Source organism: Serratia nevei (assembly GCF_024160145.1).
GTDB lineage: Bacteria > Pseudomonadota > Gammaproteobacteria > Enterobacterales > Enterobacteriaceae > Serratia > Serratia nevei_A.
In genome coordinates this window covers 1-56,471 of the sequence record NZ_JAMYWQ010000025.1, presented here as the reverse complement: position 1 = coordinate 56,471, position 56,471 = coordinate 1, and the positions used below count along the sequence as shown (strand labels likewise).

Below are 56,471 nucleotides of genomic sequence, written 5' to 3'. Positions count from 1 at the left end.
CGCCTCAATCGTCGGGATGTCCGGGCTCGCAGCCGACGGCAGGCGATATTCAGCCCGGCACTGTTGCTCAGCTTGCTTACCCCATTTCACTTGCACCTCGCCACGCTCAGGCATCCCAGCCAGGAACACCTGGCCTCCATCGCCAACAATACTGCCATTGTCGTCTGCACCAAGCAGCGTTGCCGTCGCACCGAAAGGAACAGGCCGGCCATCGACACGTATTAGCGTCATCATCAACCGCGAACCCACTTTAGTTTGGTAATCAGCTAACACCACCGCGCCCCGCGTAGGCGTAACCGTCTGGCTAGTCAGCTCCAGCTCGACGTTGTCGGCCAACGTCGTGAGATCCAAAACAATCTGATTCTGTCGATAGGCAGAAAGATAAGGCACTACCGCATACCCCTTACTATCGGTCTGAACCCCGACCTGATTGAGTACGCTTACGCCGCCGGCACCCGGCGCCCGCACCAGAGCGATCGTATCGTTGAGCGGCTGTGAGAGCGTCACCCCACCGGCATGCAACAACACTCCCCCTTGTACGTCATAGTTCAAACGGCGGCTTTGAGCATCCTGGCTCAATCCAGCGCCGAGTTGCGCACGTCTGCCACGATAGCCGAGCGTTAAATTACCGCTCTCGCCTTCACCCTGGTTGCCATAACCGCCAGTCATCCCCCAATTGAGGTTATCCCGCTCTAATGCAGTGCCGCTGACACCGAGCGTTTGCAGCGTTTTTCCACCGCGGCCATTACTGACACCGTAGCTGCCCCAGGTATTGTGAGCCCACAGATTTAGCGGAACGCTGATATTCAAAGCCACGACCCGATCGGCAGCAGCCTGGTAACGCTTATTCTGGCTGACGTTGAGACCATAACTCACCCCTGCGATGCTGCCGTTGTAACCCAGGCTGACGGATTGGCGTTTGCCCGGCTCATGCCAACTTTGATCTTCCGTCAAATTCAGGAACAGCGAACCGGGTAACGAGCCCAGCCCCTGCTGCAGCGAGAGTTCTTTGCGGCTGCGGGTAGAAGCCTTATCTGCACGATCACGATCTTGCATCGCCTGCTGCAACGTACGGTAACCTTCGCTCGCGTGACGGTAACCGGCCAGACTCAATTGCGTGCCGGTCAGCGGGAAACTTTTCTCATAGCGCAGACGCCACATTTTACCTTGTCGATCGCTCCCCTGAACCGCCTCTCCCGGCCGCCTGGCCCAGCTTTGCGTCATGTCCAACGACAGCGCACCCGCACGGCCAAGATTTTGCCCCACGCCCAACGCCAGCGCATGGTACCGATTAGCCCACTGCACACCGCCATACAACGTGGTGCCTAACGGCAACCCATAGATCAGCGTGCTCTGCATAAACTGTTCTTCATCGGCACCCGCATCCTGCGCACGATATTGCCCCGCCGCTAAACCATAACTGAGCCGCCCTTCGCGCTGCAGTACCGGCAGCGAGGCAAAGGGTACTAACACATGTTGTTCCGCGCCGTCGCTTTCCTTAATGGTGACATCCAGATCGCCACTGCCGGAAACCGCGTACAGATCGCTGATTTCAAAAGCTCCCGGCGGCACATAACGCTGATCGATCACCACGCCGTTCTGGCGAATGACCACTTCAGCGTTACTTCTGGCGATACCACGTACCACCGGCGAGTAGCCGCGCAGGCTATCCGGATACATATCTTCGACAGAGGCCAGCTGCACGCCGCGCAGCGACAGCGAGTCGAATATATTGCCCGGTGTGGTGGCGTCCCCCAGCGTTAGCAACCCATTAAATTGGGTGATGTCCCGCTGCACATAGCTGTTCAACGTCCGCCAATGCGCCTCTCCCTGACCGTCTCGGTTCCAGACGCTATCTTGCCGCACGCGCCAGGCCCCCCAGTTGGCGCCGTTGCGCAGATTGACGAAATAGCTGCTGCTGGTTCCCCCCTGACGGCTGCGATCGTTCGCGCCCCGCAAGGTGTAGTTGCTCAGCAGCGCCGGAATGCCGCTGTCCCATTGCTCCGGCGGCACGTAGCCGCGCGCCTGGCGCTTTAACGCCGCTTGCGGGATGCTCAGCTTTAGCTGTTGCTGTTCAAACAGCAGTTCCGCCCTGGCTCCCGGGATTGCCTGCGGCAGGTTGATGCATCCGTTGGTCTGCCGCAACGCGGGAAAAGCGGCCATATCAACGCCAAACCCCTTCAACTCCGCCCATTGCAAGCAAGGTTGAAGACGTTCCTTACCCTGCTCATCCGGTTGGAGAGAAAAAGCCAACGTGCGGGTATCAAGCCGTTGTCCGTTGAGAAACACATCGACGCGATATTCTCCCGGCGGTTGCCGATCCGTTTCGGAAAATAGCGCCAAGTCCACCTCGGTTTGCGGCGTGTTACCTATCTGCAACAGCGCCGAACTGAAGCGGTACTCAGCCTGCGCCAGACCACTCCACATCAGCAGCCCGGCGATCTGCCAGGCCAACGGTGTCAGACGATATACACGGAGCCACAGGTTACCTCTGCGCTGTGCCGTCCTGTCGTTCATATTCTTCGTCCCTGTGAGCAGCGCTTTCCTGGCTTATCAACAAGAGCGATTACAGTGCCTGCTGGTACTGTTCGCTCAAACCGCCGTAGTCATTGATCACCTGCCAACTGACGTGTTGACCGACAGCCGATGCCGGCAGGGTGTAATTCAGGCTGGCAAATGGCGCCACCATCTGCGGCTCCTTGATTTTCTCGCCCACAACGCTCACAGAGGAAAAATTCAAGAAATAAGGGGAGTCATTAATGGCGGTCAGCGTATTGCCACGCCGTTCCCAGCGTACTTTTTTGGCCGCCTCCTCAGGTGAACCCGACAGTGCCGCTGGGCGATAGAACAATTTGATACGGGTTCGCACCGCAATTTGCAGATGATTGCCTTTACCTTCCGCCTCTGGCGGGACGGTCTTGACGCTGAGCCAGAATACCGACTCGCGATCGGCCGGCAATGCCTGTGACGTTTTCACTATCCGCAGGGTATTTTCCTTGCCGCCATTCAGGCGAAATAGCGGTGGCGTCACCAGGAACGGCGCCTTAACGCTGCCTTCCAAATCGGTGTTTACCCATGACTGAACCAGATAAGGGATATCGTCCGGGTTTTTCACCGTGATAGTCGCCTCCTTTTGGCCGCCGGGATAGACCAAACGAGTACCGCCAATGACTACACCGGCTGCGGCCTGGAAACTGCCGAGTAACAACGCAAAACAAAGCGCAATGGACATGGGCCTCATCATTATTCCCTTGATGTTATTAACTAAAAATGTGGAAAAATCGTTGCAACGTGCTTTCTATGTTCGCTCAATGGCTCCACAAACGGAGGAAATGACCGGCGGAAATCCTCCCCGCCGGCAGAGAACACACTTAGTTGTATAAAATGCTGAACTGAATGGAGGCGTTGGCATCACCGGCGGTGACTACCTTATCCGTTGATTTATAGGCGGCGGCGAAAGACAGAAGGTTCGCTCCCTCAGTCAACGAGAACGCTTCCGAAGTGCCGCCAGGCACAACATCCTGCTTTACCCCGTTCGTAGTAAGAATCCATAAAGCAAGCCCGGTGGCACCGCCAGAAGCAAGCTGGAATAAATCTTTGTTATGGGTATCTGCCGCGCCTTCCAGCTGTACAGACGCCGTTTTGATGCTTGCTGGGCAATCTTTCAACTCCAGGAAGAACTCCCTGGCCGGTGCATGCTCCCCCACATTTTTAAACTCAGCCGCTGCTACATCGCCCATCTGCACGTTCAACGTCGGGTTCACCACGCAGGTGTTGTCAATGATTCTGCCGGTAAAATTAATTACGCCATCAGCGGCAATAGCAGAAATGGAAAGGGTCGCGCAGGCCAGCGCGGAGGCAATAACATACTTTTTCATATAAATCCCTTATATAAATGGAACTGCTCAATCAGCTGGTGCTGATTCCAGCACAGTGTTTACATGCCAAGAGCAATATCGCTCTGGCCTATCGTATTATTCCAACAACAGAAAAAACTCCGGCCACAGACGCGATAAGCCAGCTATATCAGTCCAGTTCAAGAAATTCCTTACCCTACAAAAAAACCCGTAGGGTATTTTAAAAAAGCCCCCTCTCCGGGGAGCCAATACATATAATAGAGCATTACCTAACATTAATTCAACCACGTAACAATACCCCCTCAGCAAGCAAAAAAACCATCAATAACCATCCACCCTAAAATCTAGGTTTTTTCTTATATATTAATATTTGATTGAAAAAAAATAACAATAAATAAAATGAATAAATAAAAATACATGCCAAAAAAAGTAAAACTCATAATCAATCCACCTATACTACTTTGACAACAACTTATAGAAAGGCTATGGTGAAACCCCGTAAAAATAATTAACCCGCCATTCAAAACACATAGCATCCGCATTTAAATTGGCGGCGTGTTGATTTTTCAGAAAATGCAGGTCGGTTAATCGCTGGGGATTTAATAAATTTCAATCGTAAATATATATGGAAAATATCATATGAAAAACAATCTATTTATCTCCACCTTAATCAGCGCCTGCCTTTCCACTTCCGTTATCGCCGCAGACGGTACGATTAACTTCAGTGGAAAGGTGGTAGACAACGCCTGCACCGTCGATCCCACCCTTAACCTTGAACTGGGAGAAATTCTCACCAGCGCCTTCAGAAACGTCGGTGATAACACCTTTGAGCAAGGCAAGCTGTTTCAACTGGCGTTGAAAGACTGCCCCGCCGGGCAAGCGGTAAGCGTCAAGTTTGACGGCGCTATAAACGGTAAAAACCCGGGGTTTTTCATGATTGATTCCGGCCCGGATGCCGCAACCGGTGTGAGCATGAGAATCTGGAGCATGGGCGATAACAAAAACATCATGCCTGGCGGCAGCACGAAGCCCCTGCCAGTCTCTGCCGACGAAGCGCTAGAATTCAAAGCCTATTACGTCTCCACCGATAAGGTTACGGCCGGCAATGCCAACGCGTCGATTCAGTTCAGCATTCTCTACAACTAATTGGGCTGAAAGCTGCGGTACTTCAGCGACACGGTATACGTATCGACAATACAGGAAAATAAAATGAAGAAGCTCACTATCGCTCTCGTGCATCTCGGCGCTATCTTGCTGGCGCCGCAGCTCTATGCTGCAGAGGGCGTGATTAACGCCACCGGAAAAATAAAAGAAGGTACCTGTTCGCTGAACAGCGATGCCAAAAACCTGCTGGTAGATCTGGGAACCAGCGCAGCAGGCTCGAAGACCGAACGTGATTTTCGTTTCACGCTGACAGGTTGCCCCCCCAGCCTCACCCAGGCACGTTTTCTGTTCGAGGGTACCGCCGTCAGCCCAACCGGCAGAGACATAGACAAAAACGTCTTTGCCGCCACTAACGCCAGTGAACCGGGTGCCGCACAAAACGCCGGCTTTTTAATCCATTACCGTCAAGGGAATTCAACCATGGTCGTCACGCCGAATAAACAGACGGAGGCTTTCATTTTAGATCCCTCGCGTGACGTAAATACTCTGTACTTTTCAGCCATGACAGAGTCATGGGGTTTGAACGAAGCCGAAAACAGCGGGTATGGCACCGTTAGCGCTGATATTCAATTCAGCTTGATCTATCCCTGATGAACGGATGTAAAAATAATAAGGGCAAATTATGAATAAACGCATTTATCACCTGATATCCGGGCTCCTGGCCTGTGCGGCGTTTAGCGCTCAGGCTGCTGACGGCTCATTGCGCTTAAGCTCCACGCTGGTAAAACCCGGCTGTAGTTTAAGCGTCGATTCCCAGAATGCGACTGTCGATCTTGGGGAGGTGCTAACGAGTAAGCTGCAGCAGGTTGGCGCTCAGACCACGCCAGTGGAATTCAACTTGCGGTTCACCGACTGCGTGCAAGGTTCCAAGATCTTGATCGGTTATGAAGGCAACCAGGCCGAACCTGGCGTCTTTGCGTTAAACGACGCTCCCGGCAGCGCCAAAGGCATCGGCCTGCAGATCGATGGTGGGGACGGCGTCAATCCACATGCCGCAGGGTACCTCTACATCGTTAAGCAAAAGGCAGAGGCGCTTAGCTTCCTGGCCAATTACAAAGCGCTCTCTCTGCCAATTACGCCAGGGAAAGCCAATGCTACGGTGCAGTTCAACGTCACCTACTTATAACCACCGATAAATTGCAGCCGCCCACTCCAGGCGGCTGCTATATCAGGAGGGAGTGGTGCAAATAAACATCGGCGAGTGGTTGGTAGAAAACAGATAATGCCGTTCATCTATCTTTTCGACCAGGAAATGGTACTGTAGCCCTTCGCTGGGCAAACGCCGCTCCAAATCTTTACGCGTCACGGTATCGCTGGGTCTTTTAATATTCTTTTTCACCAGAAAATTAACGTGCTGCCCCTCACGCCGATAGCTCATGACCACCGTTCGGTCGATCGAGTATTTTCCCTGCTCATCAATAAAGCTGCCGTTAATTAGGACCGTCACCTGTCGCCAGCCGGAAGGTACCAAGCTGAATTGCAATACTCGCTGCAACTCACCGCCATCGCCATGATTCGAAATCTGCAACACCACCCGGCATTCAGGCAGGTTTGACTTGCTAAAAACGAAATAAAATCCGGCGATGCTCAGCGCCATCATCAAGACCAAGAGCAGCACATAGCGGCTGCGCAACAGCAGATTAATTCTTCCAGCTTTCATAAACATTCTCGCACTGCGTGCCGCGCACTGAGGTTTCCGAGGTTGGGCAATAATAGAAAGACGAGATCCTGTCGATCTTGGACGCGCCTGGCGCCACCACGGTATTGTCGTAGTAAAATAACACGGCGGGATCCGTACACTGGATATGGTTGACGGCCAACTGCTTTTTCAGCTGCGTCAGATCGATATCTGTAGAGTTAACCTTATGGTAGGTCATCAGAAAACGAACGTCGCAATTGCCGATTTTACCCATGCTGATGTATCTGGGCTGGGTAAATCCCGGCGTGAACCAGGCCCAGCACCAGGACAACAGCGCCAGTAGCGTTAACCCTACGCCGGCGATACGGGGCAATGCGCGTTTTTTTGGTTGCGCCGACGTCGGCGCCGCAGAAGCTTCTTTTGTTTTCTCTTCTTCACCCCACGTTCCACTGGGAACCTCAAGCGAGGCGGCGTTAAAGGTAAATCCCAGGCGCGGCTGCGTTACGATGATATCTTCTGCACCCAGCATGGCGAACAGCTTGCGCAGCGTTGAAATAGCGTTGTTGAGGTTGCTGCCGGAGGCCACCTGACCGTGCGCCTGCCATACCTGATCCAGCAGCACGGTGCGGGAAAGCATGATGCCGTTATTTCTGACCAGTACCGACAGCAGGCGGTTCTGCGTCGTGGTCAGCGACAGCGGTGTCCGGTCATCCTCCGCCGGATACAACTCCGCGCTATCATCATGATATATAATATTATTGTTAATTATAAATTTCATCTTCACCTGGCTTTACAAGGAATAACAATACCCCTTTGTTTTACAGGTGGATATTAGCACAAACTTTTTATTAGGAAAATTCTTAGTTATATGTGCCGTCATGCCGGTGCCCCTGGTTCTCACCACCACGTTCGCACATATCGAAAGGGCCGTGAGCCAACGGCATCACGGCCCGCGCGATTATTTACAAATCGGCGCATACTTCTTCATAAATGGACTGGTGCACATGGCGGCATAGATAGCATTGCGTTTTTCCGCCGCTTCCGCATCCGTGATTGTCTCTACTTTTTTATCGCCGGAGACGTCTACCTGGCCATTGCCATAAACATATATACCATCACCGTCAATAATTACACCTGCGAGAGCCATTTGTGGCGACAATAATAACGCCGATACCAATAGAATATGTTTCACTTTCATTACAATCCCTTATCCATTGTGAGTTGTATTTACCGAGCATTCCTGCCGGCAGATTTCACCGTTCACCGAGAGGACTTTCTCCGATGACCCAGCTTATATTTATTAACACACCTAAAATACATTGCAAAGGAAAAAGCGCTTAATAGCAATAATAAAAAATACAGCTGGCATCAAGAAACATAAAAAGCAAATCCATTCAAAATATGAATAACAAGATCGTGTTAACCCAGCAGCCAATAAATAAACTCATGCTTTCTACGCAACTCCATCTTTTGCATAATAGAACGTTTATGCGTGTGTACCGTTTTGACGCTCAGCTCCAGCCGGGCGGCAACCTCCGACTGGCTTAGCCCCGATCGCATATAGCGCACCACCTGCCGTTCCCGCTGCGATAACGTCCCTTCATGGCGGCAATCGCGGCATGGTTCCGTCGGCAGCTGCTCGTCGAGAGGCAGCCGTACCAGCGTTAATGCCAGCTGGTCTATCGAGATATCCCGGTATATCACGCCATGCTCAGCGGCCGCCAAACGATATTTAGGCCGGTTCTTGATCGTGAGAAAATAGCGGTTACAGCGCACACAGCCGGCATGATGACGATAGCGCTGCCATTGGGCGCCAAAGGCCAGCGTTGGCGCCACCTCACTTTCCCCCCTGTGGTCAAACCGTACTTCAATACCGCGACGCAGAAAATAACCTGTCAGGAAGAATTCCAACCCGGAACGGAAATAGCGATCGTTATCGTAGATGGCCACGGTTATACTTTTTTTCATTTTCACTCCTGTAGGCATACGCCAAAAAATATATTGGCTACCTTCACTCTATTTAACTTTCACGCGGTCACTCATTCCAAAAAAGAAGTAATGACTTCAAGAAAAGGCGTAGCGGTATCCGCCGGCAATGTACTGCCGAAAAATAAATATGGAATTTCATCATTTCGTGTCACCCGGTAAGCGACATCAGACTACCTATTGAATATCGATGTAAATCACCGTCGAGCCGGCAAACTTTCCTCCCTGAAGCTCACCGCTGCTGCCGAGCTTAGACTGAATGGTATAGCTCGATTCAACGCCCTCACGGAATACCTGCGTCACGCCAGTGCCCAATTCACGCCCATCGATAGTCAGATCGGCATACAGCCGCCGATCGGCGCTCAGAAACAGGCGGCCGCCGCTTAGATTTCTGGCATAAACTTTGGCGGTGACCGTGCGGTTGCACCAGAGTGCATAGCGAGCCGTGCGGGTTTGGCCGTTGACCGCTTCACTGGCGAGCACGCCGTAGTTGAAGGCTATATCCCCGCTTTTCGCCTCACACCAGGTGCCTGATGAACCACTGCCCCCCGCGCTGCAAAAACCTCCGCTCACAAACACCTGCTGCGTACCGCCATTGGTGCGATACACCAGACAGGTATATATGATGCTGAAGTCCCCGCCTGGTCGGGGTCGCCCCTGATACAGCATGCGTTGCACCGGCAGGCTCACATTTTGGCGCAGCAACTTCCCCATTTCTCCAAGGTTCGCTGCGCCGCTTACCCATGCTCCGCTGGCAAACCAGCTTGGGTTACCGTACAGAGTAAAGGAACCTCCAACATCGTTACTGATATACAATTGCAAGCCCAGCTCACATGAGCCGGCGCGGTAACAAGGATTCGGGTAAGGATCGTCCCCAAACCAGTCATAGAGTATGCCGCTGAAATACCAATAAGTTCCGTCAAAATTAGCGTATTGCCCCACGCCAATATTGATGGCTCGTACCGCCGGCGATACGCCCAGCAGCAGCCACGCCAATAGGACGTATTTAATGGTACTGAATATGTGATTCATCTCGCTTGCCCTATTAATCCGTGGCTGCCATTTATATAAATTAAATAATCTTCAACGTTGCGACGGCACTGCCGCCGAGCGCCAGGCTGCTGCTACCGTCATCGGCCTTGACGTACCCCCAATTAGCGTCATCGCCCCTGGAAATTGCCGACGCCGCTGGCGCCGCTGTAACCGGCCAGCGTCGAAGTCAGGGTCACCGGCGTGCCCTGCGGGATGGCGGTCACCACTGCGCCTATATCCTTCTATATCCTTATTGCAGAGAGGGCCTAAGCCAGGCATGCCCGGTCAATACGGCGACACGGCTACAACTATCGCAGCGCTATATTTCCCGGCGTTGGCAGACCGATCCACCGTCATATCGGATTGCACCCGGACCTGCGTTCTGGAAAGCATGGTGGCGGCAACGCGGGTTTTCACCCCAGGCGCCAGCACGAGATCCTTAGTGCCCACCACGGTGACCACCGGCGTTGCGCCGCAGTCGACAACACCGTCAATAAATCTGCTGTCGCTGCTCCCGACCAAAAGCACGCCGTGGTCGAGAGTGGCGGGCAGCGAAATATCGCATCTGACGTTGGGCGCCGTCGGTTTAATACAATACGCATTGCCGCTATTTGCGGCCGTCAGGGCCGATATCTCTCCCATAGGCGTAGCAACGGAGGATATGTATGAACCTGATTTTCTTTGAGCGAATAGCACGCACTCTCCTCCTGGTCCTGCCCCTGAGTGGGTTCCCCAACTTGATACGGTGCCGCATGTACTACTCTCATCCAACTCCCAGGAAGCCGTGTTTTTTAACATGCACCGTTCCGAAACTCTTGGTGAATGCGATCCATCCATAATCCAGAAGCATCCTGTATAGGCAATTCCCTGTTTTTTATCACCATCGCTACAATGAATGCCGTAAGTTATAACGTCCTTACTCCCACTCACGTCAGGGGGACTTATCGGTTGACCAATATCCATTAAAGTGGAACGCCCCGCGTAAGACACATTTCCAGTACACAAAGAGTCAGAGCACGATATAATTTTGTTATCTGTCATCACTGGAAAACGTATCGCCTGCACGCCAGTACTGTACAAGACGACGATAGAAAAAAATAACAGCAGACGCATGCTTATCCTCACTGATTAATCCAGTACACATTTTAGTGATAGTGAAATAACTTAAATATATATGGGCATTGCTCCCCATACCCAGCATAACTATTCAAGCGAAACAATCAGCGTCATCGAACCCTGGAAATTGCCGACGCCGCTGGCACTGCTGTAACCGGCCAGCGTCGAGGTTAGGGTCATCGGCGTGCCCTGTGGGGTGGCGGTCACTACTGCGCCTATATCCTTCTATATCCGTGTTTAAGCCAGGCATGCCCGGTCAATATGGCGACACCGCCACTATTATCGCAGCGCTGTATTTCCCGGCGTTGGCAGACCGATCCACCGTCATATCGGATTGCACCCGGACCTGCGTCCTGGAAAGCATGGTGGTGGCAACGCGGGTTTTCACCCCAGGCGCCAGCACGAGATCCTTAGTGCCCACCACAGTGACCACCGGCGTTGCGCCGCAGTCGACAACACCGTCAATAAATTTGCTATCGCTGGTCCCGGTCAAAATAACGCCATGGTCAATGGTGGCGGGCAGCGAAATATCGCATCTGACGTTGGGCGCAATAGGTTTAATGCAAAATGCGTTGCCGCTATTTGCGACCGTATCGCTCAATAGTACCCCCCAGGGAGTAACAATAGATTTCAATGGCCACACAGGAGATAATTCTTGTTGACCAAATAACACACACTCCCCCCCCGGCCCTGCTCCACTGTGGGTCGACCAGTATTGCTCGGTAGCGCATGTACTGCTCTCATCTAATTCCCATGAGTCCGTATTTTTTAACATGCACCGCCCTATCATCCTTGGCGCATGTGACCCGGAATAAAAAGACCATAAGCAATCTGAAAAACCGTTTTGCACGTTACCATATTCACAATGAATACCGTAGGCCATAATATTCTTGCTTCCTCCTATTTTTGGGGTGCCTACCGGTTGCCCAATATCTAATATAGCCGAGCTCCCCGCGTACGACACAAGCGAAGTACACTCTTTGGAGCACGATGTAATTTTATTTTCGGTTATTACTGGAAAACGTATCGCCTGTACGGTCCCACTGTACAATACAAAAAATGAAAAAAATAACATAACTCGCATATTCACTACCTGTGTGTTACTGATAACCAGCTATTGCCAGTGATCTTTATTCAAATAAATAAGCAAGAATAAGCAAGCAATAGCGTTTCATATTCATTCTCACTGATACTCAAACTGAAACGTCGCAACCGCGCTAAAGGCGCCGCGCACCAGCTTTTTCTCGGCCAGCGCCTGTGGCTCGCCCTGCACATAGGCCTGCAGCCGCAGCACGGTGCTGCCGGCCTGCAACGGGTATTTTTCCCCCGGCCGGTTAAGCGGCAGCGGCCGCCCCTGGGGGGTTTCGATGCCGATAGCGACACCGCCGGCGCCGCTGCCCGCCGCCAGCGCCAACAGGCCCGGCAGTTTCGGGTTTTCCACGCCCCCCAGCGTGACTGTCAGGGTATTGCCCAGGCTGAGATCGCACTCCGCCAGCCGCAGCTCGAAGGTTTTGCCCGGCGTACGCTGGTACTGATAGAGGTACTTGTCGATCACCGTACCGAAATCCAGCGCGACGCTCTCATCACCCGGCGGGATCACGCACGGCTCGGCGACCAGCGCGCCGTGCAGGCGCACGTTGTCGGCCGCCGTTGCCCACGGCGACAGAGAGCAGGCACTCGCCAGCAGCAGCGCAGGCAGCCGGCATGCCCTCATCATTTCATTCATGATGCTGTCTCCTCTCATTGGTAATCCGCCTGCAGCGTGGCGGTGGCCTCGAATGCCCCCTGGCTCAGCTTCACCCCGGCCTTACCGACCGGTACCGCTTCGAGCAACGGCGGGGCGGCGGCGTCAATGGCGATGACGCTCCCCACCGGCAGCAAGGTGCCGCTGCGGTAAAAGCGGATGCCCAGATCCGGCATGTTGGTTTTCAGCGCCGCACTGTCAAAAGCGCTGCCGGCCCCCTTCAGGCTCAGCCGCAGCACCCAGTTAGCGGCCCCCGGCTCACACTGCAGGCGATAGTTGACCTGCTGGCGATAGTTAACGCCGTCCACTTTGTTCACGCCGATACGGTCGCCGAAGTCCACGTCCACCATGCCACCTTGGTTGACGGTGCACGGCGGCGGTTCGATCAGCGTGCCGCGAAAGTTCATGCCCGTTTCGTTGTTTTTACTCCAGGCCGGTGCCGCCGCCAGCATGCACAGCAGCACCGTGATCGCTATCCTCTGCTTCATGTCGTTCGCTTCCTCGCTACTGATAATCCACCCGCAGGGTTGCCGACGCGTTAAACGCCCCCCCCTGCAGCGTAGCGCCGCTCTGCTTCACCGGCACCGCCGTCAAGGTCGGCTTATTGGGATAGGTAAAGTTAGTCCAGCTGTTCAGCGCCCAGCGGCTGCCGCCATTGAGAATGGCGATCCCCAACCCGCTTTTGTCGGTTTTCAACACCGTGCCGTCGAAGGCGGCGCCGGTACCCTGCACCTGCATCTTCAACGCATTCTTGCTTAACCCGCTGCAGGAGAGCGTGTAGTCGATCGGCCGTTTAAAGTTGCTGCCATCGACGCGGGTGGTCATTACCTCGTCGCCGAAGTCCACCTCGATTGGCCGCTCGCCGTTGATCACGCAGGCCGGCGGCGCCAGCACGGTCACGCTGACGGTCACGGTAGTGGCGCTATAGCTAACCGGTAAGCAGAACAACGCTGCGCCGAGCAGCGCCACAGGTGTAATGCCGAGATCATTCCATCGCCCCAACCGCATCCTCGTCACCTCAGTCATAACTCAACCTAAAATCGATCGCCGCCCGATAGGCGCCGGCCACCAGCGTTGCTGCGGTGCGCTCCGGCATCACGCTGTAGCGTAGGGCGTCTTGCCCCGGCGACAACCACAGCGCTTCCCCGCGGCTGCCCAGGCGCACATCGCGCCCCTGCTGATCCAGCAGACGCAGCCCCAAACCTGACACGCCCTGCGCCTTAACCAACTGCGGATTATCAACATCCGCCGGCGCGCTGAAGCTGACCGTGGCCGCCGGCTGGTTTGGCGCCCAGCTCAGCGCGCCGGTTCGTTCATCTCGGCTGTGCGCCGGCGAGCGCAGACAGTCGCGCAGGCGCAGCTCAAAACCGACCGGCTCACCGCGCACACCGGGTTGCGTTAACCGCCCGGTCGCCACTTCGCCCAGCCAGATATCTTGCCGCGCGCTGGCCATCTCCAGCCGGCAGGCGCTTTCCGTCAGCGCGCCCCGCACATACAGCGTGCCGTTGGCGCCTTCCACTTCCCAGTTTTCACTGGCGTGCGACGTCGGCAGCATCCACAGCAGCGCTGCCAGGCTGAGCGGCGCCATCAGCGCCAGGCCACCCAGCGCCGCGTAGTAGCGCAGCTCGCCGTGCAGGTATGCCCAGTCACTCGTTTGCTCTTTGTGTCCTGCCATTCCTTGTCTCCTTCGTCCGTCCGCAGCTATCCCAAACGATCTTTGTCGTGGAGCATCCGCCCCCAGCTCTTACTGCCCCGATTGCTTCTCCGGCACCACCGTGCAGCCGCCGCCGTTGCAGCTGAAGCTCAGCTGCGGCCGGCCGCCGTAATCGTTGATATAGGTCAGCGCCGGGTTACCGCCCACGGCGGAAGCGCTGACCGTCAGCGGCGCGTTGCCCTTCGGCGGCACCATAAACGGTTCGAAACCTTTGGCACCTTCAATCCCTTTACGCGTTGCGGCATCAACAATGGTGACGTAATACGGCGTCGGGTTATTGACGATGTATTTGTCGCCTTGTTTGGTCAGCGTCAGCTGCTCCTGCCACGGCGCCGCATTGCGCTCCGGGGCGATCGCCGCCGGGCGGTAAAACAGTTTGATGCGCGTCTGCAAGGCGATCTGCAACGTATTCGGTTTGTCGCTCTTCGGCGGGATCTCACGCAGGTTGAAGTAGTACAGGCTCTCCCGGTCCTGCGGCAGCTGTTTGGCCGTCGGCAATGACTGGATCTTCACCTGGCTCGGCTTGCCCGGCTCGATGCGCTGCACCGGCGGCAATACCGTCAACGGCCCTTGGATCTTGTTGCCCTGCTCGTCTTCAATCCAGGCCTGCGCCAGGTAAGGCAGCTGCTTGTTCTGGTTGCTGACGCTCAGGCTCACCGACTGCACGCTGCCGTCGAAGATCACCCGAGTACGGTCCAGGGCGATAGCCGCATTGGCTGCCGGAATCAGCGCGCCGGCCAGCAAAGAAGTGGTAGCCAGCAGGCCGATAACGTGACGTTTGCTCTTCATAGAAACTCCTCAATTCAGTGTTCATTGCTGCCATCGCCCGCGCTCAGCACGCGGCACGGCAGCAGTAAAGTGTTCATCAGCATCTCTTGCGGCAGCGGCGTCGGCATTTGTACTTCGCACTGCGCCGCACCGTTCCAGCGCACCGTCATGCGTTCGCCGGCGTTGATGCCGCTCAGGTAGACACTGCCGCCGTCGTTGACGATGCCGGTCTCTTGCTTACGCGCATTCAGCACCGTGGCGCCGAACGGCGGTTCGCTGCCGTCCGCCAGTTTGATCACCGCCATCGCCTTCTCCCCGGCGATCACATCAAACTTGCGGTAGCCAATGGCGCCTTCGGTCAGCGTTGCCTGCACCACCGATTTGGTGGCCTCGGCGTTGTTACCCAGCTTGTCCAGATCGATGCTGGCCTTGTTGCGGTAGTAGCTGTTGACGTCGGTTACCACCGCCTTGCCGAAGCGGTTGGTTTCCACGGTGCTGCCGTAGCCGCGCACCGGCACCCCGGCCACGCCGTTGGTATCCAGCAGAATGCGCGTGCCGCCCGCCATATTGCTGCGGTGCAGCGCGCCGCCTTCCGGCGTTAACGTCATGCCGCCCTGTGCCGAGAAGCCGATCGCGCTGTATCTGTCCTGCTGATAGCTGGCGTTGGCGCTAACCCGCGCCAGATCGCCCTCGCGGTTGTAATAGCCGCTCATGTTGACGCCGCTTTGCGAACTGCCGGCGCTCAGCTGGTAGTTGCTGTGCTCGTCGATGCGATCGTAATACCCCGCGCGATTGGTGACGTCGTTGCGGCTCACCGTCGCGTTGTAGCTCAGCGTGGCGCCGTTGCCCCACGGCAGCGACAGCGACAGGTAAGCCCCGTCGTCGTTGGTCTCGTTGTAGCGGTTGCGATAGGCCGACAGCGACACGCTCAGGTTGCGAAAACGGCCGATGTCGAAATAGCGCGACAGCGTCAGGCTGTAGCGATCGTTAGCCGGCCGATCCCAGTAGGTCTGGTGGTTGTAGTTGAGATAGGCGCTCAACCCCAGGTCACGCAACTGCTGGTTATAGCTGATGGTATACATCTCTTTGCTGTTGCCGCTCCGCTGGCCTGAATAACGCGCATCCAGATATTCGCCCATACTCATAAAATTCTCCTGCGAGAAGCGGTAGCCGGCGAAGGTGACCTGGCTGTCCAGCTCGTCGAAGGTCTTCGAGTAACTCAGGCGGTACGAGCCGCCGCTCAGCGTGCCTTCTTCCTGCGGCAGCCTGGCCCGCGACTGGGTAGCGTCGAACGACAGCGCTCCCAGCACCATCAGGTCACGGCCGATCCCCAGCGCCGCCGCGTTGTAATCACCGCCCGACAGAGCACCGCCGTACAGTGACCAGCCGTTGCTCACTCCCCAGGAAAACTCACCGGTGCCGAACAGCGGCCCACGGGAACGGTGCTGCCAGTCCGAGGGTTTACCCGCCGCCAGCTTGTAACGTACCGAACCGGGCCGCGTCAGGTACGGAATGCTGGCAGTGCTCATCTTGAACGCCTGCACGCTGCCGTCCTGCTCTTCCACCCGCACGTCCAGCTCGCCGCTGACCGCATCGTTGATGTCCTGAATACGGAACGGCCCCGCCGCCACCTGGGTTTCGTACAGCACCCGCCCCTGCTGGCTGACGATCACCTTGGCGTTGCTCTTCGCCACCCCGACCACTTCCGGCGCATAGCCGCGCAGGTTCGGCGGCAGCATGTTATCGTCGGAGCGCAGGCTCAGGCCGCCGAAGCGAAAGCCGTCGAACAGGCCGGAGTCGAGATAGTCCTCACCGACCGTCAGCTTCGAACGCAATGCCGCCAGCGCCCGATAGGCGTAGTAACGGCTCCAGTCCAGCCGCTGATCCGTCCCCTGGCCGGAACCGGTCTGATGGTTAAGATTCCCCTGCCAGTCGGCGCGCAGCCGCCAGGCACCGAGGTTGGCACCCGCCGTGCCGTTGCCGCTCAGGCTGTAGCCGTTGGTCCCTTGCCGCTGCTGGGTCTGGCCGTTGACGCTGTAGTCGAACAGCAGCCCGGGAATGCCTTCGTCCCAGCGGGAAGGCGGATCCCAGTCCTCGGAGGTATATTCCAGATAGGTCTGCGGAATACCCAGGTACAGCGACGAAGTGGACAGATCGCCGCGCACTTCCATCCCCTTCAGGCTCGACTCGTCCAGACATTCGCCCTGATGCCACCAGCTCAATGTTTTCAGCTGTGCGTCTTTCAGGCCCAGCTGTTCCACCAGCGTTTTGGTGACACAGGCGCGACTGCCATTGGGATCGTCATCCGGCGCATAGAACGGCACCGGCTGCTCCGGCAGGTCGCTCTTGTTGAGATGCACCAACATGGTATACACACCGGGCATAATGTAACCGCCGCGCGAAAACTGGCTGAGATCGATATTTTTCCGATCGTTGACGTCCAGCACGTCGGTATTGAACTGGATCTCCTCGGCGGCATATCCCAGAGAAACAAAGCCGCCAATCGCCAGCGAAATTAACAGCCCCAGTTTTTTTAAATTAAACAGCTTCCCTGAAGTTGGCGACATCATGACTCCATTCCCTAATTGTTTTATTATGGCGGCGAGTTTCTCCGCTTAACGCTCAGTAATAATCGAGCTTAAACCGCACGGCAGAAGAGAAGCTCCCAGCTTTGAACGGTTGGTTATTGCTGACCAGCGTCATGCTGTATTTCAATGTCATATCACCCGGGATAATCGCGGACGCCGGCAACGGCTCTCCAGGCAGCGCAACATTTCCCTGCTCATCGTAAATCATTATGGCGACACCGCCGGCTTCACCGTGAACGCCAAATAAATCACCGTCAGCTTCGCCGTCAAATGTCACCTGAAACTGTTTCCAGTCAGGTAACTCCTTACTCGGCCTTTCCAATATGCAGTTAATGAGTTTAATGGCAAATGATCGGTCACGTCCTTTACCCTGCCGGGTTATTTCACCCATCGACGTAATATCGATATCGATTATCTGCTCCCGACTTTCGGTGGCGATAGCGCAGGCGGTATCTATAATGGCCCCTTGCATATTTACCCGCCCTTCTCCCTGAGAGAATACCGCCGCCCTGGCTACAGGGGATAGCGCCGCGAGCAATAGGCAAGAGATCGAAATAATCACGAGTACGTGTTTCATTATCTGATCCTGTAATAATCCTATCCGTTAAAACAGCATGCGGGCAGCCCCGCATGCTGGAAACACACTTAAGGCATCAGGTAACGATTACTGATAGGCCAGGGTGAAGTCGGCTACGGACTGGAATTCGCCCGGGACGATCGCGGTGGTAGAAGCCGTTGCGCCCTGCAGGTAAGCAGCGAAGCTCAGGGTGTTGTTACCGTTCTGCAGTTCACGTGCCTTGCTTGCTTTGCCCAGCTCAATGGTCGTGCCGGCACCGTCTGTGATAGCAATGCCCGCACCTTTAGCCGTGCCGGTAATACCCAGCAGTTTTTCGTTCGCTTCAGAAGCAGAACCACTGAAGGTCAGAGAAACGGTATTGTTCTTACCTGGATCCTTGTCATCAGTAATCAAGTCACAGTTTTCCAGTTTGATCTGGAAGTTACGCGGCGTAGATTTACCGCCAGTCTTCAGCGCCACATTAGAGATCGCGCCCAGTTCTACGGTCTGATCGAGAGATTCAGGGGCGATCGAGCAAGGAGCCTCGATAATGGAACCGGTGAAGGTCACTTGGCCGTGGCCCTGATCTTTAACTGCCGCGTGGGCAACAGAGGTCATACCAAAAGCCACTACGGCCGCCATCATGATTTTATTCAGTTTCATAGTAATTCCTTACATTCCTTAGTAAGAAGAAAAACGCATTAAATGTTTATCCACGCGTTAACCAGCAAGAGATTAAAATAATCATTTCCTGTTAGTCAGGTGGTTCCGACACATCACCATCTGGCATTCCGTGTCAGTCCCTATAACTTACCAGCCAAAAATAAAATTGGAACTATGTACTTAAAATGTACATAAAAACAAAATTTAAAACTTAAATATATAAATAAATTAGGTTTAACAACCAAAAATAGACTTTCAGTTATTAATCGTTATTATTTAATAAAAATCTATTAAATCGTTATAATGATAATTTTACAGGTAATTAGAAAAATCCTATTCCAATTAACCTACATTGATTGAAAAAACAAAAACCAAGACGCAGAATAGCAACTCGACAGGCAAGTTGAAGGCTATAAAAATGAGCTACAAAATAAATGAAAGTATTATTTTCAATGAGATAAGCGGCACATTGATTAAAATAGGAAGTGAAGATAAAAGCGTGACTCTGATTCGTTCAACCAGCCGACTTCTTTCTTTTCTCATCAGGCACAATAACGAGCTTTTACTGCGTGAAAGATTATTGAATGAGGTATTAGTCGACTATGGGCTTAAGGCATCGAATAATAACCTCAACAATTATATCTCTATACTCAGAAAATCGCTGGCGCAACTTGGGGAAGAAGAGTTAATCATTACCTACCCACGACAGGGCTTTAAATTCGTTGCCAGTCACATTCAGGCATTGTGTATTGATACCGGGCCAACAGAGAGCATAGACAAACGAGAAGATGGCTACTATATGGAAATAGGGGCACAGGTTGCTGCCCCAAATGAACCGGAGCCAACCAACCTGGCGGATGGCCAGTTAAACGAGAGCCCAGTTACGGAAACGCACAATGCCACAAGCAGGAAGACGCGTATTTCCGCTATGCACCTGGTGGCCTTTATTGGCACGTTGCTGATGCTGCTCAGCGCTGTTTACTTATATGAAAAGGATGGCGACATGGGAATTCACCCGTTGGGGAACTATTTGAAATGCCAGGTTTACACCGTTAAATCCAGCACCGGCAACCTGTATGAGATGGGCGAGATAATACAGAACAGCGGCTTTGACTGCCAAAAGAACGCCAATGTTTATTATTACAGTGACGTCAGAAACGAACATGAAGATGCCTCCTCAATGGCCGTTATCACGTTTTGCCCCGTAGGGGCCAATACACCTTGTATTAACCGTTACATTAATAAAAAAACCAATAACGCTTCTTGATTTCGCTCCCAGGGTCGACATTCTCTGCGGTTTTCCTGGCGATATATCCGCCGGGAAGGCCACCTGCCCGGCGGTAGGCTCCGGCCGCTAAAGCGGGCCCCGCGACGCTCCTCCCTACGCAGCAGCCGCAGGCGGTTTGTGCAGACGACAGCCCGCCACTCTGGCAGAGTGGCGGGCATAACAAAGCAAAAAAACGCCGGCGTGTATCAATCCGCCGGCGATAAGAGCATTAACCCTATAAATTAGTTATATGAAACGCTGAACTGAACGGACGCATTGGCATCCCCCATCGTCACCGGCCCCGTCGACTGATAAGAAGCGTAGTAAGGGAGCTCATAGGTCGTTTTCCCCTCCAACGGCACAACAGAAACACCGCCAGGCACGATCGGTGCATTTTTCTCATTACTGATCCGCAGCCCCAAACCTTCGGCACCGCCATCGTTCAACTTGAACAGCTCCTTGCTATCGCCAGCATTGGCACCTTCAAATTTGATCTGCGCGGTGGAAAGATTCACAGGACAATTTTTCAACGTAAGCTTGAAAGCCTGTTTAGTGCTCTCTGCGCCAACCTCGCTGAATGCGGATGCAGTAACGTCACCCATTTTGACATCCAGCGTAGGATCAACCGCACAGCTGCTGTTCAGTACTTTTCCGGTGAAGTTGATCACGCCATCGGCCGCCATTGCGGGGGCTGCCGCTATTACCGTAGCCAGTGTTGAAGCTATCAGATAGTTTCTCATATAATTCCCTTATATTTAGATATGAATCATTCATTATTAAGATGCAAAATGCATCCCTTTCTCGCGGCCACTACGCCGCCTTTCGGCACCAACACCGTTGCTGCCAAAACCGTGATAACAATAAATGTCGCGATAATATTTGTTGCGAATGACTTGATATCCACCGTTGCCACATGACTCATTCACACTACGAAAAGTCATAAAAACAATACGGCGAACAACATATAATTTAATGATATTTATGGTTTTTTTATTTTCATTATAGACGAACAACGCAAATAAATTCAACCACCCATATTAACAAAGAAAAATCCTAAAAACCGGAAACGTAAATATTAATAAATATAATACAAACAATCCCAGCGCAGAAATAACAATAAAATGAAGCCCCCCTAAAGCGGCTGGGTTATGAAGAATAACAGTAACAGAAAAGAAATCCGCACAACGGACAGGAAAACGCAGGAGTAAATCGAAATTTCATTCACAGTTTCAAAATGAAAATAATACCTTAGCAATTAAGATAAATAATATTTAACGAAAACATATAGATTAAAAAAGGGGTAATGAATTAAATTCAACAGCCAATAGCCAGAATACTCTTAGCAATTATTCGGCTATCTATCATGAGGGGGGAACGCTGGCGTGTTCGGTAACCCAAACGCAGCGCAGTCTGACGGGAACCGGGCGTCAGGAACGACACCCGGCTCAAGGGGATGATTACTCGTCTTCCAGATAGGTATAACCGTACAGGCCGGCTTCAAACTCTTCCAGGAACTGCGCCTGCAGCTCGCCGTCCAGGTCGGTTTCTTTCACCTGATCGCGGAATTTGGCCAGCAGCGCGCTCGGATCGAGCTGCACGTACTCCAACATGTCCGCCACGGTATCGCCCTCGTCGGACAGTTCGGTCTCGACGCTGCCGTCCGGGAACACGTACACGTCAACCGAGGCGGTATCGCCGAACAGGTTGTGCATGTTGCCGAGGATCTCCTGATACGCACCGACCATGAAGAAGCCCAGCGCCGGCGGGTTCTCCGGATCGTACGGCGGCATCGGCATGGTGGTCGCCACGCCGTCGCCGTCGACGTAGTGGTCGATGGTGCCGTCGGAGTCGCAGGTGATGTCGAGCAGCACCGCGCGGCCTTCCGGCGGCTTATCCAGCCCTTCCAGCGGCAGCACCGGGAACAGCTGATCGATACCCCAGGCATCCGGCATCGATTGGAACAGCGAGAAGTTGACGTAGAACTTGTCCGCCATGCGCTCTTGCAGTTCGTCGATGATCGGACGGTGCGCGCGGTTGCTCGGATCGAGCTGCTGCTGGATCTTGTTGCAGATGTTCAGATACAGCTGCTCGGCCCAGGCGCGCTTGGTCAGATCCAGCATGCCGTGCGCATATTGGGTATGCACGTCGTGCAGATCCATCTGGCTGTCGTGCAGCCATTCGCGCAGCGAGCGGCGGTTCTCCGGCTCGTTCATTTCCAGCCAGGTTTCCCACATGCTTTCCAGCGCGCGCGGCGCGTCGGCTTCCGGCGGCAGCGGTTCGCTGAACTCATTGCGCTCGACGCCGATCACGTTGGAGACCAGCACCGTGTGGTGCGCGGTCACGGCGCGGCCGGACTCGGTGATCACCGTCGGATGCGGCAGGCCGTGTTCGTTACAGGCGTCGCCGATGCCCCAAATCACGTTGTTGGCGTATTCGTTCAGGCCGTAGTTCACCGAGCAGTCGGACTGCGAGCGGGTGCCTTCGTAGTCGACGCCCAAGCCGCCGCCCACGTCGAAGCACTGAATGTTGACGCCCAGCTTATGCAGTTCAACGTAGAAGCGCGCCGATTCGCGCACGCCGGTGGCGATGTCGCGAATGTTGGCCAGCTGCGAGCCCAGGTGGAAGTGCAGCAGTTGCAGGCTGTCGAGACGGCCCGCTTCGCGCAGGGTCTCCACCAGCTTCAGCACCTGCACCGCCGCCAGGCCGAACTTGGATTTTTCGCCGCCGCTCGACTGCCATTTGCCGGAGCCCTGCGAAGCCAGACGCGCACGCACGCCCAGGCGCGGCACCACGTTCAGCCGTTCGGCTTCTTCCAGCACCAGGTTGATCTCGGACATCTTCTCGATCACCAGGTACACCTTGTGCCCCAGCTTTTCCCCGATCAGCGCCAGGCGAATGTATTCACGGTCTTTATAGCCGTTACAGACGATCACCGAGCGGGTCATGCCGGCATGCGCCAGCACCGCCATCAGCTCGGCCTTGGAGCCGGCTTCCAGCCCCAGCGGTTCCCCGGAGTTCACCAGCGACTCAATCACGCGGCGATGTTGGTTTACCTTGATCGGATACACCAGGAAATAGCCGCCCTGGTAACCGAAAGACTCACGCGCGCGTTTGAACGCGGCGTTGATCGAACGCAAGCGATGCTGGAGGATCTGCGGGAAGCAGAACAGCGCAGGCAAACGCTGGCCGTCTTGCTGGCGCGTTTTCACCAGTTCTGCCAGATCGACGCGCGCCTGCGGGACATCCGGGTCCGGGCATACGCTGATATGGCCCAGCTCGTTGACGTCATAGTAATTGTTGCCCCAGTAGGCGACGTTATAAGTGCGCAGCATCTTGCTGGCATTACGATCATTCATGGCAACCTCCTGCATGGAGCGCAAAGATAAAGACTCGCCCGCAACCGGCGGGCGGTGAATCAACAGATCATCAGACATGGTTCGCCTCACATTCCGCACTGACGAAACCGTCAGCCACTATCGCAGCTACCACCCGCGAGAACAACCCAACAAGCCGCGCTGGCGGCAGCGAAGAGAACTGCCGTTCGCGGTCAGCGATCGGTTTATCACTCATATAATTGTAAGACACCCTGTTCAAACCTCGTGAATCGGGCCAAGAAACATCCCACAGGAAGGCTGCAGGCTACCCTTGTTCAGTTCTTCAGACGACCGTTAGCCGGCCCGAGAATCCTGAGTAGCGGCCAAGTGTTTATCGCACCTGGTAAGTGACAGAGAGACAAGACGGGAAACAGCAGAAGAATGTGCGCCAGAACGGCACTGCTGTTGGGAACCAACAACCGGTAGACAACGGATCATTAATCCAACCACCTCCACGCGCGCCGTTCGGAGTGAACGACCCAGCCTCTAAAATAGTGTAAGAACGTGACCGTTCGATGAAGCGGCGGCGCTCACGGCGAACGCCTGCGACGGATAATAGCGCAACGCCGGCGAATGCAAAGCGGAAGTTTATCGCACCTTCCCCACCGCCAATCGCCGTACTGTGCAGCAAATGAACCGCGCGCGCAGTTTATACCGGTAAGCGGGTGAAAAAGCAAAATGAAAATTCGCCGAAAACTGTTTCAAGCGATGAAAATGGCGCCAACCCGTTTGCGCAAAAGAGCGAAAGCGCAAAAAAATACTGGCAATCTGGCTAAACCCTGACCTAAAATAGACGTCCAGATGTTAATCCATCTATACTGGTTAACTGATAAACTGCTTAACGGCTTTGCCTGAGGGGCGTTGCAGGATGCATCTCGCGCCATCAGCGGAAGACCCTTCGCTTCGATGCCGGATCTCCAGCGCTGTGCAGTAATTTCTAACCCGTCTTATGCAAGGTAAAGAACACAATGGCTAAACACCTCTTCACGTCCGAATCCGTCTCCGAAGGACATCCTGATAAAATCGCCGATCAGATCTCCGATGCCGTCCTCGACGCCATCCTGGAACAAGATCCGAAAGCGCGCGTCGCCTGCGAAACCTACGTGAAAACCGGCATGGTGCTGGTCGGCGGTGAAATCACCACCAGCGCCTGGGTCGATATCGAAGAGATCACCCGCAAAACCGTACGCGAAATCGGCTACGTTCATTCGGACATGGGCTTTGACGCCAACTCCTGCGCCGTATTGAGCGCCATCGGCAAACAATCCCCGGATATCAATCAGGGCGTTGACCGTACCGATCCTCTCGAGCAGGGCGCCGGCGATCAGGGCTTGATGTTTGGCTACGCCACCAACGAAACCGACGTGCTGATGCCGGCCCCGGTGACCTACGCGCACCGTCTGGTGCAGCGCCAGTCCGAAGTACGTAAAAACGGCACCCTGCCGTGGCTGCGTCCGGACGCGAAGAGCCAGGTGACCTTCCAGTACGACGACGGCAAAATTGTCGGCATCGACGCCGTGGTGCTGTCCACTCAGCACTCCGAAGACATCGCGCTCAAAGATCTGCAAGAAGCGGTGATGGAAGAGATCATCAAACCGGTCCTGCCGGCGGAATGGCTGACGGCGGGCACCAAATACCACATCAACCCGACCGGCCGTTTCGTTATCGGCGGCCCAATGGGCGACTGCGGCCTGACCGGCCGTAAGATCATCGTCGACACCTACGGCGGCATGGCTCGCCACGGCGGCGGCGCCTTCTCGGGCAAGGATCCGTCCAAGGTTGACCGTTCCGCGGCTTACGCGGCGCGCTACGTGGCGAAAAACATCGTCGCCGCCGGCCTGGCCGATCGCTGCGAGATCCAGGTGTCTTACGCTATCGGCGTAGCGGAACCGACCTCCATCATGGTGGAAACCTTCGGTACCGAGAAAGTGCCAACCGAACAGCTGACGCTGCTGGTGCGCGAATTCTTCGATCTGCGCCCATACGGCCTGATCCAGATGATGGATCTGCTGCAGCCTATCTACCGCGAAACCGCTGCCTACGGCCACTTCGGCCGCGAGCACTTCCCGTGGGAAGCGACCGACAAAGCCGCGCTGCTGCGCGATGCCGCCGGCCTGAAATAAGCCCCGACATCAACATGAAAACGGCGAGCCTGGGCTCGCCGTTTTTTTTGAGCGGATGGGTGCGCCTGGATCAACGCAGCGACTTGCCGGCAAGCGGAGGCCAAGCCCCCGCCGCCGGGTTGCCTTACCGTTCGGATTCGTAAGCCAAAATGGCCGCAACCTCCGTAGTGCCCGATCGGATCCGCAGCTCACACAGCGTGCTGCGGGTTATCCATGCCAGTGATATTACAGTGACACAAATAATCACCAGTTTTAACGGGCTGCGTTTGTTCGGCATCATGCCTTCTTCTCCTTGCCTCGCGGCGGGTAAGAGGCTAACTTAACGTTGTCACGCGTTAGAGTAGGCCTCGGGTTGATGGATATCGACTCGGGGCTTTTCTCTTTGTATCTTTCGCAGAAGCTCCAGAGACAAAGATCCAGAGCACCCGCCCGCAGTATATTCATCTCACCGCCACGCCACGTGTTCCTTTTCGCACGCAATAGCGTTTTTGCGCAACCGCTCGCAGCGCCTTGCAACACCCTGAAAAATAAAAAAAGGCTCAGCGTCGCTGAGCCTTTGAGGGCAGAAAAAGCACGGCCGAGATGCCGATTACGACGTCTGCTTACGCAACAGATAAACGAAGTACGGCGCACCGATAAAGGTCGCCAATAACCCGGCGGGGATCTGGTACGGGAACAGCAGCATCCGCCCGCACCAGTCGGCAAACACCATCAGCAAGCCGCCCAGCAGCGCGGCGATCACCATCTGCGGCAGCGCGCGGCGGAAGCCCAGCATGCGCGCCATATGCGGCGCCATCAGCCCGACAAAGCTCAACGGCCCTACGGTCAGGGTCGCCATCGCGGTCAGCACGGCAGCCAGCAAGAGAAGGGTCAACCGCGCCGGCGTCAGCGCAATACCTACCGAGCGGGCGGTGGCACCGCCGAGCGGCAGGATGGTCAACCAACGGCGGCACAGCGGCGCCAATACCATCAGGCCGGCGGCCACCAGCGCGGTACGCAGCGCCTGCGCCGGCTCCACCAAATAGGTCGAGCCGGAGAGCCAGGTCAGCAAGCCGCCCATGCGCGGATCGCCGCTGGCCAACAGCAGGAAGATGACGGTGGTAAAGGCGGTGCTGAGCGCGATACCGGCCAGCAGCATGCGTTCGGTCGAGAAGCCGCCGCGGCCAGCGGCGACCATGATGATCAGCAACGTGGCCGTCGCCCCCAAACTGCCGGCAGGCAACAGCCAGGCGAAGGCGTCGCCCGGCACCAGAAACAGCATCATCGTCACGCCAAAAGCCGCACCGGAGCTGATGCCCAGCACTTCCGGACTGGCCATCGGGTTGCCGGTCAGCTTCTGGATCAGCGTGCCGGCAACCGCCAGCATCATGCCCGCCGCCAGCGCAGCCAGCACGCGCGGCCAACGCCACGGCAGCAAAGCATCCAGCTCCGCGCCCAGGCTCCAGTGCCAACCGCCGGCATTTTTACCCAGCATCAGCGCCAGCGTCAGGCCGGCCAGCAATACGACGCCGGCCACCAACGTCCAACCCGGCAGATTCCCACGTTCCGCAGGCACCTTGTCGCCCAGATCCATCGGCGGCGGCGTGGCGGCGCTGCGCAGGCGCGGCAGCAGCCACAGCAACAGCGGTGCACCGAACAGCGCAGTGGCCGCGCCGGTCGGGATCTCACGCCACACCTGGGTCAATACCAGCATGACCTGGTCGGTCAGCCACAGCAGCAGCGCCCCCAGCAACGGCGCCAGCATCATGCGATGCGCCAGACGGCGCGCACCCAACATCTTCGCCATCAACGGTGCAAACAGGCCGATAAAACCGATAACCCCCACCGCGCTCACCAACATGGCGCTGAAGATAATGGCCAGGCCCAGGGCGCAAAAACGCGCCATCGACAGCCCCAATCCCAGATTGCGCGCCACGCCGTCGTCCAGCCCCAGCAGCGTCAGCGGGCGCAGCAACAGCGCCGCCAGCGCGCCGGCCACCAGCAATCGCGGCAGGATGAACTGCACGGCGCTCCAGTCCTGTTGGTTCAACGCGCCGGTGCCCCACAGGAACATGCCCTGCAGCTGATCGTAATGAAACAGCGCCAACAGGCTGTTGACCGCACCGCAGTACAGCCCCAGTACCAGCCCGGCCAGAATCAGCGTGACCGGCGACATCCGCTTGCCCCAGGCGACGCCGAATACCAGCCCGCCCACCACAATCGCACCCACCATGGCGGCCAGTTGGCGGGTGAACTCGCCTCCCGGCAGCACCCACAGCGTGGCGATGGTCAGGCCGAGCTGCGCGCCGGCGGCGACGCCGAGCGTCGACGGCTCCGCCAACGGATTGCGCAGCACCTGCTGGAACAGGACGCCGACCAGCCCCAGACCGGCACCGGCCAACAGCGATACCGTCAATCGCGGCAGCAGGCTGTAATGGAACAACATTTGCCGCACGTCATCGATATCCGGCGCGTTGAACGCCCGCGCCCACTGCGCCGATGGCAGCTGTTGCAGCAGGTTGTAGATCGTCAGGCCGCCTGCCGCCGCCAGCAACAGCAGGATCAGCGTCAACGGTAATTTCCGCATGCCAGACGTCATGCCCCACTCTCCTGAGCCTGTTCCAGCAGGCGGCAGAAGCGCATCGTCGACAGCGTGGCGCCGTAGAACCACACCGCCGGCACCTGCCGCAGCTGCTTTTGCCGCACGAAGGGCAACGACTGCCACAGCGGCGTCGCGCTGACCTTGTCCATCATCGCCTGATTACCGTGATCGAGATAGATAACCCGGGCGTCGCGCACCGTGGCCAACCGTTCAATGCCCACCACCGCCGTGCCCCAAAAGTCGGTTTGCTCCTGCCAGGCATTGCGGATACCCAGTTGGTCCATCGCTTCCTGGAACAGGCTTTTCTGACCGATGATCAACGCATGGCGCGTGTCGATCAGCGAAAACAACAGCAGCGGTTGCCGGGTGTAGCTTTGCAGACGCTGACGCGCGTCCTGCATAAAGCGGTCGAACTGCGCCAGGTGCCGTACCGCCCGGCTTTCTATGCCCAAGCGTTGCCCCAGCGCCATCAGCGACTGGCGGGCGACGGTCAAGGGTTTGCCGCTGCCGTCATTGAAGCCGAAGCTCATGGTCGGCGCGATGGGTTGGATTTTTCGCGGCGGCGGGCCATAGCCTTGCGACAGCAACACCAGCGAAGGCCGGAGCTGCTGCAGCAGTTCGAGATTGGGTTCGGTGCGCTGGCCGACATCGACCACCGTCGCCGGCAGCGTCGGCTCCGCCACCCACAGGTTGTAGTTATGCACATCGGCTACCGCCAGCGGCGTCACGCCCAAGGCCAGCAGCAGCTCGATCGGCAACCATTCCAGCGCCGCGACGCGCGCGATATCCGGTGGCGCCTCCGCCGCTCGGCCGGGCAACGAGCCCAACAGCGGCGACAGCGCCAGCGCCATCAGCAGGCGGCGGCGCAGCGGATCGTGAGAAGAAGTGAATGCAGAGGACATCAGTAGACAAAACTCACCGGCGCGCCGCCGCTCGGGTGCGGCAACGTGCCCATAGGAATACCGTAAATTTGCTCCAGCACCGGCCCCTGCATCAGTTCCAGCGGGCCGCCCTGGGCGATCATTTCACCGCCGCGCAGCGCCACCAGATGGTCGCAGTAGCGCGCCGCCATGTTAATGTCGTGCAGCACGGCGATCACCGTCAGATCGCGTTCGCGGCTCAAACGCTGGATCAGCGCCAGCACCTCGACCTGATGCGCGATGTCCAGCGCCGACGTCGGTTCGTCGAGCAGCAGGCAGCGGCTGTCCTGCGCCACCATCATCGCCAGCCAGGCGCGTTGACGTTCACCGCCGGACAGGCTGTCCACCAGCCGGTGGGCGAACGGCTTCAGCCCCACCAACGAGATAGCTTCCTCCACCAATTGGCGATCGCCGGCGCCAAAGCGCCCCAGCGCGCCGTGCCACGGATAGCGTCCAATAGCGACCAGTTCGCGCACCGTCATACCTTCCGCCGCCGGCAACTGCTGCGGCAGGTAGGCCACCTGGCGGGCGAAGGCTTTGCTGTCCCACTGCGCCAACGGCTGCTGATTGAGCAACACCTGGCCGCCGCTGGGGGCATGGTGCCGCCCGAGCAGTTTCAACAGGGTGGATTTACCGGAACCGTTATGGCCGATCAGGCCGCAGACTTTGCCCTGGGGAAAACAGAGCGACAGCGGTTGCAACAGCACCCGGCCGGGGACGGCGAAGCTGGCGTTATCCAGCGCAAAGGTCGCGCCGGGATTAAGAAGTTTGTCCTGCATAGATCCTGCTTTGTCCGGGGCGACGCGGCGCCGCCCCGGCTATCCGGTTAGAAGCGGAAGGTTGCGGTGGCGACCACCTGGCGTTCTGCGCCCCAGTAGCAGGCGTAGTCGCGGTAGCAGCTCGACACATAGGTCTTGTCGAACAGGTTGTTGATGTTGACGCCCACGGACGAACCCGGCAGGCCAAAGCGCGCCAGATCGTACTTGATGGTCGCATCCACCAGCGTGTAGTCCGGCACCTTGAAGGCAGAGTTATCGCTGTTGAAGCTCGAGCTGGAGCCGACGTAACGCACGCCGGAACCCAGCGTCAGGCCGCTCACCGCCGTTTCGTGGAAGGTGTAATCCGCCCACAGCGAAGCCATGTGTTTCGGCACCTCGACGGTCGGTTTGCCCTGATAGGTGTTGTCCTTGGTGTACTTCGCATCGGTATAGGTATAGGAGGCGATCAGGTTGACGTTGGCGTTCAACGCCGCCTTGGCTTCCAGCTCCACACCACGCGAACGGATCTCGCCGCTCTGCACGCTGAACTGCGAATTGTTCGGGTCCGGCGTCAGGTTATTGTTTTTGGTCAGCTGATACAGGGCGCCGGTCAGCACGATCGGACGATCTTTCGGCACGTATTTCACGCCGGCTTCATACTGCTTGCCGATCGAAGGCTTGAAGGTGCTGCCCCCTTGCGTCGTGCCCAAATTCGGCTCAAACGACTGGCTGTAGCTGAAATACGGCGTCACGCCGTTGTCGAACAGGTAGTTCAGACCGCCGCGCCAGGTGAACTGCCGATCGGTTTGCTGATCCGTCGAATTCGTATCGCGGTTGTAAGCGGAGGTCTTCGCCCAGTCATAGCGCCCGCCCAGCGTCAACAGCCACTGGTTCCACTCCCCCTGCTCCTGCACATACAGGCCGGTTTGCTCCTGACGGTTCAGATAATGGTAGGGGAAATTGATATTGAACGAGTCATTGCCATACTGCGGATTGGTCATACTCAGACCTTCCGCCGTACCAAAACCGGCATTGATGTCGTTACGCATGCGCATGTAATCCACGCCGAACAACAGCGTATGATCGATAGCGCCCGTTTTCACCTTCGCCTGCGCCTGGGTATCCACCGAGAAATTATTCAGGTGTTCTTTCGACTGAACGTAGGCGCGGTTGATCGTCGTTGGCGCCGCAGCGGAAACTCCCGTGCCGTAAATGCTCTTCATGTCGGTGTCCACCTGCATATAACGCAGGTTCTGGCGCACCGCCCAGGTATCGTTGAAGGCGTGTTCGAAGCTGTAGCCGATCATGCGCTGTTTGCGCGCCATATAGTTGCTGGCTTCACCCTCGTTGAAATCGGTCGGCAGTTTGCTGCCGTCCGGCAACGGGATTAGCGTGCCCTGCTTCGGCAGCCAACCGTAATAGCCGGTATAAGGGTCGTTCTGAATGTTGGCCAACAGCGTGAAGTTGGTTTTGTCATCCGGGCGCCAGCTAAAGGACGGCGCGATCGCATAGCGCTTCTCTTTGCTCATGGTCTGCTGCGTATCGCTGTCTTTCGCCAGGCCGGTCAGACGGTAGGAGTAGATGCCCTGATCGTCCAGCGCGTCACTGAAATCGAAACCGGTCTGGAACAGGTTATCGGTGCCCATCTTGAACTGGATTTCATGCAGCGGTTCGGTGGTTGGCCGCTTGCTGACCATGGCAACCAGGCCGCCGGGGTTGCTTTTGCCGTACAGCACCGAGACCGGGCCGCGCAGCAGCTCGGCGCGCTCAAGGAAATAAGGATCGATGGACGCTTCGCTGTAGTTGTCCCCCAGCAAACGCAGACCGTCCAGATATTGGGTGGTGTTGGTGGCCGGGAAACCGCGGATCGCCACCGCGTCATAGGTCGAGGAGCTGCCACGGCTGGCGAATACGCCCGGTGCATAGGCCAGCGCACCTTTCACCGTATCCGGCTGGCGCATGTCCATCTCTTCACGCGTCACCACGGAAACGGACTGCGGGTTCTTTTCGATCGGCGTATCGGTTTTGGTACCGGTGGCGCTGCGTTTGGCGACATAGGTGCCGACCGGCCCCCAGGCGCTTTCCTGCTGGGCGGTATTGCTACCGCCCACAACGGTAATCGTGTCTTCCTTGGCGGCCGGCTTGGCGTCGGCGGAAAAAGCCGGCATCGCCAGCGTGCCCAACGCCGCAGCGACGGTGATCGCTAACGCGCTGACGGGGGTACGGCCCTGCTTGGCCGCGGATGATGAAAGACGCTTGGTCGGCATAGTTGATTTCTCTGATGGACAATTAAGTGACGAATGTAAACGATAATAATTATTATAAGCGTCGCATTTTATGCAGAAGCCAAATTAAACTGCAAGCCGAATTCATATGGCAAATAGGTTAAGGATTAAGCGCTTAGCCATGCGATTAACAGGGAAATAAAACAAGCGGAAAAATAAAAAAGCCCGCAACCAAAGTTACGGGCTTAATAACAAAGAAAAAATTTTCACCGGGGCCGACGCCCCGGCGGTGATTACTGGCCGAACATATCCTTGATCCAGCCGGCGACGCCATCGCCATCTTTTTGCTCACCCGCCGCCGGTTGCTGCTGTTGCTGCACCGCCGCCTGGCTGGCCTGGCACAATCCCTGCGGATTGTCGGTCCAGACCGGGATGGTACGCCAGCTGCCGCCGCCGCAGACGAAGTTGCCGGCAGAGTCGATGCTCATCTGGTTAATGCCTTCCGGCGGCTGCAGCATCAGCGGCAGCGGCGTCTGGTTTTCCAGATAGCGGCGATACAGGGTCAGCGCGCCGTTGGCGCCGGTCAGCTTGGCCGGGCCGTTGTTGTCGCGCCCCACCCAGGCGATCGCCACTTCCTTGCCGTCGATGCCGGCAAACCAACTGTCGCGCAGGTCGTTGGTAGTACCGGTTTTCGCCGCCAGGTTGTAGTTCGGGAACTTCACCGACAGCGAGCGGGAAGTCCCGCGCGCCACGCCCTGTTGCATCGCGTACAGTGTCAGGTAAGCGGCCTGCGCCGGCACCATGCGTTCCGCCTGCGGGAAGCTCTGGTACAGCACCGTGCCGTCTTCGGCGATCACCGAACGCACCGCCGACAGCGGCGCACGGTTACCGCCGCTGGCGATGGTCTGGTACTCCTGCGCAACTTCCATCGGCGTCAGGCCGATCGCCCCCAGCAGCATCGAAGGCACCGGGTTGATCTCCGCTTTCGGGATCCCCAGGCGTTGCAACGTGGCGCTGATCTGATCCAGCCCGACCGACAGGCCGAGGTTCACCGTCGGCACGTTCAGCGAGTTGGCCAACGCATCCACCAGCATCACCTGACCGCGGAATTTACGGTCATAGTTGTTCGGCTGCCAGACGGCGCCGTTCGGCTGTTTCAGCGACAGCGGCGCATCCGCCAGCCAGGTGTTGAGGCGGTATTTATCCGGTTCGGACAGCGCGGTCAGGTACGTCGGCGGCTTGGCCAGCGAGCCGACCAGGCGGCGCGCCTGCATGGCGCGGTTGAAGCCGGCGAACTGCGGATTGGCGCCGCCGACCATGGCGCGCACTTCCCCGCTGAAGCGATCGACAATCACCATCGCCGCTTCCAGATCCTGCAGGTGACGCGCGGCGCGCAGCGCCGGGATGCCGTCTTCGACCGCTTTTTCCGCCGCGTCTTGCGACACCGGATCCAGCGTGGTGAAGATCTTCACGCCGGACAGGTCATTGACCTTATCGCCCAGCTTGGTCTGCAGTTCCTGACGCACCATCTGCATAAACGCCGGCTGTGGCGTAATAACGCCGCCTTTCGGCTGCACGCCCAGCGGACGCGCGCTCAGCATGTCATACAGCTCGCCGTCGATCACCCCCTGGTTCTGCAGCAGCTTGAGCACCAGGTTGCGGCGCTCCAGCGCCAGTTTCGGGTTACGCCACGGGTTGTACAGCGACGCGCCCTTGACCATGCCGACCAGCAGCGCTTGCTGATCGAGGCTCAGCTCGTCCACCGGGCGGCCGAAGTAGTACAGGCTGGCCAGCGGGAAACCGCGGATCTGGTCGCTGCCGCTCTGGCCGAGATAGACCTCGTTGAGATACAGCTCCAGAATGCGATCCTTGCTGTAACGGTAATCCACCAGCAGCGCCATGTAGGCTTCGTTGGCCTTGCGCCACAGCGAACGTTCGTTGCTCAGGAACAGGTTCTTCACCAGCTGCTGCGTCAGGGTACTGCCACCCTGCACCGCGCGCCCGGCGGTCAGGTTGGCCAGCACCGCGCGGCCGATGGAGTACGGGCTGATGCCGTCATGCTCATAGAAATGGCGGTCTTCCGTGGCGATCAGCGTATCCACCAGCAGATCCGGGAAACCAGAGCGCGGCACGAACAGGCGCTGTTCGCCGTTCGGCGACTGCAGCATGGTGATAAGACGCGGATCGAGGCGGAAGAAGCCGAAGCTGCGGCCGCTGTCCAGGTTTTCGATCTTCGCCAGGCGGTTGTTCTGGAAATCGAGGCGGGCGCGGATCTGCCCTTCTTTGCCATCCGGGAAGTCGAACGGGCGGCGCAGCATCTCGATGCTGTTGGCCTGCACGGTGAACTCACCCGGGCGCGTCATGCGGCTGACCTGGCGATACTGCATGCCTTCCAGCAGGTTGACCATCTCCTGCTTGCTGTACGGCATGCCCGGTTCCAGGTTGACCATGCGGCCATACACTGCCGCCGGCAGCTGCCAGACTTTACCGTCGATGCGGCTGCGGATCTGCGAGTCCAGGTAGACGCCATAGATCGCCAACAGGACGGCGAGCACCAGGATCAGTTTGATAAACAGACCAAGCCAGCGGCGTTTTTTACGCGGCGGAGTCGCTTTTACCTTACGCGGCATGCGTTCCTCCTCCTCTTCATACTCATCATCGTCATACTCGTCTTCTTCGTAATCGTCATAATCGTCGTCTCGGCGACGGCGCGGCGGCTTGCGCGACGCGGTGTTTTTTGGTTGTTTTCCCTTGCGCCCGATGGGCTCGCGGTCATCCCCAGCCATGGCTGTTGTTCTCCGAGCTTGCCGACACTGCCGGCCATGATTAGTCGCTTAATCTGTGCCGACGCCGCGGCGCTGACCAGAAGAAACATCTGAATTCCATACCCTAACTGATTGCGGCCTACTGATATTTCTTCGTTCGGCGCGTCGGTGCCGCATTGGCCGGATCGTCCGGCCAAACGTGTTTCGGGTAGCGGCCCTTCATCTCTTTTTGCACCTCGCGGTAGGCGCCTTGCCAAAAGGCCGCCAGATCGCCGGTGATTTGCAACGGCCGGTGCGCCGGTGAGAGTAACTCAAGCACCACCGGGATGCGACCCTCTGCCAACATCGGGCTGCGCTGCTCGCCGAACACCTCCTGCAAACGCACCGCCAGCGCCGGCGGTTTACCGGCCTCGTAACGGATCGGCAGGCGGCTACCGGTCGGCACAGTGTAATGAGTGGGTAACGCATTATCCAGCCGCTGCTTTTGCTGCCAGTCCAGCAGACGGGACAGCGCCTCGGCGATGTTGACCTGCTTCAAGCCGCGCAGATCGCGCACGCCGTTCAGCGACGGCAACAGCCACTGCTCCAGCGCCGCCAGCAGCGGTTCTTCGTCCATCGCCGGCCACGCCGCTTCCGGCAGCCAGGCTTGCGCGCACTGCAGGCGCACCCGCAGTTGCTCGGCGGCGCCCTCCCAGTTGAGCACCGCCAGCCCCTGCGCGCGCACCCAATCGAGCAGCGCCTGTTGCAACTCCTTGTCCGCCGGTTTGGCCAGTGGCTGAGCGCGCAGCGTCAGACGGCCGATCTGCTGGCGCTTCCAGGCGCGCAGCGTGCCCTTTTCCTCATCCCACTCCACCGCCGTGCGCTGCGTGACGAGCGCCGGCAGCTGTGCCGCCAGCGCGTCGATATCCACCGGCAACGCCAGCAGAATGCGCGCATCGGGGCTATTGTGGCCCTGCAACAGGCTGGGGACGATGAGCCAGGGCGCGCGCGACAGCGCCTCGTCCTGGTTCATCGCCGCCCCCAGACCGTTGGCCAGCAGGTAGCGGCCGTCCTGGCCTCGGCGCTGGGCGATGCGATCGGCAAACGCCTGCGCCAACAGGCGCGGCGCCAGATCGACGTCGATTTGCCCCGCACGTTGCGGCAGGCGTTTGGTCAACTGCGCGGCACGCTGCCGCCAGTTCGGTTGCGGGCGGCTCAGCCAGTAGCCGATATCCATCTGCCCGCCGCGCGGCGGCTCTTCCAGCACTGCCGCCAGCAACGCCGCCGTCGCCAGGCCGTCGGCACTCAGCGCCGCCCCGGCGACCAGCATCGCCGCCAACCGCGGATCGCATCCCAGCGCGGCCATCTGGCGCCCCGACGCGGTGAGTTTGTCCGCGTCGTCCGTAGCCCCCAACCGATGCAGCAACGCCCTGGCCGCCGCCAATGCCGCCGCTGGCGGCGCGTCAAGCCAGGTCAGCTGCGCCGGATCATGGCACCCCCACTGCAGCAGTTCGAGCCAGAAGCCGGTGAGATCGCTCTGTAAAATGTCTGGCTCGGCGTATTCCGCCGCGCGCTCCGCCTGTTCTTTGGCGAACAGATGCCAGCAAATGCCCGGCGCCAGGCGCCCTGCGCGCCCGGCGCGCTGCACCATCGACGCCTGACTGATGCGCTGCGTCGCCAGCCGCGTCAAACCGTTGCGCACGTCGTAGCGCGCCACGCGCTCCAGGCCGCTGTCCACCACCAGCCGAATGCCCTCGATCGTCAGGCTGGTTTCGGCGATGTTGGTCGCCAGCACCACCTTGCGGCGGCCAGACGCCGCCGGCTGAATCGCTTTTTGCTGCTGCACCAAAGGCAGCGCACCATACAACGGGCACAGATCGGTATCGCTCGCCACCTCGCCGGTCAATCGCTCCAGCACCCGATTGATCTCCGCCACGCCCGGCAGGAACAGCAGCAAAGATCCCGGCTGTTCGGCCAGCAACCGCTTCACCGCCGCCGCTACGCCGTCCTCCAGCCGCTGATGGCTGGCCAACGGCTGATACAGACGCTCAACCGGGAAGCTGCGCCCCTCGGACACCACCACCGGCGCTTCCGGCAGCAGCTGCGCCAGGCGAGCGTTGTCCAGGGTGGCCGACATGATCAGCAGTTTCAGATCGTCGCGCAGCCCTTGCTGCACGTCGAGCAGCAGCGCCAGCGCCAGATCGGCCTGCAGGCTGCGTTCGTGGAACTCATCGAGGATCACCAGCGACACGCCCTGCAGCTCGGCGTCCTGCTGCAGCATGCGGGTGAGAATGCCTTCCGTCACCACTTCCAGCCGGGTTTGCGGCCCGCTTTTGCTTTCGGCGCGCATGCGGTAGCCCACGGTCTGGCCGGGTTCCTCCCCCAGTTGCTGCGCCAGACGATAGGCGACGTTTTTCGCCGCCAGCCGCCGTGGCTCCAGCATGATAATGCGCCCCGGCAAGCCGGCCTTGGCCAGGAGCTGCAACGGCAGCCAGGTGGATTTACCGGCGCCGGTCGGGGCGTGCAACAGCACCTGAGGAGCAGACTGCAACGCAGCCAGCAACTCATCAAGCACCGCGCTGACGGGCAATGAAGACACTGAACTCTCCGTGGGGGTTAACGTTAAACGGCGTACAGTGTAGCATTAGCTTTGTCCCCGTAGCCTTTCAAACTGCGGCGGCGTTAGCTATAGTACGGAGCTCGTCCATGCGTCCCGCTTCGCGCGCGACCGTTGCAAGCCGCATTCAAGTCGGTTCCTGACCGATTTGTCCTGACGGATTTGTCATTATTTACCGAGTCCCCATGTCCAATTCGCGCCGCCTGTTTTTCGCCCTGTCCTTGCCTGATGCCCTGCAACAGCAGGTGATCCGCTGGCGCGCCGAGGCGTTTGCGCCAGAAGCCGGCCGGCCGGTGGCGGCGGCCAATTTGCACCTGACGCTGGCGTTTCTCGGCGAGGTCACCGCACAGAAGGAGCAGGCGCTGCGCAAGCTGGCCGGCCGCATCGTGCAACCCGGCTTCAGCATGCGGCTCGACGATCTCGGCCATTGGCCGCGCCCCGGCGTGGTCTGGCTCGGCACCCGCCGTGCGCCGCGCGGGCTGCTGCAACTGGCTGAACTGCTGCGTTCGCAGGCCGCCCGCAGCGGCTGCCATCAAAACGCGTTGCCGTTCCATCCGCACATCACGCTGCTGCGCGCCGCCACCCAGCCGGTGGCAATCCCGCCGACGACGCCGGGCTGGGCATTCAGCGCCGACGCCTTTTCCTTATATGAGTCGGTGTTCGAAAACGGCCGCACCCGTTATCAACACCTCGAACAGTGGCCACTGGCCAAGCAGGCATCCGCATGATTTTCTCCCCACCGCTGCGTTCCGCCACGCTGATCAAACGCTACAAACGCTTTCTGGCGGACGTGATCACCCCGGAAGGGGAAACCTTTACGCTGCACTGCGCCAATACCGGCGCCATGACCGGCTGCGCCACGCCCGGCGACACCGTTTGGTACTCCACCTCGGACAACCCCAAACGCAAATACGCCCACAGCTGGGAGCTGACCCATACCCAGCAGGGGCACTGGATCTGCGTCAATACCCTGCGCGCCAACGCGCTGGTGCGCGAAGCGATCGAACAGAATTTAATCAATGAATTATCCGGTTACAGTAAAATTAGCGGCGAAGTGAAATACGGCGGTGAAAACAGCCGTATCGATTTGTTATTACAGGCAGAAAATCGGGTTAACTGCTATATTGAAGTTAAGTCAGTCACATTACTGCAACAACAACGTGGTTACTTTCCTGATGCGGTAACGCTCAGAGGGCAAAAGCACCTGCGTGAGTTGCTCAGCGTGGTTGAAAGCGGGCAACGGGCGGTGTTGTTCTTTGCCGTGTTACACAGCGGTATTGAGCAGGTCGCACCGGCACATCATATAGATGAGCGCTATGCGGCGCTGTTGGCACAGGTCCGGCAGTTGGGAGTGGAAGTGATTTGCTATGGGGCAAAATTATCACCTGACGGTATTTATCTCTGCGATAAGCTACCGTTTTTTATCGATTAGCGCAGTCGGGTCCCTATAAATAGACAACCCGCCAGCACGATCGCCAAATACGCCCTCCTTCACACGATTGTCAAGCGGGCGACAGGAATAATTGCCAACCTACCTTCCTTCTGTTATTTATAGCGGCCTGTTTTTCCCCCGCATTGGGGATTCGATAGTGCGTGTGTATGTAGGAGAAGCAACATGCAAGAAGGGCAAAACCGTAAAACCTCGTCCTTGAGCATTCTCGCCATCGCTGGGGTGGAGCCGTACCAAGAGAAGCCGGGCGAAGAGTACATGAACGACGCCCAGTTGTCGCATTTCAAGCGCATTCTTGAAGCGTGGCGCAACCAGCTCAGGGACGAAGTGGACCGTACTGTATCGCATATGCAAGACGAAGCTGCCAACTTCCCGGACCCGGTTGACCGTGCCGCACAGGAAGAAGAGTTCAGCCTTGAACTGCGTAACCGTGACCGTGAACGCAAACTGATCAAAAAGATCGAGAAAACGCTGAAGAAAGTGGAAGACGAAGATTTCGGCTACTGCGAATCTTGCGGCGTGGAGATCGGCATTCGTCGCCTCGAAGCGCGTCCGACCGCCGACCTGTGCATCGACTGCAAGACGCTGGCCGAGATCCGCGAAAAGCAGATGGCCGGCTAATACGTTGTTACCGCTGCGGCGCGCGCCTGCGTGCGCCGCACAGAGAAAAGGGAACCTCTCCCCTCTGATATGCAAGAAAGTCATTATGTGGGGCGCTTTGCCCCATCGCCTTCCGGGGATCTGCATTTCGGTTCGCTGATTGCCGCTCTGGGAAGCTACCTTCAGGCTCGCGCCCAACGCGGGCAGTGGCTGGTTCGCATCGAAGATATCGACCCGCCGCGCGAAGTTCCCGGCGCCGCCGCTCGCATCCTGTCCGCGCTGGAACATTATGGTCTCCACTGGGACGGCCAGGTCATCTATCAATCTCAACGTCATGACGCTTACCGCGCCGCGCTGGATCAGCTGCAGCGCCAGGGGCTCAGCTATTACTGCACCTGCACCCGCAGCCGCATCCAGCACATCGGCGGATTGTACGACGGCCACTGCCGCGACTTGCAACTCGGCCCGCAGGGCGCCGCCATCCGCTTGCGCCAGACCGCACCCGTTTATGGGTTCCACGATCGCCTGCAGGGGGAACTGCACGCCGATCCGGCGCTGGCGGGAGAAGACTTTATCATTCGCCGCCGCGATGGGCTGTTCGCCTACAACCTGGCGGTGGTGATCGACGATCATTTTCAGGGCGTAACCGAGATCGTGCGCGGCGCCGATCTGATCGAACCGACGGTGCGCCAAATCGCCCTCTACCGCCAGCTGCAGGCGCCGGTGCCCGCCTACGTGCATCTGCCGCTGGCGCTGGGCGCCAACGGCATCAAGCTGTCGAAGCAAAACCATGCGCCGGCGCTGCCCGCCGGCGATCCGCGCCCGGTGCTGATCGCCGCGCTGAAATTTCTGCGCCAACCGCTACCGGAAAGCTGGCAAGATATTGACCTGCCATTATTATTGAGCTGGGCGGTCGAACATTGGCGGTTGGAAAACGTGCCGCGTCAGGAGGCGATCCCTCTGGATGAAAACACGCCGGCATTCTCAAAGGAGCCATGGTGAGCTATGATTAGCCGCTATTTTTTGTTAGCTCCATTTTTATCAGTCACTATCGAGGTGTACCATTTTTACCCGAGTAGCCAACTTTTGTCGTAAGGTACTGACCCGCGATGACAAGCTGCCCCGCGACGACGCGGCGGCCGGCGATAAAAACGTAGCCCGCGAAGAGCGTGCCGCGGCGCCAAGCCGCCCTGCGCCGCAGCCGCGTGCCGCCGATAACGGCAACAACGCCCCTGCCCGCCGCTCAACGCCGCGCAAGCGTCCGCCTTTCCCCCTCGCCGAGAGCAACGACTCGATGACCGTGATCCCGCGCGAACAACACTCGATTTCCCGCAAAGACATCAGCGAAAACGCGCTGAAAGTGCTTTATCGCCTGAACAAGTCCGGCTACGAAGCCTATCTGGTCGGCGGCGGCGTGCGCGATTTGCTGCTCGGCAAAAAGCCGAAAGACTTCGACATCACCACCAACGCCACACCTGAGCAAGTGCGCAAACTGTTCCGCAACTGCCGTCTGGTCGGCCGTCGCTTCCGTCTGGCGCACGTGATGTTCGGGCCGGAAATCATCGAAGTGGCCACCTTCCGCGGCCACCACGAGCAGAGTCAGGAATCCGACAAGAACTCGTCCCAGCAGGCGCAAAACGGCATGCTGCTGCGCGACAACATCTTCGGTTCGATCGAAGAAGACGCCCAGCGCCGTGACTTCACCATCAACAGCCTGTATTACGGCGTGGCGGACTTCACCCTGCGCGATTACGTCGGCGGCCTGAACGATCTGAAACAAGGCGTAATTCGCCTGATTGGCGATCCGGAAACCCGCTACCGCGAAGATCCGGTGCGCATGCTGCGCGCGGTGCGCTTCGCCGCCAAGCTGGATATGCGCATCAGCGAAGAGACTGCCGAGCCGATCCCGCGCCTGGCCGCGCTGCTGCATGAGATCCCGCCGGCGCGCCTGTTCGAAGAATCCCTCAAGCTGCTGCAGGCGGGTTACGGTTTCCAGACCTACCTGAAGCTGTGCGAGTATCAGCTGTTCCAACCGCTGTTCCCGCTGATCGCCCGCAACTTCACGCCGAACCACGATACGCCGATGGAGCGCATTCTGGTGCAGGTGCTGAAGAACACCGATCACCGTCTGCAGAACGACATGCGCGTCAACCCGGCCTTCCTGTTTGCCGCCATGCTGTGGTACCCGCTGCTGGAGCACGCGCAGAAGCTGGCGCAGGAAAGCGGCCTGGCCTACTACGATGCCTTCGCGCTGGCGATGAACGACGTACTCGACGAGCAGTGCCGTTCGCTGGCTATCCCGAAACGCATTACCACGCTGGTGCGCGATATCTGGCAGCTGCAACTGCGTCTGTCCCGCCGCCAGGGCAAGCGCGCGCACAAGCTGATGGAACACCCGAAATTCCGCGCCGCCTACGATTTGCTGGCGCTGCGTGCGGAAGTGGAAGACAATCAGGAAATGCTGCGTCTGGCCGAGTGGTGGGGCGAGTTCCAGGACGCCACGCCGGCGCGGCAAAAAGCCATGTTGAGCACCCTGGGTGACGATCCGGCGCCGCGTCGCGCGCGTCAACGCCGTCCTCGCCGCCGGGCACCGCGTAAAGAAGGGGCATAATGATCCGCGTTTATATCGCGCTGGGCAGCAACCTGGCGCAGCCGCTGCAACAGGTTAAAGCCGCACTGGAGGCGCTGGAGCATCTCCCGCGCACCCGGCTGGTCACCTGTTCTTCGTTTTACCGCACCAAGCCGCTGGGGCCGCAAAACCAGCCGGACTTTCTCAACGCGGTGGTGGCGCTGGATACCCTGTTGCCACCCGAACAGCTGCTCGACCATACTCAGGCGATAGAACGCAATCAGGGACGCGTGCGCAAGGATGAACGCTGGGGGCCGCGCACGCTCGATCTGGACATCATGCTGTACGGCGACAAGGTGATCCATACCGAGCGCCTGACGGTGCCGCATTACGGCCTGAAAGAGCGCGAATTCATGCTCTACCCGCTGGCGGAAATCGCCCCCGACCTGATTTTCCCCGATGGCGAACCGCTCGCCAGCTGCCTCAAGCGCGTGCCGGAAAACGGCATGGCGCTGTGGCACCAGCCAAAACCGAAGTCCTGACCCGCCTACAGCGCCAGCCGCGCAACGAACCCGCCCGCCGGGCGATTGGCGAAACTGACCTGTAAACCATGCAAGCCGGCGATACGCTGCACGATCGAGAGCCCCAGCCCGCTGCCGGTTTGCTCCTGCCCCGGCGGGCGATAGAAGCGCTCCCCCAGCCGCGCCAGATGTTCCGTGGTGACTCCCGGACCGTCGTCCTCCACCGTCAGCGAACGTTCGCTCAGCGTCACGGTGACGGCGCCGCCCTGCGGGGTGTAGCGCACCGCGTTGTCCAGCAGGTTGCGCAATAGCAGCGACAGCAGCAAGGCCTGCCCCTGACGCGGTGCCGGCGTTCCCTGCTGTTCATAACGCAGCGCCACGCCCGCCGCATGGGCCTGCCGATCCTGCTCCGCCAGGGTCATCGTCACCAGTTCGTGCCAGTCGATCGGCGCCAGCTCGGCCAGATCCGACAGCGAATCCAGCCGCGACAGCGTCAGCAGCTGATCCACCAGCCGGGTCGCGCGATCGATGCCGACCGTCAGATTGTCCAGCGCGTGCTCACGCATCGGCGCATCGTCCCCCGCCAGTTGCACCACTTCGGTCTGCACCCGCAGCGCCGCCAGCGGGCTGCGCAACTCGTGCGCGGCATCGGAGGTGAAGCGCCGCTCCCGCACCAGCAGAGCGTTGATGCGGGCAAACAGCGCATTGAGCGCATCCACCAGCGGGCGCACCTCGGTCGGCACCTGGCGCGCGTCCAGCGGCGTCGCGTCATCGGGTGCACGCCGGCGCAAACCGGCGGCCACCGTGCGCAGCGGCCGCAGCTCGCGCCCCACCATCAGCGCGATCAGCAGCATCAGCACCGGCAGCGTCGCCAGCCAGGGCACCAGTTGGCCGGTCACCATACCCAGCGCCATATCGCGCCGGTAATCCCACTCCTGACCGACCACGATACGGTAGCGCCCGTCCGGGCTGGTCAGCCACAGCAGGCGCCAGCTATCGTCATCGCCCTTGCGTACACCGTCGGTAAAGCCTTCGCGCTCCCCGTCAAACAGAAAGTCGGCACCGTTCTCGCCGTCGTTGAGCAGCATCTTGCCGTCGCGGTCGAAGATGGCGAACGCCAGCGCATCGTCCTCCTGATCGCCGCGTTTGCCGTGGTGCACCAGCTTCTTGGTCTTCGGCAGGCTGCGCGCACTTTCATCGGCCAGCAGATCGCCGAGGTTGGCGGTTGCCAGCCGTTTGGCAAACAGCATCTGTTGAGTGTCGAACACTTCGTTGATGGTGTTGCGCGACATCACCCAGGCCACCACGCTGGCGGTGCTCCAGGTCAGCAGCGCCAACAGGCTGAAGATCAGGATCAGGCGCAGCCGCAGGCTGAGACGCTTCACGGCGCATCCCCCAGCGTGTAACCCACGCCGTGGATGGTACGGATGAAGCCGTTGCCCAGCTTGCGCCGCAGGTGGTGAATATGCACTTCCACCGCGTTGCTGCTCACCTCGTCATCCCAGTTGTACAGCTTCTCCTGAATGAGCGGCCGCGCCAGCACCCGCCCCTTGTTATGCAGGAACAACTCCAGCACCGCCAGTTCGCGCGGCGTCAGCGTCACCGGCTCGCCGTTGCAGCTCACGCTGCGGGTGGCGCTGTCGAACACTACGTTGCCGTGCGTCAGCTGCGGCATCAGTTGGCCGTGGCGACGGCGGATCAGCGCCTGCAGGCGCGCCGCCACTTCGGCCAGCGCGAACGGCTTGCACAGGTAATCGTCGGCGCCGCTTTGCAGCCCGCTGACCCGCTGCCCCAGTGCGTCGCGGGCGGTGAGGATCAGGACCGGCACGTCCTGCCCGGCCTGGCGCCACTGGCGCAGCAGATCCAGGCCGTCGAGGCCCGGCAGACTGAGATCGAGGATCACCGCATCGTACGGCGCGCTGCCCAGCGCATTTTTGCCGACGACGCCATCGGTAAACCAGTCCAGATTGAAGCCGAGTTTGGTCAACCCGGCCTTGATGCCGTCCCCGATCAGTTTGTCATCTTCGATCAGCAAAATTCGCATGAGTATCCCTTTTGAGTCTTGGCGCCATTGCACCACAAGGTTCTTAAGAACCGCTTAAGCATGGCGATCCGCGCTACCCACCCCGATCGGGTTACAGTAGAATGGCTGCACTTTTTTTGCAGCCCGGGCCTGCGTACGCCGCACGGCCCGTTTCAGGAGACGTTGTGATGAAACCCACCACCGTGACCCACTTGCGCCAGTGGAAACAGGAGCAACGCAAGTTTGCTACCCTTACCGCCTACGATGCCAGCTTTGCCAAACTGTTTGAAGAGCAAGGCATCAAAGTCCTGTTGGTGGGCGATTCGCTGGGCATGACGCTGCAGGGCCACGACTCCACGCTGCCGGTCACCGTCGCCGACGTGGCCTACCACACGCGCGCCGTGCGCCGCGGCGCGCCGGCCTGCCTGCTGCTGGCCGATCTGCCGTTCATGAGTTACGCCACCCCGGAACAGACCTTCGCCAACGCCGCCGAGCTGATGCGCGCCGGCGCCAACATGGTGAAACTGGAAGGCGGCAGCTGGCTGTGCGACACGGTGAAAATGCTCGCCGAGCGCGCGGTGCCGGTGTGCGGCCACCTGGGCCTGACGCCGCAGTCGGTCAACGTGTTCGGCGGCTATAAGGTACAAGGGCGCGACGAGCTGGCCGCCAAACAGCTGTTGCAGGACGCGCAGAATCTGGAACTGGCCGGCATTCAGCTGCTGGTGCTGGAATGCGTGCCGACCGAACTGGCGCGCCAGATCACCGAAGCGCTGTCCATTCCGGTCATCGGCATCGGCGCCGGCAACGGCACCGACGGCCAGATCCTGGTGATGCACGACGCCTTCGGCATCACCGGCGGCCACACGCCGAAGTTCGCCAAGAACTTCCTGGCGCAGAGCGGCGATATCCGCACGGCGGTGCAGCACTACATTCAGGAAGTGGAGCAAGGCCTCTACCCGGCGGCTGAACACTCTTTTAACTAAGCGATGGTTCCAGGAGTCACTCAATGATTATTATCGAAACCCTGCCGATGCTGCGTCAGCAGATCCGCCGCTGGCGCCAGGAAGGCAAACGCATCGCGCTGGTGCCGACCATGGGCAACCTGCACGACGGCCATATGACGCTGGTCGATGAAGCGCGCGCCCGCGCCGATGTGGTGGTGGTGAGCATCTTCGTCAACCCGATGCAGTTCGATCGGCCGGACGACCTGGCGCGCTACCCGCGCACGCTGCAGGAAGACAGCGAGAAGCTGACCCGCCGCGGCGTCGATCTGGTGTTCGCGCCGGCCCCGGCCGCGGTCTATCCGCAAGGGTTGGAGCAGCAGACCTACGTCGACGTGCCGGGCATCTCCGCCATTCTGGAAGGCGCAAGCCGGCCGGGCCACTTCCGCGGCGTATCCACCATCGTCAGCAAGCTGTTCAACCTGGTGCAGCCTGATTTGGCCTGCTTCGGCGAGAAGGATTACCAACAGCTGGCGCTGATCCGCAAAATGGTGGCAGACATGGGTTACGACATCGACATCGTCGGCGTGCCGACCGTGCGCGCCAAAGACGGCCTGGCCCTCAGCTCGCGCAACGGCTACCTGACCGCCGAAGAGCGCAAGGTCGCCCCGCAGCTGAGCAAGATCATGAACGCGCTGGCGCAGCAGTTGGCCAATGGCGAACGCCATGTCGATGAGCTGCTGGAGCAGACCGCCGAGCAGTTGCGCGCCGCCGGCTTCACGCCGGACGAGCTGTTTATTCGCGACGCCGACAGCCTGCAGCCGCTGACGGTAGACAGCCAGCGTGCGGTGGTGCTGATGGCCGCCTGGCTGGGCAAGGCACGTCTTATCGACAACCAGCAGGTCGACCTGACGCTGTAAGCCGTTTTTTGTACTGTCGTCACCCTGAAACCCTGTCCATTGGTGGACAATGGCGGGGCAATCGGTGACGATAGAGATTGCAGGGATGCAGGAGAGATGTTCAACCCCAGCGCCTGTGAAGGCCGATATTCAGTTAGGTAAAGCTATGATACGTACTATGCTGCAAGGCAAGCTGCATCGCGTCAAAGTCACTCAGGCTGACTTGCACTATGAAGGATCCTGCGCCATCGACCAGGATTTCCTGGAGGCCGCCGGCATTCTGGAATATGAAGCGATCGATATTTACAACGTGGATAACGGCCAGCGCTTCTCCACCTACGCCATCGCCGCCGAGCGCGGTTCGCGCATCATTTCGGTGAACGGCGCCGCCGCGCGCTGCGCCTGCGTGGGCGACAAACTGATCATCTGCTCCTATGTGCAAATGAGCGACGCCGACGCCCGCCAACATCACCCGAAAGTCGCCTACTTCGAAGGGGACAACAACCTGCAGCGCAAGGCGAAAGCCGTGCCGGTTCAGGTCGCCTGACAATAAAAACGGGCGCCTTGCGCGCCCGTTCTTCCTTACTGCACCATCGTGCCCGGTTTGTTGGCTATCCGATCCGCCATGGTCTGGATCGAGTCGGTGCGCAGAATATAAAGCCGTTTCAGCGTATAGGGGTTATCCCCCGGCTTCACCTTGCCCTGCACCGTGGTGACCGCCATATGGAAACCGGCATCCTGCGCCGCCTGAATAGCCCGCTGGTTGTAACCGCCGAACGGATAGGACAGATACAGCACGTGCGGATTGAACTGCGACAGCGCGCGGCGCGAACGCTCGAAATCGAACTCGATATTGTGCAGAGAGCGGCTCAGCAAAATCGGCTGGCGATTGCCGTCGGTGCGGTGCAGGAAATGGGTGTGCGACTGCACGTCGAACACGTCCTGAAGCTGCTTCAGCTCCGAGATGCTCATAAACTGCAGCGAGTCCGGGTTCCATTTCTGCGGGTGGCGTTTGATGCGCGAAGAGATGATGAATGCCGTCGCGCGGAAACCGTAATCCTTCAGCACCGGATAAGCGTAGCGATAAACCGATTTCAGCCCGTCGTCGAAGGTCAGCACGATCGCTTTGCCCGGCAGGTTGATCTGGTTCTTCAGGTAGGCTTCCAGCTGATACAGCGAAATGGTGTCGTAACCCGCCTGCTTCAGGTAGGTCATCTGGTTGCTGAACGCCACGTCTGAAGTGGTGGTCGAGGTGTGGCGAAAACGCTTGTTCTCTTCGTTTTTCAGCAGGTGGTGATAAGTCAGCACCGGTATGCCGTTATCGATCTCGCAGTCCAGCTCATTGACGTATCCCAGCCGATCGCCGATGTTAACCTCATACCAGGTGTTGTTCAGCCGGTCCTTCAGCTTGCCGATGATCGGATAGCGCAGGTTGCCTTCCAGCGTGCCGAAGACCTCGCTGTTCTTGTCCGCCGCGGTGTAAACGTCGATCGCCTTTTGGGTGATCAGATTTTGATTGGTCAGCGGCTTGTTCAGCTCGCCCAGATCGTCCTGCACCTTGCGCGACTTTTTCAGCTCACGCACGTCGTCCTTATCGATAAAACCGGTGCCGTGCCCGAATTTGAATTCGTAGTATTCCGCATCTGCCGGGAACACCTGGATCAGCTGGCCGCGCTTCACTTCTCCGACCGGGATCACATGCTCGCCCACCAGCGCATAGACTTCGCTGTCGCGCTGCGCTTCCATGTATTCAGATTTAACCGCGCTGTCTTCCGACAGCAGATTCGCCAGGCTCACAGGGGAAACCAACGACATCAGAATGCCGAGTAACCCAGCCGCTAACTTGTATTGAGGCCGCATGATGATGTTCTGCTTACGAGTACGTAATAACAAAAGTGAAGGAAATGTGGAGCGCCAGCATAGCACGATTTGAACAGCGGGGAACTAGCGGTTATTTGAGCAATTCTATTGATTTACGCGCCGCCTGCGCCAAATCAAGAAAAGCGCCCTCGCCGGGAAAGCGAGGGCGCAATACGATCAGCTGCGCAGGCCGCGGCCGCGCTCGATCAGGTACCAGGACAGCAGATAGAACACCGCGATAAACGCCACCAACACCGCCAGGGTGAACGCCAGCGGCACATCGTTGATGCCGAGGAAACCGTAGCGGAAACCGCTGATCATATAGACGATGGGGTTCAGTTTGGACACCGCCTGCCAGAATGGCGGCAGCAGCGACAGCGAGTAGAACACCCCGCCCAGGTAGGTCAGCGGCGTCAGGACGAAGGTCGGGATCAGGCTGATGTCGTCGAAGGTGGTGGCGAACACCGCGTTGATCAGCCCCGCCAGCGAGAACAGGATCGCCGTTAACAACAGCGTCAGCGCAATCACCCACCAGGCGTGCACCTGCAGCGGCACGAAGAACAGCGAGATGATGGTCACCAGCACGCCGACGCAGATGCCGCGCGCCACGCCGCCGCCAACATAGCCGGCGATCACCACGTGGGTCGGCACCGGCGCCACCAGCAGTTCTTCAATGTTGCGCTGGAACTTGGCGCTGAAGAACGACGAGGCGACGTTGGCGTAGGAGTTGGTGATCACCGCCATCATGATAAGGCCGGGCACGATGAACTGCATGTAACTGAAGCCGTGCATATCGCCGATGCGCGAGCCGATCAGGTTGCCGAAAATGATGAAGTACAGCGTCATGGTGATCACCGGCGGCACCAAAGTCTGGATCCAGATGCGCGCGAAGCGGTTCACCTCTTTGGCCCAAATACTCTGTAAGGCCACCCAATACAAACGCGTCATGCTTTCTCTCCATTGCCGTTAACCAGGGTGACAAACAGTTCTTCCAGGCGGTTCGCCTTGTTGCGCATGCTCAGCACCTGCACGCCCTGCGCGCTCAGTTGGGCGAACAGGCCGTTCAGCCCTTGCTCGCGCATCACCTCCACTTCCAGCGTGGAGGTATCCGTCAGGCGGCTGCGGTAACCGTCCAGCTTCGGCAACGGGCTCTTCGCCGCCAGATCAAGGATGAAGGTTTCCGACTTCAGTTTGGCCAGCAGCCCCTTCATCGAGGTGTTTTCCACCAGTTCCCCGTTCTGGATGATGCCGATGTTGCGGCACAGCATCTCCGCTTCTTCCAGATAGTGGGTGGTGAGGATGATGGTAGTGCCCTGGGCGTTCAGCTCTTTCAGGAAGCCCCACATCGAACGGCGCAGCTCGATATCCACCCCGGCGGTCGGCTCATCGAGGATCAGCAGCTTCGGCTGATGCATCAACGCGCGGGCGATCATCAGGCGGCGCTTCATGCCGCCGGACAGCATGCGGGCGCGCTCGTTGCGCTTGCCCCACAGGTCCAGCTGATTGAGGTATTTTTCGGCGCGCGCCATCGCTTCACGCCGCGTAACGCCGTAGTAACCCGCCTGGTTCACCACGATCTGCAACACGGTCTCGAACGGGTTGAAGTTGAACTCCTGCGGCACCAGGCCGAGCTGGCGCTTGGCGTTGACGATGTCTTTATCGATGTCGTAACCGAACACCCGCACGCTGCCGGCGGTTTTGTTCACCAGCGAGCTGATGATGCCGATGGTGGTGGATTTGCCGGCGCCGTTTGGCCCCAGCAGGGCATAAAAGTCCCCCGCCTCGACGCTCAGGTCGATGCCGCGCAGCGCCTTGACGCCACCGGCGTAAGTCTTGGTCAGCTGCGCTAATTCCAGTGCATAATTCATAATTTAAAATAGTACCTTATGACGATGAGTATGCCGCCGCGCCCCTGTTTGCGAGGCTTGAAACAATAACGATAATCCTAGCATCGGCAACGTTTCCACCGCGTCGAATCCGTGCGGAAAATGAGGTTGCACCACTGTTCCGATTTCCAAATTGTGACGCTTACCCTATATTACCCCAACGCAATCTGTTCGTTACGAGCCAATAACCTCCATGAAAGAAATCGAAGAGCTTATCGCCAACAACCAAGCCTGGTCGGCCAGCATCAGTCAGGAAGACCCGGAATTTTTTGAACGTTTAGCCCAGGCGCAAAAGCCCCGTTTCTTATGGATTGGTTGCTCTGACAGCCGCGTTCCCGCAGAACGCCTGACCGGCCTCGAGCCGGGTGAACTGTTCGTCCATCGCAACGTGGCGAACCTCGTTATCCATACCGATCTTAACTGCCTGTCGGTGGTGCAGTATGCGGTAGATGTGCTGGAAGTCGAACACATCATCATCTGCGGCCACCTCGGCTGCGGCGGCGTGCAGGCGGCGGTGGAAAACCCGGAGCTGGGGTTGATCGACAACTGGCTGCTGCACATTCGCGATCTGTGGTACAAGCACAGCTCGCTGCTGGGCGAGCTGCCGCCGGAGCAGCGTTTCGACATGCTGTGCGAGATCAACGTCATTGAGCAGGTGTACAACCTGGGCCATTCCACCATCATGCAGTCCGCCTGGAAGCGCGGCCAGAAGGTGATGATCCACGGTTGGGTGTACGGCATTCAGGACGGCCGTCTACGTGATATGGAAGTGCTGGCGACCAGCCGCGAGAGCCTGGAGATGGGCTACCGCAAGGCGATAGCCAAACTGAAGCAGGATAAGGGCGTATAATCCCGCCGCGGGCGCGGCCAACCGCGCCCCACATCAATTACTCGTCCAGCAGCACCACTTTGCCGACGTACGGCAGGTGGCGGTAACGCTGAGCGTAGTCGATGCCATACCCCACCACGAACTCATCCGGAATCGAGAAGCCGACATATTCGACCGGCACCTGCACTTCACGGCGCTCAGGCTTGTCCAGCAAGGTGCAAATCGCCAGCGATTTCGGCCCGCGCAGCGCCAAAATCTCGCGCACTTTGTTCAGCGTGTTGCCGGAATCGATGATGTCTTCCACGATCAGCACGTCTTTGCCGCGAATGTCTTCGTCCAGATCCTTGAGGATCTTCACGTCGCGGGTGGTGGACATGCCGCTGCCGTAGCTGGAGGCCGTCATAAAGTCGACTTCGTGCGGCACGTCGATCGCGCGGCACAGATCGGCCATGAACATGAAGGAGCCGCGCAGCAGCCCGACCAGCACCATGTCGCTTCCGCTGTCGCGGTAATGTTCGGTGATCTGGCGGCCAAGTTCGGCGATACGGGTCTTAACTTCCTGCTCGGAAATCATTACGTCTACAGTGTGTTTCATAGTATTCAGGTCAGTTGCCGGAAGAAAGGCGCAGAGTTTAGCATAGGCCGTTACGACTTGCCTCTCTCCCGGACAGGGGAGTTTTCTTTATTAAGGGTATTCCTGACGAGCGTGCAGGACACTCACTATTTCAATATGTGCAGCCAGCACGCGGTAAACCACAATGTAATTAGGATGAACAACCATTTCACGAGTCCCGTTCACCCTGCCTGGCCTGAATAGATAAGGATGTTCCGCTAACGGGATAACCGACTCTTCAATGCGTTGCAACAAAGCCTCTGCGGCAAGTGGATTTCGCTCAGCGATAAAAGCCAGCAGCGTATATAAACCCGTTTTTGCTTCGTCAGTCCATTTGACGGTTAACATAAGGGTCAGGCCGATTTTCTTTTGGCTTTCGCCTGCTCGATAATGTGACGAGCGCCGGCCATGACTTCGTCATGGGGAATACGGGGGGAGTCGCTATTGATGGAAGATTCCACGGTGCTTCTGAACCAACGATCGTAGCTATCAGCCTGCTCTTGAGTCTCAAACTCAGAAACGATGGGATCCAATTTTGTCGGCATGACGCACTCCTCAACAGCTGATATTTTAATCAGTATAACGGCTTCCTTTCATTGAACCAAGCGGTGGCGACGCGAGCGCGCCACCACCGGAGCACCGGGCCGCCATCAATCGGCGACGGTGAAGCCCATCATCATGCCGGTATCTTCATGTTCCAACAGGTGGCAGTGGGCCATGTACGCATGTTCGCTGCTGGCCGGATGGTCGAAACGCACCAGCACTTCGCTGCGCCACCCTTCGACGCGCACCGTGTCCTTCCAGCCGCTGCGATGCGCCGCCGGCGGTTTGCCGTTTTCCGACAGGATACGGAACTGGGTACCGTGAATGTGGAACGGGTGCAGCATCATGTCGCCCTCGCCGGAAATGGTCCACTTTTCATACTGGCCCCGTTTGGCGGCGAACATCGGCTTGGCCATATCGAAGGCCTTGCCGTTGATCATGTTGCCGTGGCTGAAGTCGAACGGTTTGGCTTTGCCCGGCGCACCGCCGTGATCCATCCCGGCCATCTTGCCATGATCCCTGCCCTTCATGTTGCCCATGCTGGCGTGGTCCATGCCCTGCATGCCGCCCTTCTCCATGCCTTTCATCTCTTCGCCGCCCGTCGCGCCATGATCCATGCTCATGCCGGCCATCGCCTGGTGACCATAGCGATCCATCAGCGCCTGCATGCCCAGCCTATCCAGCTGCGGATCCATCATCAGCTGCAGCCAACGCTCCTGGATACCGGTGGTGGCAGGCAATGTCGGCAGCTTCACCAGGCTGTCCGGCATGGTTTTGATGCCCTGCGCCAGCGACGGCTGAATGCGTAACACCGGCAGCGGTTGATCGAACGGCGCCAGCGTCATGCCCATCTGCTTCACCGGCAGCGTCACGATGTCGAACGCTTTCCCATCAGAGGCGTCAACCAGCACTTCAAAGCGTTCGCCCATCAGCATCGGCAGCTCGGTCAGTTTCACCGGCTCCGCCAGGAAACCGCCGTCACTGGCGATAACGTACAGCGGGCGGTGGTCGCTGGCAGCCAGATTCAGCGAGCGGGCATTGCAGCCGTTGAGGAAACGCAGGCGCAGCCAACCGCGCGGCGCCAGATGGTGTGGATACTGCGCGCCGTTGGTGAACATGCGATCGCCAAACCAGCCCACCGCCGCACTCATCACGTCCAGGCGGTATTCGATCTGCGCGTCTTTGCCCAGCCGCTTATCCTGCAGGATCACCGGAATATCATCCTGCCCCCAGGTTTTCGGCAGCGGCAGTGTGGCGCTCTCTTCGTCTTCCAGCAGCACCAGTCCCGCCAGCCCCATCATCACCTGGCTGCCGGTTTTACCGTGGGTATGTGGGTGGAACCAGCAGGTGGCCGCCGGTTGATCGACGGTGAAACTCACCGTGCGCGTCGCGCCGGGATGGATCAGCGCCTGCGGGCCGCCATCGACGTCGCCGGGAATTTCCAGGCCGTGCCAGTGGACGGTGCTGGCCTCCGCCAGGCTGTTTTTGATATCGACCGTCACCGGCCGGCCACGCTGCAGCTTCACCGCCGGCCCGAGCAGCGCGCCGTTGAATCCCCAGGTTTTGGTGGCGGCGCCGGGCAACCAGCGGGTTTCCCCCGCCTGCAGCGCCAGCGCAATCTTACCCTGCGCGTCCGGCGTCAACAGCGGCGGCACCGGCAGGGCCGGCCGGTCGGCCGCCCAGGCGGCCCGGCTCCATAACGGCAAGGCGCTCGCGGCGCCCAGCGCGGCGGTTAATTTAATAAAATCACGGCGTAACATCGCTGGCTCCCTTTTCTCAGTGACATGACTCAATGCCGCCAGCCTAAACCTTCCCCCTGGCGGAAGGTCAAGCCATTCCTGGCGCTATTTTAAGCTATGTCTCACAATCAACAGAGCGCCACCGGCGAACGTTCACCCGGCCCGGCAGCAATAAAATTTGGTGCCTTTACAGGCAAGTGTGGTAACGTCTGCAGACAACAAACAGGCCTATTTCATGATGAAAAAAACAACGTTATCGATGCTGTTGCTGGCGATGCTGGGCTTCTCCAACGCCAGTCTGGCGCTGAATGAATCCGAGGCGGAAGATCTGGCCGATCTGACGGCGGTATTTATTTATTTGAAAAATGATTGCGGCTACAACGATTTGCCAAATGCGCAAATCAAGCGCGCTATCGTCTATTTCGCCCAACAAAACCGCTGGGATTTAAGCAACTACAACAGCTTCAATATGAAGGCGCTGGGCGAAGACAGCTATCGCGATCTCAGCGGCATCGCCATTCCAACGCCTAAAAAGTGCAAATCGCTGGCACGCGACTCCTTGAGCCTGCTGGCTTACGCCAATTAATTCCCTCCCCCTCTCCCGCCCGTTTTCCGCTCTCTCTGTCTGAAATTCAACCGTGCATCGCCAGGCAGAGTTAGCTATGATGTTGCGCCGATTTTTCATGGCTGTTATTACGGAGTTTCCCGCACATGACCCAGAAAGAAATTTGGTACGAAACGCTGCATACCGGCTTCGGCCAGTACTTCTCGGTAGAGAAGGTGCTGTACCGCGAGAAGACCGATCATCAGGATCTGGTGATCTTCGAGAACCCGGTGCTGGGGCGCGTGATGGCGCTCGACGGCGTAGTGCAAACCACCGAGCGTGACGAGTTCATCTATCACGAAATGCTGACCCACGTGCCGCTGCTGGCGCACGGCGCGGCGAAGAAAGTGCTGATCATCGGCGGCGGCGACGGCGGCATGCTGCGCGAAGTCAGCCGGCACCCTGGCGTGGAACAGATCACCATGGTCGAGATCGACGCCGGTGTCGTCGAGTTCTGCCGCCAGTACCTGCCCAACCACAGCGCCGGCGCCTATGACGATCCGCGCTTCAGGCTGGTGATCGACGATGGCGTCAACTTCGTGAACCAAAGCGACGATACGTTCGATGTGATCATCTCTGACTGCACCGATCCGATCGGCCCCGGCGAAAGCCTGTTCACCTCGGCGTTTTATGAAGGCTGCGCCCGCCGCCTGAATGAGGGCGGCATTTTTGTCGCGCAAAACGGCGTCTGTTTCCTGCAGCAGGACGAGGCGGTCAACAGTCACGCCAAACTGAGCCACTACTTTAGCGACGTCAGCTTCTATCAGGCGGCGATCCCGACCTATTACGGCGGCATCATGACCTTTGCCTGGGCGAGCCAGAACCCGGCGCTACGCCGGCTCGATCTGCCTACCCTGCAACAGCGCTTTAACCAAAGCGGCCTACACAGCCGTTATTACAACCCGGCAATTCACATCGGCAGTTTTGCCCTGCCGCAGTATTTGCTCAATGCCCTGAACGTAACACGTTAAGCGAGAAGATAAGGAGGTGGCCCAAATTGCATAAGCTAAAACTGCACGGCTTCAACAACCTGACCAAGAGCCTGAGTTTTTGTATTTACGATATTTGTTACGCCAAGACTGCGGACGATCGCGACGGCTATATCGCCTACATTGACGAACAATATAATGCCAACCGGCTGACCGAGATCCTGAGCGAGACCTGCTCAATCATCGGCGCCAATATTCTGAACATCGCACGTCAGGACTACGAGCCGCAGGGCGCCAGCGTCACCATCCTGGTCAGCGAAGAGCCGATCGATCCGAAAGACGTCGATACGTCGGAACACCCCGGCCCGCTGCCGAACAGCGTCGTCGCGCACCTGGACAAGAGCCACATCTGCGTACACACCTACCCGGAAAGCCATCCGGAAGGCGGGCTGTGTACCTTTCGCGCCGATATCGAAGTCTCGACCTGCGGCGTCATTTCGCCCCTCAAGGCGCTGAACTACTTAATTCACCAGTTGGAATCCGACATCGTCACCATGGACTATCGCGTGCGCGGTTTTACCCGCGACGTGAATGGCGTGAAACATTACATCGATCATGAGATCAATTCGATCCAGAACTTTATGTCGGAAGACATCAAGGCGCTGTACCACATGATGGACGTGAACGTTTATCAGGAAAATATCTTTCATACCAAGATGTTGCTGAAGGATTTCGATCTGAAGCACTACCTGTTCAACGCGGAACCGGAGGCGCTGAGCGCCGCCGAACGCAAACGGATCACCGATCTGTTATGGAAAGAGATGCAGGAAATCTATTACGGCTGCAATATTCCGCATTTGTAATGGAAAGGGCGCGGCACTGAACTGCCCCCCATAAGTTGGACGATGTAAATTCAGGCGGCCTTCGTGGCCTGAGTTCGATACTCTACCGGACTCAGGCCTTTTAGTTTCTCTCTGAGGCGGTCATGGTTGTAGTAATCAATGTAGTGCTCTATTTCTTTTGCCAGGT

The 56,471-nt window shown here is 58.2% G+C and carries 56 protein-coding genes (1 of these 56 running past the window's edge); 18 read left to right on the top strand and 38 right to left on the bottom strand.

Going from position 1 to position 56,471, the window contains the following annotated elements; all coding sequences use genetic code 11:
• The 3 genes from M6G53_RS17155 to M6G53_RS17145 form a co-directional block, all read right to left on the bottom strand.
• Positions 1–2,517, bottom strand: the 5' portion of a protein-coding gene (locus M6G53_RS17155; RefSeq protein WP_253333217.1) for a fimbria/pilus outer membrane usher protein. It extends 12 nt beyond the left edge of the window; only the first 2,517 of its 2,529 coding nucleotides appear in the window; the start codon lies at positions 2,515–2,517; its stop codon lies off the left edge, out of view.
• A gap of 49 nt (positions 2,518–2,566) precedes the next feature.
• Positions 2,567–3,232: a fimbrial biogenesis chaperone gene (locus M6G53_RS17150; protein WP_253333215.1), complete on the bottom strand. Its 666-nt coding sequence runs from the start codon at positions 3,230–3,232 to the stop codon at positions 2,567–2,569.
• Between the two features lie 139 nt (positions 3,233–3,371).
• Positions 3,372–3,878: a fimbrial protein gene (locus M6G53_RS17145; protein WP_253333213.1), complete on the bottom strand. Its 507-nt coding sequence runs from the start codon at positions 3,876–3,878 to the stop codon at positions 3,372–3,374.
• 618 nt (positions 3,879–4,496) lie between these two features.
• Here M6G53_RS17145 and M6G53_RS17140 point away from each other — a divergent pair.
• From M6G53_RS17140 to M6G53_RS17130, 3 genes are all read left to right on the top strand, one after another.
• Positions 4,497–5,003 (top strand): fimbrial protein, encoded by a 507-nt coding sequence (locus tag M6G53_RS17140; protein ID WP_253333211.1) that lies wholly within the window; start codon positions 4,497–4,499, stop codon positions 5,001–5,003.
• Positions 5,004–5,066: 63 nt separating this feature from the next.
• A complete protein-coding gene (locus tag M6G53_RS17135) occupies positions 5,067–5,612 on the top strand; it encodes a fimbrial protein (RefSeq protein WP_253333209.1) in 546 nt (181 codons plus the stop codon).
• Between the two features lie 31 nt (positions 5,613–5,643).
• Entirely contained in the window at positions 5,644–6,147 is a 504-nt protein-coding gene (locus M6G53_RS17130) for a fimbrial protein (RefSeq protein WP_253333207.1), read from the top strand.
• A gap of 42 nt (positions 6,148–6,189) precedes the next feature.
• Here M6G53_RS17130 and M6G53_RS17125 read toward each other — a convergent pair whose 3' ends face one another.
• The 15 genes from M6G53_RS17125 to M6G53_RS17055 all read right to left on the bottom strand — a co-directional run bounded on the left by M6G53_RS17125 (position 6,190) and on the right by M6G53_RS17055 (position 18,827).
• Entirely contained in the window at positions 6,190–6,681 is a 492-nt protein-coding gene (locus tag M6G53_RS17125; protein ID WP_253333205.1) for a hypothetical protein, read from the bottom strand.
• Positions 6,662–7,438, bottom strand: a complete 777-nt coding sequence (locus M6G53_RS17120; protein ID WP_253333203.1) for a winged helix-turn-helix domain-containing protein — start codon at positions 7,436–7,438, stop codon at positions 6,662–6,664. Before M6G53_RS17120 ends, M6G53_RS17125 begins: the two co-directional genes overlap by 20 nt.
• Before the next feature lie 180 nt (positions 7,439–7,618).
• Positions 7,619–7,858: a hypothetical protein gene (locus M6G53_RS17115; RefSeq protein WP_253333201.1), complete on the bottom strand. Its 240-nt coding sequence runs from the start codon at positions 7,856–7,858 to the stop codon at positions 7,619–7,621.
• 221 nt (positions 7,859–8,079) lie between these two features.
• Positions 8,080–8,628: a helix-turn-helix transcriptional regulator gene (locus tag M6G53_RS17110; protein WP_253333199.1), complete on the bottom strand. Its 549-nt coding sequence runs from the start codon at positions 8,626–8,628 to the stop codon at positions 8,080–8,082.
• A 195-nt stretch (positions 8,629–8,823) separates the two neighbouring features.
• The gene (locus M6G53_RS17105; protein WP_253333197.1) at positions 8,824–9,678 is read right to left on the bottom strand and encodes an MrpH family fimbial adhesin; all 855 of its coding nucleotides are present in this window, start codon (positions 9,676–9,678) and stop codon (positions 8,824–8,826) included.
• A gap of 285 nt (positions 9,679–9,963) precedes the next feature.
• The gene (locus tag M6G53_RS17100; RefSeq protein ID WP_253333195.1) at positions 9,964–10,791 is read right to left on the bottom strand and encodes a hypothetical protein; all 828 of its coding nucleotides are present in this window, start codon (positions 10,789–10,791) and stop codon (positions 9,964–9,966) included.
• 259 nt (positions 10,792–11,050) lie between these two features.
• Positions 11,051–11,395 (bottom strand): hypothetical protein, encoded by a 345-nt coding sequence (locus M6G53_RS17095; protein ID WP_253333194.1) that lies wholly within the window; start codon positions 11,393–11,395, stop codon positions 11,051–11,053.
• Positions 11,396–11,977: 582 nt separating this feature from the next.
• Entirely contained in the window at positions 11,978–12,520 is a 543-nt protein-coding gene (locus tag M6G53_RS17090) for a fimbrial protein (RefSeq protein ID WP_436286528.1), read from the bottom strand.
• A 14-nt stretch (positions 12,521–12,534) separates the two neighbouring features.
• Positions 12,535–13,026 (bottom strand): fimbrial protein, encoded by a 492-nt coding sequence (locus M6G53_RS17085; protein ID WP_253333192.1) that lies wholly within the window; start codon positions 13,024–13,026, stop codon positions 12,535–12,537.
• Positions 13,027–13,042: 16 nt separating this feature from the next.
• Positions 13,043–13,540 carry a fimbrial protein gene (locus M6G53_RS17080; protein ID WP_366519502.1) on the bottom strand — a complete coding sequence of 166 codons (498 nt, stop codon included), beginning with the start codon at positions 13,538–13,540 and terminating at the stop codon, positions 13,043–13,045.
• Positions 13,541–13,556: 16 nt separating this feature from the next.
• Positions 13,557–14,213, bottom strand: coding sequence for a fimbrial protein (locus tag M6G53_RS17075; protein ID WP_253333190.1), 657 nt, complete (start codon positions 14,211–14,213; stop codon positions 13,557–13,559).
• A gap of 69 nt (positions 14,214–14,282) precedes the next feature.
• A complete protein-coding gene (locus M6G53_RS17070) occupies positions 14,283–15,041 on the bottom strand; it encodes a fimbria/pilus periplasmic chaperone (protein WP_253333188.1) in 759 nt (252 codons plus the stop codon).
• Between the two features lie 14 nt (positions 15,042–15,055).
• Positions 15,056–17,590, bottom strand: coding sequence for an outer membrane usher protein (locus tag M6G53_RS17065; RefSeq protein WP_253333186.1), 2,535 nt, complete (start codon positions 17,588–17,590; stop codon positions 15,056–15,058).
• Between the two features lie 52 nt (positions 17,591–17,642).
• Complete coding sequence (locus M6G53_RS17060; protein ID WP_253333184.1) at positions 17,643–18,185, bottom strand: fimbrial protein; 543 nt, start codon at positions 18,183–18,185, stop codon at positions 17,643–17,645.
• 87 nt (positions 18,186–18,272) lie between these two features.
• On the bottom strand, positions 18,273–18,827 hold the full coding sequence (locus tag M6G53_RS17055; RefSeq protein WP_253333182.1) for a fimbrial protein: 555 nt from the start codon (positions 18,825–18,827) through the stop codon (positions 18,273–18,275).
• 418 nt (positions 18,828–19,245) lie between these two features.
• On the opposite strand from M6G53_RS17055, the gene M6G53_RS17050 reads away from it, so the two are divergent.
• Positions 19,246–20,094, top strand: a complete 849-nt coding sequence (locus M6G53_RS17050; protein ID WP_253333180.1) for a winged helix-turn-helix domain-containing protein — start codon at positions 19,246–19,248, stop codon at positions 20,092–20,094.
• Between the two features lie 242 nt (positions 20,095–20,336).
• On the opposite strand, the gene M6G53_RS17045 is transcribed toward M6G53_RS17050, so the two are convergent.
• The 3 genes from M6G53_RS17045 to yqgG form a co-directional block, all read right to left on the bottom strand.
• A complete protein-coding gene (locus M6G53_RS17045; protein ID WP_253333178.1) occupies positions 20,337–20,834 on the bottom strand; it encodes a fimbrial protein in 498 nt (165 codons plus the stop codon).
• 717 nt (positions 20,835–21,551) lie between these two features.
• Complete coding sequence (gene speA / locus M6G53_RS17040) at positions 21,552–23,528, bottom strand: biosynthetic arginine decarboxylase (protein WP_049198217.1); 1,977 nt, start codon at positions 23,526–23,528, stop codon at positions 21,552–21,554.
• Positions 23,529–23,762: 234 nt separating this feature from the next.
• Entirely contained in the window at positions 23,763–23,906 is a 144-nt protein-coding gene (gene yqgG / locus M6G53_RS25725; protein ID WP_494546271.1) for a small protein YqgG, read from the bottom strand.
• A gap of 530 nt (positions 23,907–24,436) precedes the next feature.
• Here yqgG and metK point away from each other — a divergent pair.
• On the top strand, positions 24,437–25,591 hold the full coding sequence (gene metK / locus M6G53_RS17035) for a methionine adenosyltransferase (RefSeq protein WP_033654692.1): 1,155 nt from the start codon (positions 24,437–24,439) through the stop codon (positions 25,589–25,591).
• Between the two features lie 124 nt (positions 25,592–25,715).
• On the opposite strand, the gene M6G53_RS17030 is transcribed toward metK, so the two are convergent.
• The 7 genes from M6G53_RS17030 to hrpB all read right to left on the bottom strand — a co-directional run bounded on the left by M6G53_RS17030 (position 25,716) and on the right by hrpB (position 37,418).
• Positions 25,716–25,868 (bottom strand): Hok/Gef family protein, encoded by a 153-nt coding sequence (locus M6G53_RS17030; RefSeq protein ID WP_074026763.1) that lies wholly within the window; start codon positions 25,866–25,868, stop codon positions 25,716–25,718.
• 312 nt (positions 25,869–26,180) lie between these two features.
• The gene (gene fhuB, locus M6G53_RS17025) at positions 26,181–28,169 is read right to left on the bottom strand and encodes a Fe(3+)-hydroxamate ABC transporter permease FhuB (RefSeq protein WP_253333176.1); all 1,989 of its coding nucleotides are present in this window, start codon (positions 28,167–28,169) and stop codon (positions 26,181–26,183) included.
• Positions 28,166–29,074, bottom strand: coding sequence for a Fe(3+)-hydroxamate ABC transporter substrate-binding protein FhuD (gene fhuD, locus M6G53_RS17020; RefSeq protein ID WP_253333174.1), 909 nt, complete (start codon positions 29,072–29,074; stop codon positions 28,166–28,168). Before fhuD ends, fhuB begins: the two co-directional genes overlap by 4 nt.
• Positions 29,074–29,871 carry a Fe3+-hydroxamate ABC transporter ATP-binding protein FhuC gene (gene fhuC, locus M6G53_RS17015; protein WP_253333173.1) on the bottom strand — a complete coding sequence of 266 codons (798 nt, stop codon included), beginning with the start codon at positions 29,869–29,871 and terminating at the stop codon, positions 29,074–29,076. The genes fhuD and fhuC overlap by 1 nt, the downstream gene beginning before the upstream one ends.
• 47 nt (positions 29,872–29,918) lie before the next feature.
• The gene (fhuA, locus tag M6G53_RS17010) at positions 29,919–32,117 is read right to left on the bottom strand and encodes a ferrichrome porin FhuA (RefSeq protein ID WP_253333170.1); all 2,199 of its coding nucleotides are present in this window, start codon (positions 32,115–32,117) and stop codon (positions 29,919–29,921) included.
• A gap of 251 nt (positions 32,118–32,368) precedes the next feature.
• Positions 32,369–34,861: a bifunctional glycosyl transferase/transpeptidase gene (gene mrcB, locus M6G53_RS17005; protein WP_253333168.1), complete on the bottom strand. Its 2,493-nt coding sequence runs from the start codon at positions 34,859–34,861 to the stop codon at positions 32,369–32,371.
• A 118-nt stretch (positions 34,862–34,979) separates the two neighbouring features.
• Positions 34,980–37,418, bottom strand: coding sequence for an ATP-dependent helicase HrpB (hrpB, locus tag M6G53_RS17000; protein ID WP_253333167.1), 2,439 nt, complete (start codon positions 37,416–37,418; stop codon positions 34,980–34,982).
• 203 nt (positions 37,419–37,621) lie between these two features.
• Here hrpB and thpR point away from each other — a divergent pair, with 203 nt between their 5' ends.
• The 6 genes from thpR to folK all read left to right on the top strand — a co-directional run bounded on the left by thpR (position 37,622) and on the right by folK (position 42,597).
• The gene (thpR, locus tag M6G53_RS16995) at positions 37,622–38,164 is read left to right on the top strand and encodes an RNA 2',3'-cyclic phosphodiesterase (protein WP_253333166.1); all 543 of its coding nucleotides are present in this window, start codon (positions 37,622–37,624) and stop codon (positions 38,162–38,164) included.
• Entirely contained in the window at positions 38,161–38,868 is a 708-nt protein-coding gene (sfsA, locus tag M6G53_RS16990) for a DNA/RNA nuclease SfsA (protein WP_253333165.1), read from the top strand. The genes thpR and sfsA overlap by 4 nt, the downstream gene beginning before the upstream one ends.
• A gap of 183 nt (positions 38,869–39,051) precedes the next feature.
• On the top strand, positions 39,052–39,507 hold the full coding sequence (gene dksA / locus M6G53_RS16985) for an RNA polymerase-binding protein DksA (RefSeq protein ID WP_061798640.1): 456 nt from the start codon (positions 39,052–39,054) through the stop codon (positions 39,505–39,507).
• Between the two features lie 69 nt (positions 39,508–39,576).
• The gene (gluQRS, locus tag M6G53_RS16980; RefSeq protein WP_253333164.1) at positions 39,577–40,488 is read left to right on the top strand and encodes a tRNA glutamyl-Q(34) synthetase GluQRS; all 912 of its coding nucleotides are present in this window, start codon (positions 39,577–39,579) and stop codon (positions 40,486–40,488) included.
• Positions 40,489–40,549: 61 nt separating this feature from the next.
• Positions 40,550–42,097: a polynucleotide adenylyltransferase PcnB gene (gene pcnB, locus M6G53_RS16975; protein WP_436286529.1), complete on the top strand. Its 1,548-nt coding sequence runs from the start codon at positions 40,550–40,552 to the stop codon at positions 42,095–42,097.
• Positions 42,097–42,597, top strand: coding sequence for a 2-amino-4-hydroxy-6-hydroxymethyldihydropteridine diphosphokinase (gene folK / locus M6G53_RS16970; protein WP_019456064.1), 501 nt, complete (start codon positions 42,097–42,099; stop codon positions 42,595–42,597). The genes pcnB and folK overlap by 1 nt, the downstream gene beginning before the upstream one ends.
• A 5-nt stretch (positions 42,598–42,602) precedes the next feature.
• On the opposite strand, the gene qseC is transcribed toward folK, so the two are convergent.
• On the bottom strand, positions 42,603–43,961 hold the full coding sequence (gene qseC / locus M6G53_RS16965; protein WP_253333162.1) for a quorum sensing histidine kinase QseC: 1,359 nt from the start codon (positions 43,959–43,961) through the stop codon (positions 42,603–42,605).
• Entirely contained in the window at positions 43,958–44,620 is a 663-nt protein-coding gene (gene qseB, locus M6G53_RS16960) for a quorum sensing response regulator transcription factor QseB (RefSeq protein WP_253333161.1), read from the bottom strand. The genes qseC and qseB overlap by 4 nt, the downstream gene beginning before the upstream one ends.
• Before the next feature lie 167 nt (positions 44,621–44,787).
• Here qseB and panB point away from each other — a divergent pair, with 167 nt between their 5' ends.
• The 3 genes from panB to panD all read left to right on the top strand — a co-directional run bounded on the left by panB (position 44,788) and on the right by panD (position 46,986).
• Positions 44,788–45,582, top strand: a complete 795-nt coding sequence (gene panB / locus M6G53_RS16955; RefSeq protein ID WP_004937548.1) for a 3-methyl-2-oxobutanoate hydroxymethyltransferase — start codon at positions 44,788–44,790, stop codon at positions 45,580–45,582.
• Positions 45,583–45,605: 23 nt separating this feature from the next.
• Positions 45,606–46,460, top strand: a complete 855-nt coding sequence (panC, locus tag M6G53_RS16950; RefSeq protein ID WP_253333160.1) for a pantoate--beta-alanine ligase — start codon at positions 45,606–45,608, stop codon at positions 46,458–46,460.
• 145 nt (positions 46,461–46,605) lie between these two features.
• Complete coding sequence (gene panD, locus M6G53_RS16945) at positions 46,606–46,986, top strand: aspartate 1-decarboxylase (protein ID WP_037416822.1); 381 nt, start codon at positions 46,606–46,608, stop codon at positions 46,984–46,986.
• Positions 46,987–47,021: 35 nt separating this feature from the next.
• On the opposite strand, the gene M6G53_RS16940 is transcribed toward panD, so the two are convergent.
• From M6G53_RS16940 to M6G53_RS16930, 3 genes are all read right to left on the bottom strand, one after another.
• Positions 47,022–48,299 (bottom strand): polysaccharide deacetylase family protein, encoded by a 1,278-nt coding sequence (locus M6G53_RS16940; protein WP_253333159.1) that lies wholly within the window; start codon positions 48,297–48,299, stop codon positions 47,022–47,024.
• 177 nt (positions 48,300–48,476) lie between these two features.
• Positions 48,477–49,247 carry an ABC transporter permease gene (locus M6G53_RS16935; RefSeq protein ID WP_253333158.1) on the bottom strand — a complete coding sequence of 257 codons (771 nt, stop codon included), beginning with the start codon at positions 49,245–49,247 and terminating at the stop codon, positions 48,477–48,479.
• Complete coding sequence (locus M6G53_RS16930; protein ID WP_033644695.1) at positions 49,244–50,167, bottom strand: ABC transporter ATP-binding protein; 924 nt, start codon at positions 50,165–50,167, stop codon at positions 49,244–49,246. Before M6G53_RS16930 ends, M6G53_RS16935 begins: the two co-directional genes overlap by 4 nt.
• A 211-nt stretch (positions 50,168–50,378) precedes the next feature.
• Here M6G53_RS16930 and can point away from each other — a divergent pair, with 211 nt between their 5' ends.
• Positions 50,379–51,035, top strand: a complete 657-nt coding sequence (gene can / locus M6G53_RS16925; protein ID WP_019456069.1) for a carbonate dehydratase — start codon at positions 50,379–50,381, stop codon at positions 51,033–51,035.
• Positions 51,036–51,072: 37 nt separating this feature from the next.
• Here can and hpt read toward each other — a convergent pair whose 3' ends face one another.
• From hpt to cueO, 4 genes are all read right to left on the bottom strand, one after another.
• The gene (gene hpt / locus M6G53_RS16920; protein WP_048234659.1) at positions 51,073–51,609 is read right to left on the bottom strand and encodes a hypoxanthine phosphoribosyltransferase; all 537 of its coding nucleotides are present in this window, start codon (positions 51,607–51,609) and stop codon (positions 51,073–51,075) included.
• A gap of 90 nt (positions 51,610–51,699) precedes the next feature.
• Positions 51,700–51,975 (bottom strand): type II toxin-antitoxin system RelE/ParE family toxin, encoded by a 276-nt coding sequence (locus M6G53_RS16915; RefSeq protein WP_049208401.1) that lies wholly within the window; start codon positions 51,973–51,975, stop codon positions 51,700–51,702.
• Positions 51,976–51,980: 5 nt separating this feature from the next.
• Entirely contained in the window at positions 51,981–52,172 is a 192-nt protein-coding gene (gene relB / locus M6G53_RS16910) for a type II toxin-antitoxin system RelB family antitoxin (protein ID WP_049200097.1), read from the bottom strand.
• Between the two features lie 105 nt (positions 52,173–52,277).
• Positions 52,278–53,930: a multicopper oxidase CueO gene (gene cueO, locus M6G53_RS16905; protein ID WP_253333157.1), complete on the bottom strand. Its 1,653-nt coding sequence runs from the start codon at positions 53,928–53,930 to the stop codon at positions 52,278–52,280.
• Positions 53,931–54,147: 217 nt separating this feature from the next.
• Here cueO and M6G53_RS16900 point away from each other — a divergent pair, with 217 nt between their 5' ends.
• The 3 genes from M6G53_RS16900 (at position 54,148) to speD (ending at position 56,305) form a co-directional block, all read left to right on the top strand.
• Entirely contained in the window at positions 54,148–54,495 is a 348-nt protein-coding gene (locus M6G53_RS16900; protein WP_004937515.1) for a YacC family pilotin-like protein, read from the top strand.
• A gap of 125 nt (positions 54,496–54,620) precedes the next feature.
• Positions 54,621–55,484, top strand: a complete 864-nt coding sequence (speE, locus tag M6G53_RS16895; RefSeq protein ID WP_253333156.1) for a polyamine aminopropyltransferase — start codon at positions 54,621–54,623, stop codon at positions 55,482–55,484.
• A 26-nt stretch (positions 55,485–55,510) separates the two neighbouring features.
• Positions 55,511–56,305 (top strand): adenosylmethionine decarboxylase, encoded by a 795-nt coding sequence (gene speD / locus M6G53_RS16890; RefSeq protein ID WP_253333155.1) that lies wholly within the window; start codon positions 55,511–55,513, stop codon positions 56,303–56,305.
• Positions 56,306–56,355: 50 nt separating this feature from the next.
• Here the strand turns inward: speD and M6G53_RS16885 are convergent.
• The coding region (locus tag M6G53_RS16885; RefSeq protein ID WP_253333246.1) for an IS3 family transposase at positions 56,356–56,471 on the bottom strand (116 nt) is incomplete at its 5' end.

What these genes read in the sequence shown, in the direction of transcription:
- M6G53_RS17030 (WP_074026763.1), bottom strand. Translation starts at nt 25,868, where the DNA reads ATGCCGAACAAACGCAGCCCGTTAAAACTGGTGATTATTTGTGTCACT.
- speE (WP_253333156.1), top strand. Translation starts at nt 54,621, where the DNA reads ATGACCCAGAAAGAAATTTGGTACGAAACGCTGCATACCGGCTTCGGC.
- M6G53_RS17140 (WP_253333211.1), top strand. Translation starts at nt 4,497, where the DNA reads ATGAAAAACAATCTATTTATCTCCACCTTAATCAGCGCCTGCCTTTCC.
- yqgG (WP_494546271.1), bottom strand. Translation starts at nt 23,906, where the DNA reads ATGATCCGTTGTCTACCGGTTGTTGGTTCCCAACAGCAGTGCCGTTCT.
- thpR (WP_253333166.1), top strand. Translation starts at nt 37,622, where the DNA reads ATGTCCAATTCGCGCCGCCTGTTTTTCGCCCTGTCCTTGCCTGATGCC.
- M6G53_RS17150 (WP_253333215.1), bottom strand. Translation starts at nt 3,232, where the DNA reads ATGTCCATTGCGCTTTGTTTTGCGTTGTTACTCGGCAGTTTCCAGGCC.
- M6G53_RS17045 (WP_253333178.1), bottom strand. Translation starts at nt 20,834, where the DNA reads ATGAGAAACTATCTGATAGCTTCAACACTGGCTACGGTAATAGCGGCA.
- M6G53_RS17115 (WP_253333201.1), bottom strand. Translation starts at nt 7,858, where the DNA reads ATGAAAGTGAAACATATTCTATTGGTATCGGCGTTATTATTGTCGCCA.
- fhuC (WP_253333173.1), bottom strand. Translation starts at nt 29,871, where the DNA reads ATGCAGGACAAACTTCTTAATCCCGGCGCGACCTTTGCGCTGGATAAC.
- M6G53_RS16930 (WP_033644695.1), bottom strand. Translation starts at nt 50,167, where the DNA reads ATGAATTATGCACTGGAATTAGCGCAGCTGACCAAGACTTACGCCGGT.
- M6G53_RS16900 (WP_004937515.1), top strand. Translation starts at nt 54,148, where the DNA reads ATGAAAAAAACAACGTTATCGATGCTGTTGCTGGCGATGCTGGGCTTC.
- panD (WP_037416822.1), top strand. Translation starts at nt 46,606, where the DNA reads ATGATACGTACTATGCTGCAAGGCAAGCTGCATCGCGTCAAAGTCACT.
- folK (WP_019456064.1), top strand. Translation starts at nt 42,097, where the DNA reads ATGATCCGCGTTTATATCGCGCTGGGCAGCAACCTGGCGCAGCCGCTG.
- panC (WP_253333160.1), top strand. Translation starts at nt 45,606, where the DNA reads ATGATTATTATCGAAACCCTGCCGATGCTGCGTCAGCAGATCCGCCGC.
- M6G53_RS17085 (WP_253333192.1), bottom strand. Translation starts at nt 13,026, where the DNA reads ATGAAGCAGAGGATAGCGATCACGGTGCTGCTGTGCATGCTGGCGGCG.
- M6G53_RS17100 (WP_253333195.1), bottom strand. Translation starts at nt 10,791, where the DNA reads ATGCGTCTGCTGTTATTTTTTTCTATCGTCGTCTTGTACAGTACTGGC.
- M6G53_RS16940 (WP_253333159.1), bottom strand. Translation starts at nt 48,299, where the DNA reads ATGCGGCCTCAATACAAGTTAGCGGCTGGGTTACTCGGCATTCTGATG.
- relB (WP_049200097.1), bottom strand. Translation starts at nt 52,172, where the DNA reads ATGCCGACAAAATTGGATCCCATCGTTTCTGAGTTTGAGACTCAAGAG.
- dksA (WP_061798640.1), top strand. Translation starts at nt 39,052, where the DNA reads ATGCAAGAAGGGCAAAACCGTAAAACCTCGTCCTTGAGCATTCTCGCC.
- M6G53_RS17050 (WP_253333180.1), top strand. Translation starts at nt 19,246, where the DNA reads ATGAGCTACAAAATAAATGAAAGTATTATTTTCAATGAGATAAGCGGC.
- panB (WP_004937548.1), top strand. Translation starts at nt 44,788, where the DNA reads ATGAAACCCACCACCGTGACCCACTTGCGCCAGTGGAAACAGGAGCAA.
- M6G53_RS17075 (WP_253333190.1), bottom strand. Translation starts at nt 14,213, where the DNA reads ATGGCAGGACACAAAGAGCAAACGAGTGACTGGGCATACCTGCACGGC.
- M6G53_RS17060 (WP_253333184.1), bottom strand. Translation starts at nt 18,185, where the DNA reads ATGAAACACGTACTCGTGATTATTTCGATCTCTTGCCTATTGCTCGCG.
- M6G53_RS16915 (WP_049208401.1), bottom strand. Translation starts at nt 51,975, where the DNA reads ATGTTAACCGTCAAATGGACTGACGAAGCAAAAACGGGTTTATATACG.
- cueO (WP_253333157.1), bottom strand. Translation starts at nt 53,930, where the DNA reads ATGTTACGCCGTGATTTTATTAAATTAACCGCCGCGCTGGGCGCCGCG.
- fhuD (WP_253333174.1), bottom strand. Translation starts at nt 29,074, where the DNA reads ATGTCCTCTGCATTCACTTCTTCTCACGATCCGCTGCGCCGCCGCCTG.
- speA (WP_049198217.1), bottom strand. Translation starts at nt 23,528, where the DNA reads ATGTCTGATGATCTGTTGATTCACCGCCCGCCGGTTGCGGGCGAGTCT.
- fhuA (WP_253333170.1), bottom strand. Translation starts at nt 32,117, where the DNA reads ATGCCGACCAAGCGTCTTTCATCATCCGCGGCCAAGCAGGGCCGTACC.
- M6G53_RS17090 (WP_436286528.1), bottom strand. Translation starts at nt 12,520, where the DNA reads ATGAATGAAATGATGAGGGCATGCCGGCTGCCTGCGCTGCTGCTGGCG.
- metK (WP_033654692.1), top strand. Translation starts at nt 24,437, where the DNA reads ATGGCTAAACACCTCTTCACGTCCGAATCCGTCTCCGAAGGACATCCT.
- can (WP_019456069.1), top strand. Translation starts at nt 50,379, where the DNA reads ATGAAAGAAATCGAAGAGCTTATCGCCAACAACCAAGCCTGGTCGGCC.
- fhuB (WP_253333176.1), bottom strand. Translation starts at nt 28,169, where the DNA reads ATGACGTCTGGCATGCGGAAATTACCGTTGACGCTGATCCTGCTGTTG.
- qseB (WP_253333161.1), bottom strand. Translation starts at nt 44,620, where the DNA reads ATGCGAATTTTGCTGATCGAAGATGACAAACTGATCGGGGACGGCATC.
- mrcB (WP_253333168.1), bottom strand. Translation starts at nt 34,861, where the DNA reads ATGGCTGGGGATGACCGCGAGCCCATCGGGCGCAAGGGAAAACAACCA.
- M6G53_RS17125 (WP_253333205.1), bottom strand. Translation starts at nt 6,681, where the DNA reads ATGAAAGCTGGAAGAATTAATCTGCTGTTGCGCAGCCGCTATGTGCTG.
- M6G53_RS17130 (WP_253333207.1), top strand. Translation starts at nt 5,644, where the DNA reads ATGAATAAACGCATTTATCACCTGATATCCGGGCTCCTGGCCTGTGCG.
- M6G53_RS17105 (WP_253333197.1), bottom strand. Translation starts at nt 9,678, where the DNA reads ATGAATCACATATTCAGTACCATTAAATACGTCCTATTGGCGTGGCTG.
- M6G53_RS17110 (WP_253333199.1), bottom strand. Translation starts at nt 8,628, where the DNA reads ATGAAAAAAAGTATAACCGTGGCCATCTACGATAACGATCGCTATTTC.
- hpt (WP_048234659.1), bottom strand. Translation starts at nt 51,609, where the DNA reads ATGAAACACACTGTAGACGTAATGATTTCCGAGCAGGAAGTTAAGACC.
- M6G53_RS17055 (WP_253333182.1), bottom strand. Translation starts at nt 18,827, where the DNA reads ATGAAACTGAATAAAATCATGATGGCGGCCGTAGTGGCTTTTGGTATG.
- M6G53_RS16935 (WP_253333158.1), bottom strand. Translation starts at nt 49,247, where the DNA reads ATGACGCGTTTGTATTGGGTGGCCTTACAGAGTATTTGGGCCAAAGAG.
- M6G53_RS17135 (WP_253333209.1), top strand. Translation starts at nt 5,067, where the DNA reads ATGAAGAAGCTCACTATCGCTCTCGTGCATCTCGGCGCTATCTTGCTG.
- M6G53_RS17065 (WP_253333186.1), bottom strand. Translation starts at nt 17,590, where the DNA reads ATGATGTCGCCAACTTCAGGGAAGCTGTTTAATTTAAAAAAACTGGGG.
- M6G53_RS17070 (WP_253333188.1), bottom strand. Translation starts at nt 15,041, where the DNA reads ATGAAGAGCAAACGTCACGTTATCGGCCTGCTGGCTACCACTTCTTTG.
- M6G53_RS17120 (WP_253333203.1), bottom strand. Translation starts at nt 7,438, where the DNA reads ATGAAATTTATAATTAACAATAATATTATATATCATGATGATAGCGCG.
- gluQRS (WP_253333164.1), top strand. Translation starts at nt 39,577, where the DNA reads ATGCAAGAAAGTCATTATGTGGGGCGCTTTGCCCCATCGCCTTCCGGG.
- M6G53_RS17145 (WP_253333213.1), bottom strand. Translation starts at nt 3,878, where the DNA reads ATGAAAAAGTATGTTATTGCCTCCGCGCTGGCCTGCGCGACCCTTTCC.
- sfsA (WP_253333165.1), top strand. Translation starts at nt 38,161, where the DNA reads ATGATTTTCTCCCCACCGCTGCGTTCCGCCACGCTGATCAAACGCTAC.